We start from the raw sequence: 57115 nt of genomic DNA, 5'->3' as shown, positions 1-57115 counted from the left end.
TCAAGCTGATCCACGTCCGATTGCGCGACGCGGGTGAAGCGGTGAATCAGCCAGTTGGCGAACCAGCCCATGCAGAACGCCACGAAGAGAATGATCGCGGTGGCGATGATAAACTCAGTTCTGGTCATCCGCGGTCGTCCCCTGATCGCTGTCGCCATCGGAGCCGCTGTCCGGTTCCGATCCGCCGCCTTCTTCAACCGTTTCGGCGTCTTGTGCAACCTCTGAACTGTTCGCGTCGCTGTCAGTTTGTTCGGAACTGACGTCATCGGTATCAGATTGCGATGGGTCTGTTTCGTCTCCGTCGGAAGGGCCGCCCTCCCCGGTCTCGCCACCGTCCTGCGTTTCCGCCTCCTCGGCGCTTTCGGGTTTGATCAGAACGAAGGCGATGCGCCGGTTGTCCTCGCGGCCCTCTTCGGTGTCATTGTCGGCAATGGGCATGGTTTCGCCGTAGCCTTTGGCTGTGAAACTGCCGGTGAGAATGCGCCTGTCCCGAAGCGCGCTCAACACCGACTGGGCGCGCGACTGGCTGAGCGCCATGTTCATTTCCTCGCGGCCCTGGCTGTCGGTATGGCCCTGAATTTCAAGCCGGATCTCGCCGCATTCGCGCAGGATATCGGCGATCTGATCGAGAGTCTTGCCCGCCGCACGGTCGATAGTGCCCGAGCCCGGCTCGAAGGTGATCTGCCGTTCGGCCAACACGGCGTCGATCCGGGCTTCGCACTCCTCGGGTGTCGGAAGCTTGGCGATCGGGTCGAGCGCCTCTTCATAGGTCACGTCGAGCCTGTAGCGCGCGCCTTCTCCGAGTTGTTCGGACAATAGCCGGGAGATGTCCGATTTGGCCTCGGAATCGCCGGTGCGCCCGGTGAGCGCGAGACTGTCCGGTGTCATGCGCAGCGCCCCGTTATGCAGCCGTGAGAGCGCGTCGAGCCCGGCCAGAACCCGCACTTCCCAGCCCCTCGGAAGCGTTTCGTCCTGACGGGTGGCCAAGTGAACATTGGCGGCGCCAAATCGGGCGTGGGCATAGCTTTCGGTGGTCCGGCGGCTGATGTCGCCGCGCAGGCGTCCACGAAGCTGCACCATGCCCTCGGGGCTGAGCGTGGCGATGAACTCGGAGGTGCCGGTGGTTTCCACCTCGGGTTCCGGCAGGACGGCATGCAGGGCGAATAGATCGGGCAGGGCAGAGTCGAGCTTCCCGGTCACCCGGTCGAAGCGTTCCTGCGGGGTGCTTTCGGCGGCGACGAGAGAGATGTCGGCATCCGAGAACGTCACCGAGCCTTCGCCGATCTCTGCCAGCGCGAGGAGCGCCTGTTCAGCGGCCTCGGCCCAATGGGGCGAAGGCACGCCGAGCCCTATGGTGCAGTCCGCCCCGTTCGAGAGCCCGGCCTTGCGCGCGGCGTCGAGGATGCGGCTGCGCGCCTCTTCGGTGTCGGCAGAGCAGGCATCGAACCGCGCCTGCCCCTCGCTTTCGATCACGAAACGCAACGCAAAGGGCGTGATCACCGGACGCGGGGCCGAGATCGAGAGCGCGAGACGAAGGCCGGAGGGCGCGCTTGCATTGAGGCTGCGCTCCAGCCTGCGGCGGTCTTCCTGGCTGTCGCTCATGGCAGTGATGACCACGCGGCCCGGCCGGATCGAGATCTTGGCGCGAGGCAGTTCTTCCATCGCCTCCATCGCGTAGCTCAGGGCCATGTCCCAGCCTTCGGGCACATCGTATTGCGCGGTTTCGAGGAAATCGGACACGCGACCGTCGCCGGACAGCCGGTGCATACGGCGCAGTATGGCGTTGCGGTCGGAGCTTTCGGGCATCAACCCGATGAGCGACACCCCGGCGTCGTTGCGCAGGATCTCAATGGAATAATCCGGCGCGGCGAGGGCCTTGGGCGCCTCGACCTGGATGTCGTCGATCACGCGGGCGGCGTCGACAACGCCGCCGGCGGTTGAAATCGCCTTGAACCGCGTGGCCTCTGACGGGGCGGTGCCCGCGATGAAGACCTGCAATCCTTCGGCGTGGACCTCTGCCCAGTCCAGTCCCTCGCGGTCGAGCGCCTGCTTGACCTCTGCCCGAGAGCTGTCCTCGATCACCGTGGCCGAGATGCTGGCGGCCACGAGGCTGAATATGGCAGCCAGCGCAAAGGTTGCGATCACTATCGCGAGGGAGGACAGGCGCATGTTCACATCTTCATGTTGTCAGAGCTTGGCACTGATACGACGCGGGCGCAGGGGTTTCAATCACACCAGCAAGGCGGTGGCGAAAAACAGCAGAGCGATCAGGCCGGCATCGCGGTTGGAGCGGAACAGCCGCAGCAGAATCGGGTGGTCGTCCATGTCGAAGCGGGTGAGCTGCCAGACCATGTGCCAGCCCATCGCCATCGGCCCCGCCAGTGCGACCACCAGCGAAAGGGGGCTGCGCCCGAGTGCCGCGCCGATCACCGCCAGCCCCATGAGCGCAACCGTTCCGACCAGAAACCGGCGCAGCCAGCGCGGGCTTTCGCCGCCAAAGAGACGCGCGGTGGATTTCACCCCGATGAGCGCGTCATCCTCCGCGTCCTGATGGGCGTAGATCGTGTCGTAGAACAGGGTCCAGCAGATGCCCGCCACGTAGAGCACCAGTGCCGGCCATTCGAGGCGCCCGGAATGCGCCGTCCACGCCAGAAGGGCGCCCCAGTTGAAGGCCAGCCCGAGAAAGATCTGCGGCCACCATGTGAACCGCTTGGCAAAGGGATAGATCGCCACCGGGCCGAGCGAGAGCAGACCGAGAACGATCGCCGCGGGGTGAAAGGTCAGCAGGATGGCAAAGGCGATCCCCGCCTGAGCGGCCATCCACAGCGCCGCCCCGCGCACCGTGACCTGCCCCGAGGGGATCGGTCGCGACCGGGTGCGCGCCACGGAGCCGTCGATGTCGCGGTCAGTGATGTCGTTCCAAGTGCAGCCCGCTCCGCGCATAAGCGCCGCGCCGATGCCGCAGCCCGCGAAGATCCACAGATCGTGCCAGCCCGCGCGCCCGTCATGCAGCATCGACAGCAACAGCCCCCACCAGCAGGGCAGCAGCAGAAGCCATGTCCCGATGGGGCGGTCGGCGCGGCTCAGCCTGAGGAAGGGACGCAGGGCGGCGGGCGCGCGTCTGTCCACCCAGTTGTCGCGCACGGCATCGGCAACCTGTCCATCAGGCTCTGGCGTTGAGGGCGTCCCGGCCATATGTAGTCCCCATGAAAAACGCGAAAATCAGGCTGTATGTAGAGCACCCGCTGGGGCAAGGGCAAACGGTTCCTCTGAACCGCGATCAGGCGCATTACCTTTTCGGGGTGATGCGGCTGGGCGTCGGGGCGCCGGTGCTGCTGTTCAACGGGCGCGATGGCGAATGGCGCGCCGACGTCACGCAGACGGGAAAGCGTGGCGGTGAGCTGACCTGTGCAGAGCAGACAGCCCCTCTGCGGATGCCGCCCGATCTGTGGCTGCTGTTCGCGCCGATCAAGAAGGCGCGGACCGATTTCATCGTCGAGAAGGCCGCCGAAATGGGGGCGGCGCGGATCTGTCCTGTGCAGACCGATTTCACCAACGCCGAGCGGGTGCGGCGGGACCGGCTTCAGGCCCATGCCGTCGAGGCGGCAGAGCAATGCGGCGGCACCTACGTGCCAGCGGTCGACGATCTGCGAAAGCTCGACCGGATGCTGGCGGACTGGCCCGGGGACCGGCAACTGATGTTCTGCGACGAGGCGGAGGCGGGTTCGGTCCAGGCTCCGGGCGCGGCGCGGGGCGGCAAATGGGCGATCCTGATCGGGCCGGAGGGCGGGTTTTCCGAGGGTGAGCGCGCGCGGCTCCGGGCGCTGCCGTTCGCCCATGTGGTCAGCCTTGGCCCGCGCATCCTTCGGGCCGACACGGCGGCGGTGGCGGCGATGACGCTCTGGCAGCAGGCGATGGGAGACTGGACATGAGTTTCCTGCGTCCGGAGGCGCGCGCGACGATCCTGCGCTGGCGCGAGGTGCTGATCGGACTTGGCGTTCTGGCGCTTGGCCTGTGGTGGGCGTCGGGCGGCGGTATCCTGCGGTGGGTGGGAATCGCGGTGGCGATCGGCGGCGCGCTTCTGATCCACACCGGCGTGCAGCGGGCGCGGTTCCGGCGCGGTCAGGACGGCCCCGGCCTTGTGCGCGTGGTGGAGGGGCAGGTGAGCTATTTCGGGCCGATCTCGGGCGGGATCGTCTCGGTGGAGGGGATCGAGCGGCTGGTGCTCGACCCATCCGGAAAGCCCGCGCATTGGGTGCTGGAGCGCCGGGACGAGCCGCCGATCCACATTCCGGTGACCGCCGACGGGGCAGAAGCGCTTTTCGATGTGTTCAGCACGCTGCCCGGTTTGCGTACCGGACAGATGGTCGATGCGCTCGATACGCGCGGGTCCATCCCCGTTGTGGTCTGGGAGCGCAAGCCCTCGCGGCCACCGAACCTGCGGTTGCAGTAGCCCATCACGTTCGCGTCAGGGGACCGTTGCCTTTGCATTGACACCCCCGGCAAATCGACGCAGGTGTGTCAGTCACGAAACAACGGTAAGCGGAGCCCTCTCATGTCCATTCCCCAAACCGGCGGCGGGCCGATCGAACGGCATGAGCAATTGGCCGAATATCTGGCCAGCGGGTGCAAGCCCAAGGCCGATTGGCGGATCGGGACCGAGCATGAGAAGTTCGGCTATTGCAAGGATACGCTGCGGCCCATCCCCTATGAGGGCGAGCGGTCCGTTCTGGCGGTTCTGGAAGGGCTGCGCGACCGGCATGGCTGGGCCCCGGTGCTGGAAGCCGGCAAGCTGATCGGGCTGGAAAAGGACGATGCCAACGTCAGCCTGGAGCCGGGCGGGCAGCTTGAACTGTCCGGCGCGCCGCTGGAGACGATCCACGAAACCTGCGACGAGGTGAACGCCCATCTGGCAGAGGTCAAGGACGTCGCGGACGCGGTCGGCGTGGGATTCATCGGGCTGGGCGCCGCGCCGATCTGGCGGCATGAGGACATGCCGATGATGCCCAAGGGGCGTTACAAGCTCATGACCGACTACATGGACCGGGTGGGCACCATGGGCAAATCCATGATGTACCGCACCTGCACGGTGCAGGTGAATCTTGATTTCGCGTCCGAGGCGGACATGGTGCAGAAGATGCGCGTGGGGCTGGCGTTGCAGCCGGTGGCGACCGCGCTTTTCGCCAATTCGCCCTTCTTCGAGGGCAAGCCCAACGGCCACAAATCCTGGCGCTCGCGCATCTGGCGTGATCTGGACGCGGACCGGACGGGCATGCTTCCCTTCGTTTTCGAGGACGGTTTCGGGTTCGAACGCTGGGCGGACTATGCCCTTGATGTGCCAATGTATTTTGTCTACCGCGACGGGCAGTATATCGATGCGCTTGGCCAGTCGTTCCGAGATTTCATGCGCGGGGAGCTGCCCGCGCTGCCCGGCGAGATGCCGACGCTGAGCGACTGGGCCGATCACCTGACCACGATCTTTCCCGAGGTGCGGATCAAGAAGTTCATGGAGATGCGCGGTGCCGATGGCGGGCCGTGGCGGCGGCTCTGCGCGTTGCCGGCGCTCTGGGTCGGACTGCTCTATGATCAGGCGTCACTGGACGCGGCCTGGGATCTGGTGAAGGGATGGGATTCGGCAACCCGCGAGGGGCTTCGGGTGGCGGCCGCCGAGGATGGCTTGCAGGCCGAGGTGAACGGCATCCGCATGCACGATCTGGCGCGCGAGGTTCTGGCCATTTCGGAGGCGGGGCTGACCGCGCGGGGGCGGTCCGGGTCGGGCGGCATGCTGCCCGACGAGACGCATTTCCTCAACGCGCTAAAGGACAGCGTGGAAAGCGGCAAGACGCCCGCCGACGAGTTGATGGAGCGCTATCGCGGCGACTGGAACGGCGATCTGAGCCGGATTTACGCGGATTATTCCTACTGACATCCTCCTGCCACGGCGGATTTGGCCGAATCGGGGTTAACGCCCTGATTTCGCTCAAAAACGCATGTCGGTAAAACGTCGGTATTGCGTCGGTATTGCGTCGGTGCCGTTCATCCGCGCATCCGTGATTAACGGGGCGTTCGGTGGGAAGGTGTCAAGATCGGGTTAATACTCTGGGGGCCGCCCTGCGACCTATCCTCTTGAGCCGATCCGGGGCTCGGTGCCTTCGCGCAGCCGGGCGATATTCTCGCGGTGGCGGCTGAAGACCAGCGCCGTGAGCACAAGCCCGAGCACCAGCATCGCGCCATCGGTCAGCAGCAGCACCCAGAGCGTGACGCTGGCCGCCGCCGCCAGCGCGGCGAGCGAGGAGATACGCCCCAGCGCCGCCACCACCGCCCATGTCAGGCAACACGCCAGCCCCACCGGCCATGACAGCGCAAGGATCAGCCCGAGAAAGGTCGCCACCCCCTTGCCGCCGCGAAACTCGAGCCAGACCGGAAAGCAATGCCCGGTCAGGGCCATGAGCCCCGCGATCTGGGCTGCGTCCTCGCCAATCACCGCGCGCGCGGTCAGCACCGCGATGGCGCCCTTGCCCGCATCCAGCAGCAGCGTGGCCAGCGCGGCGGGCTTGTTGCCGGTGCGCAGAACGTTGGTCGCGCCGATATTACCCGAGCCGATTTCGCGCAGATCGCCCAGCCCCAGCATCCGGGTGATCACCAGTCCAAACGGGATTGACCCGAAGAGATAGCCCAGAACCGCCCAGAGAATGAGCGTGGGTATGGATTGATCGAAAGGCGGCATCAGGACCTCTGGTAGACGGGGGCGCCGGAGACATAGGTGGCGATAACCTTACCCTGCATCCTCTGGCCGTCAAACGGGGTGTTCTTCGATTTGGACAGCAATGTCCAGCGGTCGAGGATGAAGGGCGCGTCCGGATCGAATAGCACCAGATCGGCGGGCGCGCCGGGGGCGAGGCGCCCGGCCTCCAGCCCCAGCCGCCGCGCCGGGTTGAGTGACATGGCGCGGAACAGCTCCACCAGCGTCAGATGCCCGGCATGATAGAGACGCAGCGCCGCGGGCAGCAGGGTTTCCAGCGCCACCGCCCCGGCGGCGGCCTCTTCGAAGGGCAGGCGCTTGGATTCCTCGTCCTGCGGCGTGTGCATCGAGGAGATCACGTCGATCAGCCCGGTTCGCACCGCCTCGACCACGGCGGTGCGGTCATCCTCGGCGCGCAGGGGGGGCTTGACCTTGAAGAAGGTGCGGTAGTCGGACACGTCCATCTCGTTGAGCGTGAGATGGTGAATCGAGGTGCCGGCCGTCACGTCGAAGCCGTTGGCTTTCGCCCGCTCCAGCGCCGGAAGGGCGCGGGCGGTGGTGATCTGGTCGGCGTGATAGGCTGCGCTCGTCATCTCGATCAGCGCGATGTCGCGATCAAGGCCCATGCGCTCGGCCATCGGAGAGACGGCGGGCAGGCCGCGCAGGGTGGCGAATTTGCCCGAGGTGGCGGCGGCCCCGCGCGACAGTCCCGGCTCCTGCGGATGCGAGAGCACCAGCGCGCCGAGGGCGGCGGCATAGGTGAGCGCGCGCGACAACACGCGGGTGTCGGTCACGACGCGGTCGCAGTCGGTGAAGGCCACCGCGCCGGCATCCATGAGAAAGCCGATCTCGGTCATCTCGCGGCCCTCGCGCCCCTTGGTGAGCGCGGCCATCGGCAGCACATGCACGGGCGCGGCCTCATTGGCGCGGCGGGTCACGAACTCGAGCGTTTCGGGGCTGTCGATGGCGGGGGTGGTGTCGGGGCGGGTGATCATCGTGGTGATCCCGCCCGCCGCCGCCGCGAGACCGGCGGAGCGGTAGCTTTCCTTGTGCCGCTCTCCCGGCTCGCAGACCTTCACGCCGAGATCGACGATTCCCGGCGCGAGGCAGTGGCCGCCGCAGTCCACCAGCGTGGCGCCCTCGGGCGCGGGAATGGTGCCTTCGCGCGCGGCGATGCGTCCCGCGTCATCGACCAGAAGGCAGCCCGGGGCGTCGTGGCCGGTTTCGGGATCGATCAGCCGGGCATTGGTGAAAAGCGTGGTCATGCGGGGCACCTGTCGGGGTTGGGGCGGGCCGGGGGACGGAGGCGCGCGCGTCTCATGGGCGGCCCCCCGATTGCGCGCGGCGGATCGCGGCGATGGTGGCGGCGGTGTCGGGCTGATACTTGATCAGGTGCTTGTCGCCGGAAAGGGTGACGATCTGCACCACCGGGCCCAGAATGTTGAGCGCCTTGATCTCGCCCAGCCGGACGCTGCGGCCCTGCGGCCCGAGGAGCCGGGCGGAGGTGAGGTGCCAGTGGGCCGCCATCTCTTCGGAGCGCATGTAGGCGGCGCGCAGACCCACGGCGGCCAGCCCGCCCACAGCCCCCGTCCAGGCGTGCGGATTGCCGAGCGCCCAGAGGACCGCCATGCCGCCGGCCATCGCGGCGGCGGCCATCCAGGCGTTGCCGCGCAGGTAGGCGCCGGGATCGGGGGCGAAGGTGGCGAGGTGTTCCTCCCCCTCGGTCAGATCGGGAAGCGGTGTCGGGTCGGTCATGACAGCCCCCACAGGAGCAAAAGACCAAGGACGAGCGCAGCGAGCGGCAACGCGAGAAGCGCCCAGAGAAGCATCCGGTGGGGGTTGACCGGGGGCGGGGCGTCGGGTTGCGGCGCGGTCGGCGTGTCGCGCGCGCCTTTCGCGGGCAGCGGGGCGTAATGCACGGGCGGGCCGCCGACATCATAATAGCCCAGCGGGGTGAGCGCGCGGGCCGGGCGCAGCGTGGCGGGTTTGCCGCCGAACGCGCCGGAGTGCAGGATCAGCACCGGGCCTGTGTGTGCGTCGAGACGGGCGCGATCGGGGGCGATCCCCTCTTCGGACACGCCCGCGCCTTCGGTGAGATAGGCCGGCAGGCCCAGACCTTCGAGATCGGCGGTGTCGAAAAGCTCTATATGGTCGGGATCGAGCCAGTCGAGGCTGAGCATCTCCGCCACGGCGGCGGCGGTGGGGGGCTGATCGGGTTCGGGGTCTTTCAGCCGGGCATACTCCGCCTCCGGCAGGTCGAGGGCGAAGACGCGCAGGCGGCCGTGGTCGGCCTCGGGCACGGTCAGGATGTCTTGGCCCTCGGTCATCCGGCCACCCAGACCATGACGGCCACCAGCGCGAAGAGCACGAGCAGCGCCGCGAGGGCGACCATGCCGCTGGCGCGGGGATCCCTGGGATCTTCGGACATGCTCAGACCTCCACCGATTCTGGCTGCGCGGCGCGCAGGTTGCGGGCCAGAAGCTCCATCGCGGCCATGCGCACGGCGACGCCCATTTCCACCTGTTCCTGGATCACCGAGCGGTTGATGTCGTCGGCGATCTCTCCGTCGATCTCCACCCCGCGGTTCATCGGGCCGGGGTGCATCACGATGGCGTCGGGCTTGGCCAGCGCGAGTTTCTCGGCGTCGAGGCCGTAGCGGTGGTAATATTCTCGCTCGCTGGGGATGAAGCCGCCGTCCATCCGCTCTCGCTGAAGGCGCAGCATCATCACCACGTCCACGCCCTCCAGCCCTTCGCGCATGTCGTCGAAGACCTCTACCCCGAACTCCGCGAACTGCGCGGGCACGAGGGTCGGCGGGCCGATCAGGCGGACGCGGTTTTCCATCTTGCCCAGAAGCATGAGGTTGGAGCGCGCCACGCGGCTATGGGCCACGTCGCCGCAGATCGCGATACTGAGCCGGTGCAGCCGCCCCTTGGAGCGCCGGATCGTCAGCGCGTCGAGAAGCGCCTGCGTGGGGTGTTCGTGCCGCCCGTCGCCGGCGTTCAGCACCGCGCAGTTCACCTTCTGCGCCAGAAGATCCACCGCGCCGGAATGGGGGTGGCGCACCACCAGAAGATCGGGGTGCATGGCGTTGAGGGTCATCGCCGTGTCGATGAGCGTTTCGCCCTTCTTGATGGAACTGGCCTGCATCGCCATGTTCATCACGTCCGCGCCGAGCCGCTTGCCCGCCAGTTCGAAACTGGCCTGTGTGCGGGTGGAATTCTCGAAGAACATGTTGATCTGCGTCAGCCCCGCCAGCGTGTCGGAATGCTTGTGCGGGCGACGGTTGAGATCGACGTATTGTTCCGCCAGATCGAGGATCTCGGTAATGTCGCCTGGCGCGAGATGCTCAATACCCAGAAGATGCTTGTGGCGGAACGTCATGGCCCTGCTCCTTGCGCCGGTTGCCGGGGTTATAGGAAGGCGCGCGGCGCGGGGCAAGGCGGGGATGCGCGGCGGGCGGGCTTGTGCCGGTCGGGTGCGCGGGCCCCGCACCGCGCAATCGGCGGGCGCGGCGTCATGGTGTCTTTCGCAGGGGCGCGCGGCGCGGTAGCCTGCGGCCATGGAATCGCAGATCGACTTTCACACCGCGCGGGCGCTGCTGGAATGGCAGGTGGAGCTTGGCGCGACAGAGGCCATCGGGGACGGGCCGGTCAACTGCTATGAATTGCCGCGCGAGGCGGCCCGGCCCGCCGCCGGGGGCGCAGCAGGCCCGGCGCAGGCCGGGCAGGCGCAGGGCGGCACACAGACCCCGTCCCCGTCGATTGCCGCCGGCCCGGACCCCGCAGAGACGGCGCGCGAGGCGGCGGATGCGGCCGGAACGCTTGAGGATCTCAAGGCCGCGCTGGATCGATTCGATCTGTGCGATCTGAAACGCGGGGCGCGGCAAACGGTCTTTGCCGATGGCAACCCGGCGGGGCGGGTGATGATCATCGGCGAGGCGCCGGGCCGCGAGGAGGATCGCGCGGGCAAGCCCTTCGTGGGCCGGGCCGGGCAGCTTCTCGACCGGATGCTGGAGGCGGTCGGGCTGGGCCGCGCCCTGCCGGAGGCGGAGCGCGCCGTCTATATCACCAATATCCTGCCGTGGCGCCCGCCGCAGAACCGCGAGCCGACCGCCGAGGAGATCGGCATGCTGATGCCCTTCCTGCGGCGGCATGTGGAACTGGCGGCGCCGGAGGTGCTTGTCCTGATGGGCAACACCGCCTGTCACGGGGTGCTGGGTCGGCGCGGGATCACGCGGCTGCGCGGGCAGTGGGCCGAGGCATTGGGCCGTCCGGCGCTGCCGATGTTTCACCCCGCCTATCTTTTGCGGAACCCGCATGCCAAGCGCGAGGTCTGGGCCGATCTGCTGGCATTGCAAGCGAAACTGAGGGAAAGCTCATGAAAATACTGGCGTTTTCCGACCTGCACCTGTCCCACCGCGCAGCGGCCGAACTGGTGGAGGCGAGCGGCGAGGCCGACCTTGTGATCGGCGCGGGGGATTTCTGCACCGGCCGCGAGGGGTTGACTGAGGCGCTGGAGATGCTGGCGGGGATCACGGCGCCAATGGTGGTGGTGCCGGGCAACAACGAAAGCGCCGGAGAGTTGCGCGAGGCGGTGCGTGAGGGCATCACCGTGCTGCATGGCCAGGGGGTCGAAATCGCGGGGCTGACACTTTACGGCGTGGGAGGCGGGGTGCCGGTCACGCCCTTCGGGGACTGGTCATGGGATCTGACCGAAGTGGAGGCCGAGGCGCTACTGGAGCCCTGCGCGCAGGCCGATATTCTGGTGCTGCATTCGCCGCCCAAGGGGGTCGCGGACAGCACGTCATCGGGGCAGTCGGTCGGTTCCACCGCGATCCGCGACGCCATCGCCCGGATCCAGCCGCGTCTTGCGGTCTGCGGGCATATTCACGACGCCTGGGGGCAGGAGGGGACGATCGGGAACGCGCGCGTGGTCAACCTCGGCCCCCGGCCCAACTGGTTCGAGTTGGCCGGGCAGGAGTGAGGGCGCATGGGACGGATTGACGAAAGCAAGACCTTCATCCCGGTGCGAATCGCGGTGCTGACGGTGTCGGACACGCGCGACTTGGATCAGGACAGGTCGGGCGACGTGCTGGCGGAGCGGATCGAGGCGGCGGGGCATGCGATCGCCGACCGAAAGATCCTGCGCGACGAGCGGTCGGAGATTGCCGCGCAACTGCGCGACTGGTGCGCCGATCCGGAGGTCGATGTGGTCATCTCCACCGGGGGAACCGGGTTGACCGGGCGCGATGTGACGGTGGAGGCGCACCGCGATGTCTATGAAAAGGAGATCGACGCCTTCGGCACGGTGTTCACGATGATTTCCTATGAGAAAATCGGCACCAGTGCGGTGCAGAGCCGGGCCACGGGCGGGGTGGCGATGGGCACTTATCTGTTCGCGCTGCCGGGCAGCCCCGGCGCCTGCAAGGACGCATGGGACGGGATCTTGAAGTATCAGTTCGATTACCGCCACGCGCCCTGCAATTTCGTGGAGATCATGCCGCGGCTCAACGAGCATCTGCGGCGCACCAAGGGGTGAGCCTTGCGTGACCGGAAGGAGCGCGCGGGGCGCGCGCCGGCTCTCTCGTCGGCGGCCTGCGGCCTTCTCCTCGGGCGCGGCGGGTGGCAGGGCTGCGCGTCATCGCGGGGCGTTTCACTTTCCGGTGAGCGCGGCGACGGAATGCGGGCCATTGGCCGTATAATGATGACTTGCTTTGGCTTTCGCGGTGCGGGGCACAGGGCAAGTCGTGCGGCTGTCGCGTGGATCAGGGGACCGGAAGATGCGCTTTCTCAGACATGGCCTGACGGGGCTTTTCCTGCTGTCGGTGACGGTTGGCCTGCTGCTGTTCGCGGCGCAGATGATCCGGGGCGCGATCGAGGATCGGATGTCGCAGGAGGCGCGGGTGCCGCAAGTGCGCGAGCGGGTCTTTGCGGTCAATGTGACCGAGGCAGTGCCGCGCACCGAGGTGCCGGAGCTTGTGGCCTTTGGCGAGGTGCGAAGCCGTCGCAATCTTGAGGTGCGCACCGCCGTGGGCGGGACGGTGGTTCATCTTTCGCCGCGGTTCGAGGACGGCGGGCAGGTGCGTGCGGGTGAGCGTCTGGTGGAGATCGATCCGGCGGATGCGAAATCGGCGGTCGCGCAGGCGCGCGCCGATGTGGCCGACGCCGAGGCTGAGGCGCGCGATGCGGAGCGCGCGCTGGCGCTGGCGCGCGACGAGCTGGCCGCGGCGCGTGAGCAGGCGGAGTTGCGCGAGCGGGCCCTGACGCGCCAGCGGGAGCTGGAAGCGCGCGGGGTGGGCACGGCGGCAGCGGTGGAGACCGCAGAACTTGCCGCATCGGCAGCGCGGCAGGCGGTGCTTGCGCGGCGGCAGGCGGTGGCGCAGGCCGAAACACGGCTGGACCAGAGCAAAACCCGGATCATGCGCGCCGGGATCGTGCTGGACGAGGCCGAGCGGCGGCTGGCCGATACGCGCATCGAGGCCGATTTCGACGGGACGCTATCGGAGGTGTCCATCGTTGCCGGGCGGCGGGTGTCGGCCAATGAGAAGCTGGCGGTCCTGATCGATCCGGAGGCGCTCGAGGTGGCGTTCCGCGTGTCCACGCCGCAGTATGCGCGGTTGCTGGATGATGCGGGCGGGCTGCGTTCCGCAGAGGTGACCGTGACTCTTGAGGCCATGAGTGTGGGTCTGACGGCGACCGGCACGCTCAGCCGCGACAGCGCGGCGGTGGGAGAGGGGCAGATTGGCCGGCAGCTTTTCGCGCAACTGGAGGGCGCGCGCGGTTTCAAGCCCGGCGATTTCGTGACCGTGCGGGTGCGCGAGGCGCCGCTGGAGCGGGTTGTGCGTCTTCCGGCCACGGCGGTCGATGCGGCGGACCGGGTGCTTGTGCTGGGCGGCGACGACAGGCTTGAGGCGCTGGCGGTGACGGTTCTGCGGCGGCAGGGCGACGACGTGCTGGTGCGCGGTGACGGGCTGGCCGGACGCGAGGTGGTCACGCAGCGCACGCCGCTTCTCGGCCCCGGTATCCTTGTGCGACCGCTGCGGCGCGAGGGCGAAGCCGCGCAGGTGCCGGAGGTGCCGGATATGCTCGACCTCAGCGAGGATAGACGGGCGCGGCTCATGGCCTATGTGGAGGGCAACGCCCGGTTGCCCGACGCGGTGAAGGAGCGGCTTTTGTCCGAACTGTCGCAACCACGCGTGCCGGCCCGGACGGTGAGCCGGATCGAAGCCCGGATGGGGGGCTGAGCCGGTGGGGCGCGGTCTCCTGAGCTATTTCACCCGCCACGCCACGGCGGCGAACCTTCTTCTGGTGGTTCTGATCGTGGCCGGGCTGGCGGCGGGGCCGCGGATGCGGGCGCAGTTCTTTCCCGATGTGATCATCGACAACGTGAGCGTTTCGGTCCTGTGGGAGGGCGCGGGGGCCGAGGATGTGGACACGGCCATCGTGCAGGTGCTGGAGCCGGTGCTTCTTGCCGTCGAGGGGGTCGAAAGCTCTGACAGCCGGTCCACCGAGGGGCGTGCCTCTGTCGTGATAGACTTCGAGCCGGGCTGGGACATGGCGCGGGCCGCCGCGGACGTGCAATCGGCCATCGATACGGTGACGACGCTGCCCGAAGAGGCGGAAGAGCCGGTCGTGCGGCGTGGGGCGTGGCGCGACCGGGTGACCGATGTGGTGATCACCGGGCCGGTGGGGACAGAGCAGCTTGGCGGGTTTGCCGATGAATTCGTTGCGCGGCTGTTCGCGGCAGGAGTGACGCGCACCACCATTCAGGGCGTTGCCGCGCCGCAGACAGTGGTGGAGGTGCCCTCGTCCAGCCTGATCGCGCATGACATCAGCATGGCCGAGATCGCCGGCGCCATCGCGGCGCAGGTCGATACCGACCCGGCCGGGGATGTGACCGGCGCCAACACGCGGGTGCGCACCGGGGTGGAGAAGCGCAGCGCCGATCAGATCGGGGGCATCGCCCTGCGTTCCAACCCCGATGGCAGCACGCTGACCATCGCGGAGATCGCGCGGGTCCGTGTCGAGGGGATCACCCGCGCGCGCAGCTATTTCGTGGGTGAACATCCGGCGATCACGGTGCGCGTGGATCGCAGTGACAAGGGCGATTCCATCGCGATTCAGCGCCGCGTCGAGGACGTGGCGGAGGAGCTTGAGGCGACCTTGCCCGAGGGCGTCTCGGTGGAGCTTATCCGCACGCGGGCGGAGGCGATCACCGGGCGTCTGGATATCCTTGTCGATAACGGGCTGATGGGGCTGGGCCTTGTTCTGGCGCTGTTGTTCCTGTTTCTCAACGCGCGGGTCGCCTTCTTCGTGGCGGCGGGCATTCCTGTGGCGATGTGCGCGGCGATCGCGATGATGTATGCGGCGGGGCTGACGCTCAACATGGTGTCGTTGTTCGGGCTGATCATCACGCTGGGGATCGTGGTGGATGATGCCATCGTGGTGGGCGAGCATGCCGACATGCGCGCGCGGCGGCTTGGCGAAGCGCCGGTGGTGGCCGCCGAGACCGCCGCGCGGCGCATGGCGCTTCCTGTGTTTTCCTCCACCCTGACGACGGTGATCGCCTTTTTCGGATTGATGGCGATTGGCGGGCGGTTCGGGGATATGATCTCTGACATTCCGTTCACGGTGATCGTGGTGCTGCTGGCATCGCTGGTCGAGTGTTTCCTGATCCTGCCCAACCATATGGCCCATGCCCTGACGCACAGCGCGAAGGAACATTGGTACGACTGGCCCTCGCGCACGGTGAACCGTGGGTTCCGCTGGTTGCGCGACGTTCCGTTCCGCCGGTTCAGCGCCTTCGTGATCGCGGCGCGGTATCCGGTGCTGGCGGGGGTGATCGTGATCCTGTCGAGCCAGGTGGCGCTTTTGCTGAACGGGGAGGTGCAATGGCGGTTCTGGAACGCGCCGGAGCAAGCCTCGGTCAGCGGCAATTTCATGATGGCACCGGGAGCCACGCGCGCCGATTCCATGGAGATGATGCGCGAGTTGCAGCGCGCGACGGAGGCGCTTGGTGCGGACTATGAAGAGCGGTACGGGCGCAATCCGCTTGAGTATGTCATCGCGGAGATCGGCGGCAATACCGGGCGCGGGCTGTCCGGAGCGGACACCAAGGATCCCGATCAGCTCGGCGGGATCGCGATCGAGTTGATCGACGCGGACCTGCGGCCCTATTCCAGCTTTGCCTTTGTCGGCGAGTTGCAGGAGCGGGTCGAGCCGCATCCGCTTGTCGAGGAGGTCAGTTTCCGGGGCTGGCGGTCGGGGCCGGGGGGAGATGCGCTTGATGTGCAGTTCTCGGGCGCGGACAGCGAAACGCTCAAGGCGGCCTCCGAGGCGCTGAAGTCCTCATTGGCAGAGTATCCAGAGGTGTCGGCGATGGAGGATACGCTCGCCTATGACAAGGAGGAACTCATCCTCGAGCTGACCCCGCAGGGTCGGGCGCTTGGCTTCACCATCGACGGGCTGGGCCGGGTGCTGCGGCACCGGCTCGGCGGGCTGGAGGCGGCGACCTATCCAGTCGGGCCGCGCAGCGCGCGTATCCGGGTCGAACTTCCCGAAGGCGAGCTGACGGCGGATTTCCTGGAACGCTCCATGATGCGCAGTGGGCAGGGGGTTTATGTGCCGCTTGCCGAGATCGTCAGCGTCGAGCATCGCAGCGGGTTTTCCACCGTGCGCCGCGAGAACGGCATCCGCGTGGTGTCGGTCACGGGCGACATCTCTGGCGACGACGCGGCGCGGGCGGCCGAAATCCAGAGTGCGCTGGCGCAGGACATCCTGCCCGGTATCGCCGCGCGGCTTCAGGTGGACTGGAGGCTCGCCGGGTTGGCGGAGCAGGAGAACGCCTTTCTCAAGGACGCGCGCACCGGGCTGATTCTCGTGCTGACGGGGATATTTCTGGTGCTGGCCTGGGTGTTCTCGAGCTGGACGCGGCCACTGGTCGTGATGGCGATCATTCCGTTCGGGCTGGTGGGGGCGATCTTCGGACACTATCTGCATGGCGTGCCGCTCAGCATGTTCACGGTGGTGGGGCTTCTGGGCATGACCGGGATCATCATCAACGATTCCATCGTGCTCGTGACCACGATCGACGAATACGCGCGCGACCGGGGGTTGATTCGGGCGATCATCGACGGGGCGGCGGACCGGCTTCGGCCGGTGATGCTGACGACGATGACGACGGTGCTCGGGCTTGCGCCGCTTCTGTTCGAACGCTCGCAGCAGGCGCAGTTCCTCAAGCCGACGGTGATCACGCTGGTCTACGGGTTGGGCTTTGGCATGGTGCTGGTGCTGATCGTGGTGCCGGTGCTGATCGCGGTGCAGCGCGATCTGGGCCGGCAGGTGGCCGGGCTGCGGCGCGGGCTGCGCGCGCCGGCGCTGCGCGGCACGGTGCTGGGCGCGGGGGCGATCATCGCGGGCTGGCTGGTGGTGACGATGGGCTGGCAGGTGGCGGCAGGCAGCCTGCATCCGGCGGTGGATGGGGTGCTGCCGGGAACGGCTGCGGGGCCAGTGGGGGCGCTGGCGCTGTTTCTGGCCGGGACGGCGGGGCTTGTGCTGGTCGTCTACGGGATGTCGGCGGCCAGACTGGTGCTTTCCCGGCGGCGGCGCGGCATCGGCGGCGCGCGGTGACTTCCGAAGACAACGCTGCAAGTGTAAAATGCGGGCCGAAAACACCTTCTCCCGGCCCGCGTTTGTAAGGGCGGGAAGGCACCGTTCCCCGGCGGCAGGCGTGTTTTCCTCTCGCCCCGGCGCGGTCTGCCCTTGGCGACGCCGGCGAGTCCGGCCATATAGGGGCCATGCTGCTTCGTTCGGTCAAATCCGCCTGGCATCACGTCCGGTATCTTCCCTTGTGGTCGGCGCTTGCCTATTCACGGCGGCGGGCGTTCGAGTTGCGCTCGCGCGCTCTGGGCACAGCGGTGGGCGAGGTCATGCGCTGGTTTCCCCCGGCCCGGCGCCGGTTCAGCCGCGAGGTGCGGCGCGTCTTTCCCGATATGCCCCGCGCCGAGCGGATGGCGCTCTGCCGCGGCATGGGGCGCAACATGGGCCAGACCCTGTTCGAGATCTACCACAACGCTGAGTTTCAGATCCGGCAGGACAAGTTCCACGTCTCCGGCCCCGGGCTTGCGGCCTTGCGGCAGGCCCGGACAGAGGGAAAGGGGGCGATCATCGTCTCCGGTCATTTCGGTCAATGGGAGGCGGTGCGTGCGGTGCTCAAGGCCGAGGGGATGGAAACCGGCGCGGTCTATCGTCCGCAGACCAACCGCCACTACCAGCGGCGCCTTTTCGCCGGGATCGAGGCGGGGGGGAAGCCCATCCTGGCCACCGGGCGCATTGGCACCAAGGCGCTTGTCCGGCATTTGCGCGGCGGCGGGTTCATTGCGGTGCTGCTTGACGAAAAGCATCCCGACGGGGTGCCGTTGCCGTTTCTGGGACGTCCGGCGCTGACCTCGCTTTCGCCGGCGCATCTGGCGTTGAAATTCGGTCTGCCGATGGTTCCGGCCTATGGCATCCGCACCGGGGACGGCAGCGAGTTTTCCGTGGAGTTCGAGGCGCCGATTGCGCATACCGACAGCCTGTCGATGACGCAGGCCTTCAATGACAGCCTGTCGGCGCGCATCCGCAGCCATCCCGATCAGTGGTATTGGATGTTGCGCCGCTGGCAGGGCACCTAGGCGCGGTGCGGGATCAGCCCGCGGTGCAGCCCCGGATGTCCACCGCGCGGCTGCCACCGATGACGGTAAAGCGCAGACCGGAGCGGTCGAGCATGAAGGGCTCGCCGTCCACATGCATCAATTCGGTCTCCGCGATGAGCGTGTCACCCTGCCGCGCTGTTTTAGGCTCGGCGACCCACAGCCGTGGATCGGCGGTTTCGATCACGGCAACCTCGGGGCCGCCGGTGTCCGGCAGGATGATGCGGGCGGACAGATGCATTCCGTCGGCGGTGGGGCGAAGTGTGCAGGTCGCCGAGCGCACGCCCGCCTCGCCCTCGGAATAGGGGCGGTCGGCCAGCGCCGCGGCAATGCGCGGATCGCGTGTTCCGCCGGTTCGGGGAAGTGTCGCGCGCGTTGTCAGTTCGCTTGGCACGCAGATGTCGCGGCAGACGCCGATGTCCATTTCGACGTCGAGCGAGATCGGCGCCCCGGCGCGGGCGGGGGTCAGGCGCAGCGGCAGGATCAGCTCCTGCTCATACCCGATGGAACGCAGGCCGTTCTGCGAGATGACTTTCGGGGTCGGCCAAATCGGTTCCACCCCTTTGAGGTTGGATGAGCCGCTCCAGTCGAAGCGGGGCGGGATGCCCGCGTCGCCGGGCGCGCGCCAATAGGTTTTCCAGCCGGGATTGAGCGTGAAGCGCAGCGCCGCCATGTGGCTGCCGTCGGAATTGCGCCAGCCGGGCAGAATTTCCACCTGCACCACCCGGTCGAAGGATTGTGACAGCGCGGCCACAGGCATGGCGAAAAGAGTGAGCAACAGGAGCAAGTGGCGTATCATGCGGACCTAGATGAGGGATCGCGGCGCGATTGCCAACTCACTTTCCGGCGAGGGGATGTGTCAATTTCCGTCCGCGCCGCGACAGGGCTTGCACCGGGCGGCGGCGAACCTCATCTTGAAGGGACTGGCACAGAAGATCAGGAGGCCCCGGACGTGCAGGACGACAAAGAGGCACTCGATCTCAGTGGCAAGATGCTGATCGCCATGCCGGGCATGGGCGATCCGCGGTTTGCGAATGCTGTCGTGTTTCTGTGCGCCTATTCGGACGACGGAGCGATGGGCCTGATCGTGAACAAGCCGGTCGAGGACATGCGCCTGTCGGACCTGCTTGAACAGCTTTCCATCGAGCAGAGCGATCCCAGGGGCAATATCGGGCTGCATTTCGGCGGCCCGGTGGAAGGCGGACGCGGATTTGTCCTGCATTCGCCGGACTATCGCTCGGAGCTGTCCACGATGGCGGTGAGCGAGGGGTTCGCGATGACCGCGACACTCGATATTCTCGAAGAGATGGCCAGGGGGGCCGGACCGGACCGGGCGCTGATGGCGCTTGGCTATGCCGGTTGGGGACCGGGGCAGATCGAGGCCGAGATCGCGGCAAATGGCTGGCTGGTGTGCGATCCGACGCAGACAATGGTGTTCGACCTGCCCGATGCCGACAAATGGACTGCCGCGCTCCGGAGTATCGGGGTCGACGCGCTGACCCTGTCGTCGAGCGCCGGGCACGCCTGAGCGGCCGGGCCTATCGACGGCGGCGTTTGCGCACGCGAGGCACATTGCTGCGCGAGAGGGTATAGCGCGCCTCGGGATGGGGCGGCAGCCCGTCGGTGCGCGACCACCCGCGCGGCCCCCCGCGCCGCAGCCAGATCGGAAGGGTCAGAGCAAGCCCGATCACGAACCCGCCCGCATGCGCCCAGTAGGCGACCCCGCCGCTGGCTGTATCCACCGACACCCCGCTGAAAAGTTGCAGGGCGAACCACACCCCCAGCATGAGCCACGCCGGCACCGGGATGACCTTGAAAAAGATGATGAAGATCAGCAGGACATCGACCCGCGCCCGGGGGTAAAGCAACAGATAGCCGCCCATCACCCCGGCAATCGCGCCCGAGGCCCCGACCGTGGGAATCGCCGAACCGGGGTTGGCCAGAACCTGTGCCAGCCCCGCACCAAGACCGGCCGCGAGGTAGAACAGGGCAAAGCCCGTGTGCCCCATATCATCTTCGAGGTTGTCGCCGAAGATCCAAAGAAACAGCATGTTGCCGCCCAGATGCATCAGCCCGCCATGCAGGAACAGGGAGGTGACGAACCCGTGCATGCGCTGCCCTTCGGACACCGCCGCCGGAATCAGCGCCCAGTCCCCGAAAAAGACGGTGAGGCGGTAGGGTTCCGCGAAGAGCGGCCAATAGGATGCGAAGATCACCACGTTGAGGACAATCAGCGCGTACGTCACATAAGGCGTGCCCGAAGACGGGTTGTGATCACGGATCGGAAACATCCGCCAAAGCTGGAGCCAAAGGGCAGGGGCGTCAAGCCGCCCCGCCCAGAAGTGCGGCGTTTCCGCCTGCCGCCGTGGTATCGACGCAGACATGGCGTTCACCGCGCACACGCGCGGTGTCGGGGATGCCGGTGATCAGTGGCAGGATCGGCCCGGTGCGGCGCGCCAGTGCAATCTCATAGCCGCGTGCCGTCGCCTCATCCCCCCACCACAGCGCACCGGAAATCCCTGGGATCTGTTCAAGCTGCTCTGCGCTGACCTCCGCTGTGGCGACAACGGCGCGTCCGTCAAGGCGACGCACGGTCTCGGCCTGCTCCTGCGCGGCCTCCGGCCCCGGCCCGAGGCAGAGAAGAGGCGCGCGCGGCACGGTGGACAGCCGGTTGGATTCGCCGGTTGGGCCGGGCAGGGTTTTCGTTTCGGGCGGGGCGCCCGGTTCTGCGCGCGCGATCAGGTCGGCCAGCACATCGGCGGGCATCGGCCCGTCCCAAGCGCCGCTCGCGCCTTTGCGTTCGGGGGCTGTGAAGCGGGCGAGGTAGTGCGGCCCGCCCGCCTTGGGCCCGGTGCCGGACAGCCCCTCGCCGCCGAAAGGCTGGCTTCCGACGATGGCGCCGATCTGGTTGCGATTGACGTAGATGTTGCCCGCATGGATGCGGTCGGCGACATGCTGCACTCGGTCGTCGATGCGGGTTTGCAGGCCGAAGGTCAGCCCGTAGCCCGTGCCGTTGATCGTGTCGATCACGGTATCGAGTTCTTCAGCGCGGAAGGTCGCCACATGCAGAACGGGGCCGAAAATCTCCTTGTCGAGATCCTCGATGCCGCCCACCCGGATCAGGGTGGGGGCGATGAAGCTTCCGGTTTGCGGCGTGGAGGTTTGGTAGATCACGCGCCCGTCGGCCTGCGCCTGTGCGATATGGGCGGCGATCTCCGATTGAGCGGCACTGTCGATCACCGGGCCAGCGTCGGTGCTGACGTGCCATGGATCGCCAAGGCGCAGTTCCTTCATCGCGCCGGTGAGCATGTCGAGAAAATCGCCGACGATATCCTCTTGCACGTAGAGACAGCGCAGCGCCGAGCAGCGTTGGCCCGCCGACTGGAACGCGCTTTCGACGATGGCCTGCACCGCCTGTTCGGGCAGGGCGGTGGAATCCACGATCATGGCGTTGATCCCGCCGGTTTCGGCGATCAGCGGCGCGCCGGGGGTGAGGTTTTCGGCCATCGCGGTGCGGATCCGCTGCGCCGTGGCGGTCGAGCCGGTGAAGGCCACGCCGTTCACGCGCGGATCGGAGGTGATCGCGGCGCCGACGACAGAGCCCGCGCCGGGCAGAAATTGCAGCGCCTCGCGCGGCACCCCGGCCTCGTGCATCAGTTTCACCGCCTCATGCGCGATGAGCGGTGTCTGATCGGCGGGCTTGGCCAGAACCGCGTTCCCCGCAGCGAGCGCCGCCGACACCTGCCCGGTGAAGATCGCCAGCGGGAAGTTCCACGGGCTGATGCAGGAGAACACCCCTGCGGGCGGCGCATCGGGAGCGTTTGCGGCGTAATAGCGTAGAAAATCAACGGCCTCGCGCAGTTCGGCCACCGCGTCGAGCGGCGTCTTGCCGGCCTCGCGCGCGATGATCGCAAAGAGTGGGCCGAAGTTTTCCTCGTAGAGATCGGCCACCTTGTTCAGCACGGCGGCGCGGTCCCCGGCCGGGGCCTGCCACGGGCGGGCGGCGTCCAGCGCGGTTTGCACATCCCCGGGGCTGGCGTGGGCGACGCTGCCGGGGCTGTCGGTGTCCAGATAGGGGTTTGTCACCGGCTCCGGCGTCTCGGGCTGCGCCTCGCCGGCGATGATCGGGGCGGCGGCCCATGAGGCTGTGCGCCAGGGATCGCGGGCCGCATCCATCTCCTCCAGCGTGGGCACGTCGCGCAGATCGAACCCTTTGGAATTGACCCGCTCGGGCAGGAAAAGCTCCGGCCCGGTGGGCAGTTTCATGTGATCGTCAGCGAGCGCGTCGAAGGGATCGCGAGCGACTTCTTCGGGCGGCACCTCGTCGTCGACGATCTGGTTGACAAAGGAGCTGTTCGCGCCGTTTTCCAGCAGGCGCCGCACCAGATAGGCCAGAAGATCGCGATGCGCGCCGACCGGCGCGTAGATGCGGCAGCGGGTCTTGTGCTCTGCGTGCACGATCTCATGCAGGCTTTCGCCCATGCCGTGCAGGCGTTGAAATTCGTAGCTGTCGTGATCGTCCGCCATGTCAAGAATCGCGGCGACGGTGTGGGCGTTGTGGGTGGCGAATTGCGGGTAGATCCGGTCGGTCATGCCGAGCAGCTTGCGGGCATTGGCCAGAAACGAAATGTCGGTCGCCGGTTTCGAGGTGAAGACCGGGAAGCCATCGACGCCAAGCACCTGCGCGGCCTTGATTTCCGTGTCCCAATAGGCGCCCTTGACCAGCCTTACCATGATCTTGCGATCAAGCCGGGTGGACAGGTCATAGAGGTAATCGAGCGTGGGGCCGGCGCGTTTGCCGTACGCCTGCACCACGACACCGAAGCCGTCCCATCCGGCCAGCGCGGGCTCGGACAGGACCGCTTCGATCACGTCCAGCGAAATCGACAGGCGGTCGGCCTCCTCGGCGTCGATATTCAGCCCCATGCGCGCCGATTTCGCCAGCAGCGCGAGGCTGCGCAGGCGGGGCACAAGCTCATCCATGATGCGGTCGCGCTGCCCGAGTTCATAGCGGGGATGAAGCGCGGAAAGCTTCACCGAGATGCCCGGATTGTCGCGGATGTCGACCTGCGTGCAGGCGGCGGAAATCGCTGAGATCGCCCGTGAATAGGCAAGGTGATAATGCATGGCGTCGGCGTCGGTCCGGGCCGCTTCGCCCAGCATATCATACGAATATGTATAGCCTTTTTTCTCCATCCCGGCAGCGCGGGACATGGCGGCGTCGATGGTTTCACCCAGCACGAATTGCCGGCCCATTTCCCGCATGGCGCGGCCCACGGCGGTGCGGATCACCGGCTCTCCCAGACGGCGGATGGCGCCGCGCAGATGGCCGACGGGGCCGGGGTTTTCATCCTTGAGCACGCGGCCCGTCAGCATCAGCGCCCATGTCGAGGCATTGACCAGCGGCGAGGTGGAATGGCCCATGTGGCGGCCCCAGTCCGAGGGCGCGATCTTGTCCTCGATCAGCGCGTCGATGGTTTCCGCGTCGGGCACGCGCAAGAGCGCCTCAGCCAGACACATCAGGGCGATGCCCTCGTCGGTCGAGAGGCCGTATTCGGCCAGAAACACCTCCATCAGGCCGGGGCGGCTTTGCCCTCGGATGCGGCGCACCAGATCGGCGGCGGCACCCGAGATGCGGGTGCGGTCCTCGGGCGAAAGCGCGGCCTCTTCGGTCAGTCGGGCGACCAGCCCGGCCTCGTCGCAATAGGTCTCTGTGTCGATCCGGCGGCGGAAATCACGCATGGAAGGCTCTCCTTGTTTGGGATAGTATATCGTGGATCGACTGGTCGTTTCGCCTGAATTTGCGAATATGGATGGCCGGTTGACCTGAAATAGAGGGGCATGGCAATGCAGACCGGACAGGCGGAGCTTGACGCCTTCGATCGCAGGATTCTTGACGAACTGTCCCGCGATGGGCGGGTGTCGGTCACCGATCTGGCGCGGCGGATCGGCCTGTCGAAGTCGCCGACGCAGGCGCGGTTGCGGCGGCTGGAGGCCGATGGCGTGATCACCGGATACCGGGCCATGCTCGATCCGATCCGGCTTGGCCTCGATCATGTGGCCTTCGTGGAGGTGAAGCTCAGCGACACGCGGGAGGCGGCGCTGTCGGCGTTCAACGCCGCCGTGGCGCGGGTGCCGGAGGTCGAGCAGGCGCATATGATCGCGAGCCATTTCGACTATCTTCTCAAGGTGCGGACCAGTGACATGGCCGCCTATCGCCGGGTGCTGGGGGAGGTGATTTCCGCGCTGCCGCATGTGGCGAGCACATCGACCTATGTTGCCATGCAGGCGGTCAAGGAGACGGGGATTTCCGACGTGACCTGACCCATGTGGCGCGAATCACCTCAAGCTATTGTTAACGCTCAAAAACCCATGTCGGTGAAACGTCGGTATTCTGTCGGTATCGCGTCGGTGGCGATGGGCCGGACTCGCCCCGCTAACACGGCGTTCGGTGCAAAGGCGTCACCATCGGGTTAACGCGGGGGCGGTCGGGCGCGGCGCTATGGCAGATCGACGCGGGTGCGGGTGCCGGACCAGCCATCCACCGAGCAGCGCGGTTCGATCCAGATGGCGCCCGAGCCTTCGGGCAGATCCAGACCCGAAAGGCTTCGGGTGAAGGGCTGTTCGTCCACATGCGGGTGATGCAGCACGCGGCGGCCCAGTTCGGTGCCGTTTTCATCCAGAACGCGCCAGCCGTCGGCGTAGTGATTCCAGCCGGTGTCGGGATGCGAGAGGGTGACGGAGACGCGCCAGCTTTCGCTGCTGCGCCCGGCTTCGGCGCCTTCGACCACGGGCGGGTCGGCGAGCGCCGGGGCCGCGAGGAGCAGAAGGAGGGGCAGGGCAAGACGGATCATGGCGCCAGTCTGGCAGATCGGGCCCGCCATTCAATTCACGAGGATGTGTGCAGCAGCGCGGCGCGCGACTGCGAGGCGAATTCGCGGCGCCAGAGCATGATGCCGGTGGCCAGCGTGCCGAGGATCAGCGCGTGCGGGCCGGCGAGCCATGTGACCGCGGCCATCGCGAAATAGAGCGAGCGCATTCCGCGGTTGAAGCTGCGCGAGGCGTAGATGTTGAGATCCGCCGCAGTGTCACCGCGCGGGCCGGCCTGCGGGTCCGACGGGTCGTTGGGCACCGACCCCATCACCACCGCGCAATAGCCAAAGAGCCGGTGCGACCAGACGAATTTCAAAAAGGCGTTGGCGACGAAGAACAGCGCCAGCACGATCTTGATCTCCCAGACGATGGCGGGGGCGGTGTCGAGGGTCAGGTCGGTGGCGACCCCGACGAGCCGTTCGGTATTGCCGATCAGCGCCAGACCGGCGCCGATGGCGATCATCGAGGCGGAGGCGAAGAAGGACGTGCCCTGCCGCAGGATGGTGAGCATCTGCGAGTCGAAGATGCGCGGATCGCGATCGACGAACTGCCGCATCCAGTCGCGGCGGTAGCTGCTCATCAGAACAGAGACGGAGGGACGGCTTTTCGGCGGATGCTCAATAAGGTATCCCGCTACCAGCCACGTCAGCAGCAGCCCGGCCACGGCGGCGAAATCGAGCGTGTCGAAGAGCGTGAGGCGATCCATCCAGTCCATGAGGCGAAGCCTAGCGCGGGGATAAATGGGTTGCCATAGGGTTTGATTGGTTATAATTTCTTACCAATTGCGCGAAAGGATTATATATGGAGATGCCCGCGCCCAATCCGCAGATTATCGCGCAGAAGGCGCGGATCGTGAAGCGCTTGCGCGCGGCGCTGCCCGAGGGGGCGGTGATCGACGCGGAGGCGGAGGTTCGCGCCTATGAGTGCGATGCGCTGACCGCCTATAGCTGCCCGCCGCTGGCGGTGGTTCTTCCGGGCACGACAGAGGATGTCGCGAAGGCGCTGCGCATCTGCCACGAGGCGGGAGTGCCGGTGGTGCCGCGCGGGGCGGGCACGTCGCTGGCCGGCGGGGCGCTGCCGACCGCCGATTCGGTGATCCTTGGCGTGGCGCGGATGTCGCAGGTTCTGGAGACCGATTACGACAACCGCTTCATCCGCGTGCAGACGGGGCGCACCAACCTGAGCGTGACCGGCGCGGTGGAGGAGGCGGGGTTCTTCTATGCCCCCGACCCGTCGTCGCAGCTTGCCTGCGCCATCGCGGGCAATATCGCGATGAATTCCGGCGGGGCGCATTGCCTGAAATACGGGGTGACGACGAACAACCTTCTGGGGGTCACGATGGTGACGATGGAGGGTGAGGTGATCGAGATCGGCGGCGCGCATATGGATGCGGCCGGGCTTGATTTGCTGGGGTTGATCTGCGGATCGGAAGGGCAGCTTGGCGTGGTGACGGAGGCGACCCTGCGTATCCTGCCCAAACCCGAGGGCGCGCGCCCCGTGCTGGTGGGGTTCGACAGCAACGAGGTGGCCGGGCAATGCGTGTCGGACATCATCAAGGCGGGTCTTCTTCCGGTGGCGATCGAGTTCATGGACCGGCCCTGCATCCGCGCCACCGAAGCCTTCGCCAAGGCGGGCTATCCCGATTGCGAGGCGCTTCTGATCATCGAGGTGGAAGGCAGCGACGCGGAGATCGACGCGCAGCTTGCCCGGATCGTGGAGATTGCAGAACGTCACGATCCGGTGGAGATCCGCGAAAGCGGCAGCGCCGAGGAAAGCGCGAAGATCTGGCTGGGGCGGAAATCGGCCTTTGGCGCGATGGGGCAGATCAACGATTACATGTGCCTCGATGGCACGATCCCGGTGAGCGCGCTTCCCCATGTGCTGCGGCGGATCGGGGAGATGTCGAAGGACTATGGCCTTGATGTGGGCAATGTCTTTCACGCAGGTGACGGGAACATGCATCCGCTGATCCTTTTCGATGCCAACAAGCCGGGCGATCTGGAGAAATGTGAAGCCTTCGGCGCCGACATCCTGCGGCTTTGCGTGGAGGTGGGCGGGTGCCTGACCGGAGAGCATGGCGTCGGCATAGAGAAGCGCGACCTGATGGGGCATCAATACGCGCCCGAGGATCTGGAGATCCAGATGGCGGTGAAGGATGTGTTCGATCCCGGGTGGCTTCTCAATCCAGCCAAGGTGTTTCCGCTGGCGGCAACCGGGGCGCGCCGGGAGGCGGCGGTGTGACGCAGGCCGCGCGACCACAAAGCGAGGCGGAGCTTGCCGAGATCGTGGCGGGGAGCAACGGACCCTTGCGGATCGCGGGCGGCGGCACGCGGCGGAGCGGGGGCGCGGGGGCCGCGCTGACGACCCGCGGGCTGTCGGGGGTGACGCTGCATGAGCCGGGCGCGCTGACGCTCGTGGCGCGGGCGGGCACCCCGCTGGCGGAGGTCGAGCGGGTGCTGGCCTCCGAGGGGCAGCGGCTCGCGTTCGAGCCGATGGATCATCGCGGTCTTTTGGGCACCAAAGGCGCGCCGACGATCGGCGGGGCGGTGGCGGCGAACGTGTCGGGGCCGCGCCGGGTCGTCGTCGGGGCGGCGCGCGATTTCCTTCTGGGAGTGCGCTTTGTCGACGGGCAGGGGCGCATCCTCAAGAACGGCGGGCGGGTGATGAAGAACGTCACTGGCTATGATCTTGTGAAGCTGATGGCCGGAAGCTGGGGCACGTTGGGCGTGATCACCGAGGTGTCGCTCAAGGTGCTGCCGGCGCCGGAGGTGACGGGTACGCTGCTGATCGAGGGGCTGAGCGACGCGGACGCGGTGCGCGCGATGGCCGCCGCGCTCGGCTCTCCGTTCGAGGTGACGGGGGCGGCGCATCTGCCGGGGGATGCGCCGCTCACCCTGCTGCGGATCGAGGGGATGGAGGCATCGGTCGCCTATCGCGCCGAGGCGCTTTGCGGGGTGCTGTCGGAATTTGGCGTATCGCGGGTGGAGACAGACCCCGAGGCGGGGGCGGCCCTGTGGCGCGCGGTGCGCGACGTAGAGGCGTTTCACGGCCGCGATGGCCATGTCTGGCGTCTCTCGGTCAAGCCGTCGGAGGCGCCGGAGCTGGTGGCGCGGCTGGGCGCGGAGGCGGTGATCTATGACTGGGGCGGGGGCCTTGTCTGGGCGCTGGCGGCGCCGGGGGTGGACGTGCGCGCGGCGATGGCGGGCACAAAGGGGCATGCCACCCTGATCCGAGGGGAGGGACCCCCGATGTTCCATCCCGAGCCCGCGCCGATCGCGCGGATCTCGGAGGGCCTGCGGGCGGCGTTCGATCCCCGCGGCGTGTTCAATCCGGGGCTGATGGGGTAGCGATGCAGACGAAATTCACCGAAGGGCAACTCAGCGATCCGGCCACGGCGCGGTCGAACGAGATCCTGCGCGCCTGCGTGCATTGCGGGTTCTGTACGGCGACCTGCCCGACCTATCAAGTGCTGGGCGACGAGCTGGACAGCCCGCGCGGTCGCATCTACCTGATCAAGGACATGCTGGAGAACGAGCGAGTGCCCGATCCGCGCACGGTCAAGCATATCGACCGCTGCCTGTCGTGCCTGGCCTGCATGACGACCTGCCCGTCAGGCGTGCATTACATGCATCTGGTGGACCATGCGCGCGATTATATCGAACGACGCTACAAGCGGCCCCTCGGGGATCGGGCGCTGCGCTGGATGCTGGCGCGTATCCTGCCCTATCCCACGCGGTTCCGGCTGGCGCTTCTGGGGGCGAAGATCGGGCGGCCCTTTGCCCGGGTGATGCCCGATGCGCGGCTGCGCGCGATGCTGGAAATGGCACCCAAGCATATCCCGCCGGTGAGCCGGAACGACGATCCGCAGAGTTTCGCGCCGGAGGGCCGGCCTCGGATGCGGGTGGCGCTGATGACGGGCTGCGCGCAGCGGGCGCTCAATACCGATATCAACGATGCGACGATCCGGCTGCTGACGCGGCTGGGCTGCGAGGTGGTGGTGGCGCGCGGTGCCGGATGCTGCGGGGCGCTGACGCATCACATGGGCAAGACCGCCGAGAGCCACGCCACGGCGGAAAAGAACATCCGCGCCTGGACGGCGGAGATGGACGGGCACGGACTCGATGCCATCGTGATCAACACCAGCGGTTGCGGCACGACGGTCAAGGACTACGGCCACATGTTCCGCAACGGGCCGCTGGCCGCCGATGCCGCGCGGGTGGCCGATCTGGCGATGGACGTGTCGGAGATCCTGATGAAGCTGCCGCTTCAGGACAGCGCGCCGCGCGACATGACGGTGGCCTATCACGCGGCCTGTTCGCTTCAGCATGGCCAGCAGATCAAGAGCTATCCCAAGGATCTTCTGCGGCGGGCGGGGTTCGATGTCGTGGAGCCGGCGGACAGTCACCTGTGCTGCGGCTCGGCGGGCACCTACAACCTGATGCAGCCGGAGATTTCCAAGCAGCTCAAGGCGCGCAAGGTGCAGACGCTGGAGGCAAAAGCGCCGGACGTGATCGCCGCGGGCAATATCGGCTGCATGATGCAGATCGGATCGGGCACGGGGGTGCCGGTGGTGCATACCGTCGAATTGCTCGACTGGGCGACCGGGGGGCCGATGCCGCCCGCGCTGAACGAAGAGGCGGGCGTGCCGGATCTACGCTAAGTTGCACGGGAACGCCCTATTTTCGCCCAGACCTGCGAGTAACGCTTGGTCAGGAAGACCTTGCCGGAGCCGATATGTTGCGAAAATCATTGGCCTTTTACGCCGCGATCATGCTCTCCACCGCCGCATTGGCGCAGGACGGGGGGCTGCGCCGGATGGATACGGGCGACCAGACGCGCGGTTGGGAAGGCGTGGGGCGGATCGAGATTGCCGGGCGCGGATTCTGCACCGGCGCGCTGATCGCGCCCGATCTGGTGCTGACGGCGGCACATTGCCTGTTCGACAAGGCGACCGGCCGGAGGTTCTCCGCCGACCAGATGGAATTCAGGGCAGGCTGGCGCAACGGGCGCGCCGAAGCCTACCGCCGCATTCGCCGCGCTGTGACGCATCCCGAGTTCGAGCATGACCAGCGCGCGGTGACAGCGCGGGTGCGCCATGACCTTGCGCTGTTGCAGCTTTACCATCCGGTCCGCAATACCACGGTGCATCCCTTCGCCACGGCGGGCCGGTTGCGGGCCGGAGAGCGGGTGGGCGTTGTATCCTATGCCCGCGACCGGGCCGAGGCCCCCTCGTTTCAGGAAATGTGCCGGGTGCTGTCCCGCCAGCAGGGGGTTTACGTGATGTCGTGCAGCGTCGATTTCGGATCGAGCGGCGCGCCGGTGTTTCGCGTCACCGACGGGGTGGCCGAGATCGTGTCGGTGGTCACCGCCAAGGCCGAGGTGGACGGGCAACCCGTCTCGCTGGGCGCCGGGCTTGACGGGCCGCTGGAGCAGCTTCGCGCGGCGTTTGGCGTGGATACGGTGTTGCAGGTCACACCGCAGGCCGCGCGGCAGAGCACGGGGGCGAAATTCGTCCGTCCCTGAGGGGTTGAAATCGCCGCGATCCTTTCCAATCTATATCCGTGGCGGGGTGCCACCATCGGGCCCTGTCGTGACCTGCCTGTCCCCGCAAGGGAAGGTTTACATATTGTTATCGCTCAAGAAGGAGGATGACCTATGCGCAGTTTCGACTTCGCACCGCTTTACCGGGCAACGGTCGGGTTCGACCAGATTGCCGACATGATGGACCGCGTTCTGGCGAATGATGTCAGCCAGTCCACCTACCCCCCTTACAACATCGAGAAGACCGCCGATGACGCCTATCGCATCTCGATCGCCGTGGCGGGATTCTCTGCCGATGATCTTGCCATCGAGGTCAAGGAAAACGCCCTTATCGTGACCGGGCGCAAGGCCGGGGATGAGGATGGCCGCACCTTCCTGCATCGCGGCATCGCCACCCGCGCGTTCGAGCGGCGTTTCCAGCTTGCCGATCATGTGCGCGTGACCGGGGCAAACCATGCCGACGGCATGCTGCATATCGAGATGGTGCGCGAAGTGCCCGAGGCGCTGAAGCCGCGCCGCATCGCGATCGAGAGGGGCGACGACGACAGCGTCGACAAGGATGTGGTGGACGCCAAGGCGGTCAACTGATCCGGCCTTTGGCGATCTGACGACAGACGAACGCCCGGCGGGGAAACCTGCCGGGCGTTTTGCTGATCGGATGTGCGGCCTGTCGCGGATCAGACCGACATGCAGATATATTTCATCTCCAGGTAATCCTCAATTCCGTGGTGGCTGCCTTCGCGGCCGAGGCCGGATTGCTTGACCCCGCCGAAGGGGGCCACCTCTGTGGAGATGATGCCGGTATTGATGCCGACGATCCCGTATTCAAGCTCCTCGGCGACCTTGTAGACGCGGCTGAGATCGCGGGCGTAGAAGTAGCTGGCCAGCCCGAATATCGTGTCATTGGCCAGCGCGATCACCTCGTCCTCGTCCTCGAACTTGAACAGCGGGGCGAGCGGGCCAAAAGTCTCCTCGGTGGCGAACTCCATGTCGCGGGTGGCGCCGGTGACGATGGTCGGCTCGAAGAAGGTGCCGCCAAGCTCCGACGGGTTGCCGCCAAGAATGACCTGCGCCCCCTTGGCGGTGGCGTCCGCGATGTGTTCCTTGACCTTTTCGACGGCATCGGCGTTGATCAGCGGGCCGAACTGCGTGTCGCCCGAGAGCCCGTCGCCGATCTTCATCTTGGCCACCGCGTCCTTCAGTTTCGCGGCGAATGCGTCGTAGACGCCGGCCTGCACGTAGATGCGGTTGGCGCAGACGCAGGTCTGCCCGTTGTTGCGGAACTTGCACATGATCGCGCCCTCGACCGCCGCGTCGAGATCGGCGTCGTCGAACACGATGAAGGGGGCGTTGCCGCCCAGCTCCATCGAGCATTTCATCACGCTGTCGGCGGCCTGCCGCAGCAGGATGCGCCCGACCTCGGTGGAGCCGGTGAAGGTGAGCTTGCGCACGGCCGGGTTCTCGCAGAATTCCTTGCCGATGTCGGAGGCGCGGGAGGAGGGCACGACGTTGAACACGCCCGCCGGGATGCCCGCACGATCGGCCAGAACGCCCAGCACGATGGCCGAAAGCGGTGTCTCGGCGGCGGGGCGGGCGACGAAGCTGCATCCGGCGGCGAGCGCCGGGCCGGCCTTGCGGGTGATCATCGCGTTGGGAAAGTTCCACGGCGTGATGGAGGCGGCGACGCCGATGGGCTGCTTGATCACGGTGATGCGCTTGTCACGCTGGTGGCCGGGGATCGTCTCGCCGTAGATGCGCTTCGCCTCTTCGGCGAAAAACTCGATGAACGAGGCGCCATAGGCGATTTCACCCGCCGCTTCGGTCACCGGCTTGCCCATCTCGGCGGTCAGGATCACGGCGAGATCCTGCTGATTCTCCATCATCAGGTCGAACCAGCGGCGCAGGACGGCGGCACGCTCCTTGCCGGTCCATTTCGCCCACTCCTTCTGTGCGGTCTGGGCCTGTGCGATGGCGCCGGAGACCTGCGCGCGCGAACAATCGGTCACCTGTGCGATCACGTCGCCGCGGGCGGGGTTGGTCACGTCGAAGGTGGCCTCTCCGGTGATCCATTCGCCGCCGATATAGGCGCGGGTTTCAAGCAGGGTCGGGTCCTTGAGGTGGGATTTGAGATCGGTCACTGTGTCGAGCATTCGGGCCTCCGGGAATTTCACGCGTGCATGGGGAATATTTGGCGCTAATGTCGTCCAGATCGGACCGGAAGTCCAGAATATGATCAATTATGAATCCGACGAAAATCAAGGGGGCAGACATGGAACTCGACGACGCCTACGAGAACGGCGCCTATATTCCCGGAGCGGCGGAATACCCGGAAAAATGGGCCTCACGGGCGGCGGAGTTCCGGGCGGCGCACGGCGGGCGGCTTGGGCTTCGCTATGGCTCCGGGGCGCGCGAGGTGGTCGATATTTTCCTGCCCGATGGCGAGCCGGAGGGGCTGATGGTCTTTGTCCACGGGGGCTATTGGAAGGCGTTCGATGGCTCCTACTGGTCGCATCTGGCCGGCGGGGCGATCGCGCGCGGATGGGCGGTGGCGGTGCCGACCTACACGCTTGCGCCGGAGGCAAGGATTTCCCAGATCACTCAGGAGGTTACGCGCGCCGTGAGCTTTGCAGCGGGCGAGGTGGCCGGGCCTGTCGCGCTGTGCGGGCATTCGGCGGGCGGGCATCTCGTGGCGCGGATGTGCGTGCCCGGCATGCTGCCCGAGGCGGTGGCCGCGCGGCTGTGCAAGGTGGTGCCGATCTCGCCGGTGGCCGATCTGCGGCCGCTTCTGAAAACCACGATGAACGAGACCCTGGGGCTCGACGCGGCGGAGGCGGAGGCGGAAAGCCCTGTCTTGCAAGAGAAACTGCCGCATGTGCCGGTCACGGCATGGGTCGGCGGCGACGAGAGGCCCGCGTTCCTCGATCAGGCGCGCTGGCTGGCGGACGCGTGGCGCTGCGGTCTGGTGGAGGTGCCGGGGCAGCATCATTTCAGCGTGGTGGAGGCGCTGGCGGAGCCCGGCAGCCCGTTGATGCGGGAAGTTTTGCCGAATCGGGGTTAACGCCTTGAATTTGCTGAAAAATGCCATGCGGTAAAACGTCGGTATTCTGTCGGTATTCTGTCGGTATCGCGTCGGTGCCGGTGATGGCGGAGGGCGGGATTAACGCGGCGTCCGGTCTCACCCTGCCCATATTTGACCTGAAGTCCCGAGGTTGCTACCGTTCCCTTGATGTGTAGCCTCAATACATATCATCTTGGGCATCGGCGCCTCGGCCAGTGGCCTCGAAGCGCAGCGAGCCTTTGTGTGGCCAGTTCCGAGCGACAGGGTAACCGCCCTCGAGATTGTGAGGCAATGACCGCGAAAGCTCTGGTCAGGCCCTCGCCGCAGCAGTCCGCGACGTGCTTTTCAGGCCGGAAAGATACGACGAGGAAGGTCAATAGCGTGAAGCTGATCGGCTTGAGCGGACCGCTGCAAGACGCACGGCGGATCGCGTTCCGAAACGATCCGGCAACGCCAGCGTTTTCCACCAGCTTTTTTGAATAATTGGAGGAGAAACAAGAGATGGCAAAGGATGGAATTGATACCCCCGAAGACCTGCCGCAAAGCATGAAACGCCGCAGCTTTCTTGGAGTCACCGGACTGGGACTCGCTAGCGGCATTCTGGGCCTTGGCGCCTCGCTACAGATGACGTCGACACGTGCCCTGGCGCAGGGTGGAGCACTCGAAGGCAAGGACGGGCTGGATCTTCTGAACGACAGGCCTGTGAACGCGCAAACGCCTGCGCACCTTCTGGACGACGCGATCACGCCCATTGATCGACACTTCGTTCGCAACAACGGCGTCGTGCCGGACGATACGTCTGCGGAAGGCTGGATGCTGACAGTGGACGGGCTTGTAGATCAGCCGATGGAGTTGAGCATCGACGATCTTCGTGACCAGTTCGAGGTCGTGACAATGGCGCTGGCTCTGGAGTGTGGCGGCAACGGGCGTGCCATGTTCGACCCCCCGGCTTCCGGCAACCAGTGGACCTATGGCGCGATCGCCTGCTCGGAATGGACCGGTGTGCGCCTGCGCGACGTGCTTGAGGCCGCAGGCGTTCACGAAAGCGTGGTCTATACCGGCCACTATGGCGCCGACGGGCATCTTTCGGGCGACCCGGAGCGATCGCCGCTGTCGCGCGGGGTGCCGATCGACAAGGCGATGACCGATAACGTGCTCATCGCATTCGAGATGAACGGCGAGCCATTGCATCCGCTGAATGGAGCGCCTTTGCGACTGGTCGTTCCCGGCTGGCCGGGCTCCTGCTCGCAGAAGTGGCTGACGCGGATCGAACTGCGGGATCAGAAGCATGACGGGACCAAGATGGCCGCGCCGTCCTATAGCGTGCCAAGCTACCCCGTCGCGCCGGGAACGGACGTCCCGCTTGAAGATTTCGAAACCATCCATGCGATGCCGGTCAAGTCGCTGATTACGCATCCGCAAGACGGGGCAGACGTCGGATCAGAGTTCGAGGTGCGCGGTCACGCATGGGCGGGCGACCGCACCGTGCAGAAAATGGAGGTCTCGTCTGACCATGGCGAGAGCTGGCAGGAAGCCGACCTCGATGACCCGGTCAATGACGGGGCGTGGCAGAACTGGCGGACCACCGTCACCGTTCCCCAGTCCGGCTATTACGAGATCTGGGCGCGCGCGACCGACAGTGAAGGCGTGATGCAGCCCTTCGCGATCAAGTGGAATCCGAAAGGGTATCTCAACAATTCCTTCCACAAAGTCGCCGTGCAGGCGGAGGCTGCCTGATCGACATGGGATGGAAAGAAAAACTTTGGACGGCGGCTCTGGCCGCCGCCTTTCCGATGGCCGTCACCGCAGCGGATGACGGGCATGACGGCACGACAGCCGATGTGGGGGATGTCGGCGCGCTCTATCCGGCAGAAGGTGCCGAGGTGACTTACAACTACTGCGTGGCCTGCCATTCCGAGATGATCGTGGCGCAGCAAGGTCAGACCCGAGAGGGCTGGGACAAGCTTCTGAAATGGATGGTTGAGGAACAGGGGATGCAACCAATCCCGGATGAGGATCGTGAGATCATCCTCGATTACTTGTCCGAGCACTACAATACCGACCGGCCGCATTTTCCCCGCCCATAGCCACAAACAATTGCGTCTCGGACGAGTTCAATGCCTTTGCACGAACAGGAGCCAGATCGCCGGGCCGGGGGGCGGCCCGGCGATGCGCGGCGGCCTTCGGCCTTGTTCCCGCGCGGGGCAATGGAAAACCTCTTCGGGAGTAGTGCGCCTCACGCCTGCGCGTGGTGAACGCCGCGGGCGATGGCGCGGGCGAGGCAGGTCGCCGCCGCGTGGCCGATCATGAGCGTGTCGTCCGAAGGATCGGTCAGGGTCTCCGCGCCGGTGGCGGCGGCAAACACGAGATCGCCGTCGAGCGGGGTGTGCGAGGGCACCAGCGCGCGGGCCATGCCGTCATGCGCGGCAGTGGCCATGCGCGTGCACTGCGCCTGATCGAGCGCGGCGTCGGTGGCGACGATGGCGATCGTGGTGGCCGCGTTGCGCAGCGAATGCTTGGTTGGCGGAAATCCGGTCGGATAGGCGGGCGCGGGGCCGTGGCCGCCGAACTCGGCGCCGATCTCCCACGGGGCGGCCCAGAAATGCCGCCCGTCCACGGTGGCGTTGCCAAGCGCGTTGACCGCCACCAGCGCGCCCACCGTCACGCCGTTTGGCAGCACGACGGAGGCCGAGCCCAGCCCGCCCTTTTCGCAGGCCAGAAGCGCGCCGGTGCCCGCGCCCTCGGCCCCCAGAGAAAAATCCGCCGCCGCGCCGGCCAGCGCCGCCGCCCCCAGCGCGGGATAGGGGTTGGCGGACCAGTCCTTGTCGCCGCCGTTGAGCAGATCGAAGAGAATCGCAGTGGGCACGATGGGCACGCATTGCCCGCCGACGGTATATCCGCGCCCCTGCGCGCGCATCGCCTCCATCACGCCGGAGGCGGCATCCAGACCGAAGGCCGACCCGCCCGAAAGCACCAGCGCGTCGACCTGCTGCACCGTCTTGTCGGGGGCCAGAAGCTCTGTCTCGCGCGTGCCGGGGGCGCCGCCCATGATGCTTACCCCGCAGGTGAAGGGCGCATCGGCGGTCAGCACGGTCGTCCCGCTTCTGATCCGGTCGTCGCGGGCGTTGCCGACGCGCAGCCCGGCGACATCGGTGATCAGGTTGCGCGGGCCGGTTTTCATGGGCGGAGTCCTTTGGCTGGGGATTTTCCGCGCACTCAAGCAGCGGCGCCGGGCGGGCGCAAGGGGGCTTGCGGCGCCGCCGCGCTCGTCACTCGCGCTCTTTCAGGCGCTGTTCGATCGCTTCGAGCCGGGTGAGCACCTCGTCGCGGTAGGTGTCGGTGCGCGCCACATCCTCCGCGTGGTGGGCGTCCTGCATCGAATTCACGATCAGGCCCACAAGAAGGTTCACCACGGCAAAGGTGGTCAGAAGGATGAAGGGCACGAAGAAGGCCCATGCGGCGGGATAAATCTCCAGCACGGGGCGGACGATGCCCATCGACCAGCTTTCCAGCGTCATGATCTGGAACAGCGTGTAGGCGGACCGCCCCAGATGGCCGAACCATTGCGGGAAGTCTTCCCCGAACAGCTTGGTCGACATCACCGCGCCGATATAGAAGATCAGCCCCATCAGCAAAAAGACCGATCCCATGCTGGGCAGGGCGGTCAGAAACCCCTCGACCACCCGGCGCAGGCGCGGCGCGACGGAGATCACCCGCAGCACCCGCAGCACCCGAAGCGCGCGCAGCACCGAAAGCCCGGTGCCCCCCGGCACGAGCGAGGCGCCGACGATCACCGTGTCGAAAAGGTTCCAGCCGCTGGCGAAGAAGCGCAGCCCGCGGGCGTAGAATTTCGACGCAAGCTCGATCACGAAGATCGACAGGCAGGCCTGATCCAGCAAGGTGATGAGCGGTCCGGCGGCATCCATCACGGGCTGCGATGTTTCCAGCCCGAGGATCACCGCGTTGAACAGGATCACGCCGAAAATGAACCTCTGGGTGGCCGGATGGTCGATGAAGGCGGCGATACGCGCGCGCATGCGGGGCTCCGTTCGCTGGGGTCTGCCCCCATATGGCAAGCGCGGGGCACCGGGGCAAGATGGCGTCGGGCGGGCGGGGGCGATATGCCTTGTCATATGCCGGGTTTTCTGCGCCCGCCGGGCGTGCGACTGTGGCGCGGGGCGGTGGCCCCGGATCTGTTCGAAAGGCGGTGGGATGATTGCTCTGATCCGGCTGGTGGGTGTTGGATTTGTCGTTCTGACGATTATTTACGTCGGGCTGTCGGTCTGGTCGCGGCGCGTGCGGCGGCGTAAGCTGCAAGAGCGGTGGGACGCACGCCGGCCCACGGCGGACCGCGAGGCGTTCATCCGGCGGGGACTTGAGAGATACGACAATTCGATCCGGCGCAAGCTGATCCTCGGGGTGTATGTGGTGCCGGTTCTGGTGGTGGTCACGATTATCTATCTGACGAATTTTTATTGAGGGGGCCGTTCATGGTCTATTTCAAATGGGGCTTTATCGGGCTGTTCTGGCTGCTGGTGGCGGCATTCCTGCATTATACGCTGCCGCAGCATGACGTGGTGCGGATCATCGACACCTATGAAACGCGGGTGGATTTCGGGGAGAACTCGATCTTCTGGACCTCGCCGGGAAGCGGAAACGCCGAAGGGCAGGTCAATCGCGACGTGTTCTTCATGCAGACCGTGCGCGAGGACGGCGATCCGGTGATCTATCGCAACGAGGACACCGGCTGGGGCTGGCCACCGTATTTCAAGTTCGACACCTCCAACCTTCAGGCCGAGGCGGCGGACCTGAAATCCGTCAAGGAGTCGCCGCAATGGGTGGTGATTCGGCATTACGGCTGGCGCAACGAGTTCCTGTCGATCTATCCCAACGCGGTGAGCGTGTGGGAGGTCGAGGGGCCGGATGTGACCATCGTGCCGTATTTCAAGATCATCGTTCTGACGTTGCTTGCGGCCATTTTCTGGGCGATCTGGGTGCGCTGGCGGCGGTTCCGCGCGGCGCGGATCGATCCGATGCTGGAGGACATGGGCGACAGTTTCGACTCGGCGGGGGATTCGCTTGCCGAAAAGCGCGGACGCATCGCACGCTGGTTCGGCGGCGGGCGCCGGCGGCGGTAGCCACAATCTGGCCGCATATCGAACCCCTGAGCACGAAATCGCCCGTTTGTGGCCCTGATTGTACCAATTCGGTGGGGTAAGTCCCTGCCTTTGTTGGTGAGTGATCGACCCCACCGGGGGCGGTAGCGTAAAAGGGTGATACCATGCGGGACATGGAGGCAAAGTGGGCGCGGGACGCGGACCCGGAACTGCACGGCGAGATCGTGCGGATCTCGGCGGAGACACGGCGCCGATTGCGCGCAGCGGAGCGGCAGCACCGCAAGGAGCAGGAAAGCCGGGTCGCACGCGCCATGCGGCGCAATGCGCCCGATCTTCACGGGATAACCGAGGTCGAATGGCGTCGGCGTGTGCGGCAGAGTCAGAGATGGATCGTGATTGCCGGCCTGACATATCTTGGCGCGGCGCATCTGTGGCCCTTTGTCTTGATGTTGCCGCAGGCGGCGGTCTTGATGATGGCGTTTGCGGTGCTGATCGGGCCGGAACGGCTTGCGGGCGGTGCCGTGTGTGTGTTGCGGTGGCTGCTGATCGGGCCGGGTGTCCGGTCGGCCTGATCGTGTCGACATGCGGGTGGGTGCAATCCCGCCCTTGAATTCGGCTCCGGGGCCGCGTATGTGGCCCCCTGACCCAGTCGAAGAAGTTGCATCATGGCCAAAACCAATCCCTTTACCTTCATCCAGCAGGTGCGCGCGGAAGTCGCCAAGGTCGTATGGCCGACGCGGCGCGAGGTGTTGCTGACCACTGTGATGGTGTTCATCATGGCGGCGCTGACGGCGGTGTTCTTCGCGCTGGTCGATCTGCTCATTCGCGGCGGATTGCAGGGGGTTCTGGCGTTTTTCGGCTGAGCGGCCGAATGACGTAAAATTGCCCCGGCCTCTTGAATTCGGCAGAGCAGAGTTGTAGAGGGCAGGGAACCTCCGAGAGTTGGCGTGCGGCGATTCGTGTTGCGCGCCGATTTTTTGTTTCGGAGAGGCCGGTCAGGTCTTTGAAAACACGGGATTTTCGGCGACTGGCCGAATCAGGACGGGAAGAACGGATATATGGCGAAGCGGTGGTATTCGGTGAGCGTGCTCTCGAATTTCGAGAAGAAGATCGCCGAACAGATCCGGCTGTCGGTGGCCGAACAGGGTCTTGAGGACCAGATTGACGAGGTTCTGGTGCCGACCGAAGAGGTCATCGAGGTGCGTCGCGGCAAGAAGGTCACGACCGAGCGCCGCTTCATGCCCGGCTATGTGCTTGTCCACATGGAGATGAGCGACAAGGGGTATCACCTGATCAACTCGATCAACCGCGTCACCGGCTTTCTCGGACCGCAGGGCCGCCCGATGCCGATGCGCGACGCCGAGGTGAACCAGATCCTCAACCGCGTTCAGGAAGGCGAGGATCAGCCGCGCACGCTCATCAGTTTCGACGTGGGCGACAGGGTGAAGGTCAACGACGGGCCGTTCGAGGATTTCGACGGCATGGTCGAGGATGTGGACGACGACAACCAGCGCCTGAAGGTGATGGTGTCGATCTTCGGCCGGGAAACCCCGGTCGAGCTGGAATTCACGCAGGTCACCAAGCAGACCTGACGTGCCGAGCGTGGGAGGGGCGGCGGTCGCGACCGCCAAGCCTGACCACGACAACGCAGGCCGCCGGGGCGCGCCCCGGGGGTGTTGGAAAGAAGGAGAGGCCAGATGGCCAAGAAACTAATCGGCAAGATGAAGCTGCAGGTGCCTGCAGGTCAGGCGAATCCGTCGCCGCCCGTGGGCCCGGCTCTGGGTCAGCGCGGTCTGAACATCATGGAATTCTGCAAGGCGTTCAACGCCAAGACGCAGGAGATGGAGCAGGGCGCCCCCTGTCCGACCGTGATCAGCTACTATCAGGACAAGTCCTTCACGATCGATATCAAGACGCCCCCGGCGTCCTATTATCTGAAGAAGGCCGCGAAACTGAAATCCGGCGCGAAGACACCGGGCCGTGAAACCGTCGGCACCGTGACCCCCGCCCAGGTGAAAGAGATCGCCGAAGCGAAAATGAAAGACCTGAACGCGACCAACATCGAGGCTGCCATGCAGATCGTCCTTGGCTCGGCGCGCTCCATGGGCATCGAGGTGAAGTGATGGCAAAACTCGGAAAACGCAGCAAGACGGCGCGCTCCGCCGTCGAGGGCAAGACCAATCTCACCGTCGAAGAGGCGGTCAAGCTGGTCAAGGGCAACGCCACCGCCAAGTTCGATGAAACCGTCGAGATCGCCGTCTGCCTCGGGGTCGATCCGCGGCACGCCGATCAGATGGTGCGCGGCGTGGTCGGTCTTCCGAACGGGACCGGCAAGACTGTGCGCGTGGCGGTTTTCGCCCGTGACGCCAAGGCGGACGAAGCCCGCGCGGCAGGGGCCGACATCGTTGGCGCCGAAGACCTGATGGAGACCATCCAGGGCGGCGAGATCAACTTTGACCGCTGCATCGCGACCCCGGACATGATGCCGATCGTCGGCCGTCTGGGCAAGGTGCTGGGCCCGCGCAACCTGATGCCGAACCCCAAGGTCGGCACGGTGACCATGGATGTGGCGCAGGCCGTGCAGAACGCCAAGGGCGGTGAAGTGCAGTTCAAGGCCGAGAAGGCCGGTGTGGTTCACGCCGGCGTCGGCAAGGCGTCGTTCGACGCGGCCAAGCTGGTCGAGAATGTGCGTGCCTTCATGGGCGCCGTGCTCAAGGCCAAGCCGGCAGGCGCGAAGGGCACCTACGTCAAGAAGATCGCGCTGACCTCGACCATGGGGCCGGGCGTGACCGTCAGCGTGGATAACGCGGCGGCCGAATAGGAATTTGGCTCCCGGCCAACAGGCCGGGGCCAGATGGCGGGGCCAGTCCATTGGCCCTGTCCTGTCCGAGACGGAGGGTGAGCGACAGCTCATAATTCCTTCCCGAGATGGGGAAAACGAGACGAATTTACCGTGTGGCTTCGGCCCTCGGGCGATCTGGCCTCGGGACCCCACGTTGAGGACCCGACTGTCGGGGAAACCCGACGCAACTGAGCCGGGGGGAAACCCCCAAAATTGGAGTGAAACTGTGGATAGAGCCCAGAAAGAGAAAGTGGTCGAGGAACTCGGCCAGATCTTCGAAAGCTCTGGCGTCGTAGTGGTTGCCCACTACGCGGGTCTCACTGTTGCTGACATGCAAAACCTGCGCGCCAAGGCGCGTGACGCAGGTAGCGCAGTCCGCGTTGCCAAGAACAGGCTCGCCAAGATCGCCCTTGAGGGCAAGCCCTGCGCAAGCATTGCTGACCTTCTGTCGGGCATGACCGTTCTGACCTATTCCGAGGACCCCGTGGCGGCAGCCAGGGTGGCCGAGGACTTCGCCAAGGAGAACAAGAAGTTCGAAATCCTTGGCGGGGCGATGGGAGAGAGCGTTCTTGACCGGGCCGGCGTCGAAGACGTGTCGAAAATGCCCTCGCGCGATGAGCTTCTCGCTCAGATCGCTGGCATGCTTGGCGCACCTGCTTCGAACATTGCCGGGGCCATTGGCGCACCTGCTTCGAACATCGCGGGCATCTTGTCGACCATCGAGGACAAGACGGAAGCCGCGTAAGCAACATGAGAACCGCGTTCAGGCAATCGCCCGACGTTGGAACACAACTGTAGAACGGAAAAGAGTCGAGATATGGCTGATCTGAAAAAAATGGCAGAAGAGATCGTTGGTCTGACCCTGCTGGAAGCACAAGAACTGAAAACCATCCTCAAGGATGAATACGGCATCGAGCCCGCCTCCGGCGGCGCCGTGATGATGGCCGGCCCCGCAGAGGGCGCCGGTGGCGAGGCTGCCGAAGAGCAGACCGAATTCGACGTCATCCTGAAGTCGGCTGGCGCATCGAAGATCAACGTCATCAAGGAAGTGCGCGGCATCACCGGGCTTGGTCTGAAAGAAGCCAAGGAACTGGTCGAAGCCGGTGGCAAGGCCGTGAAAGAGCAGGTTTCCAAGGACGAAGCCGAAGAGATCAAGGGCAAGCTGGAAGCAGCCGGCGCCGAGGTCGAGCTCAAGTGATGGTGGGTTGGCACCCGCCGTTCGGGGGGTGCCGCGCGCGTGCAGGGCGGGTGACCGCCGCCGCACCGCAACCCTGATAAAATGGGCTGGGTCCGGGATTTCCGGGCCCAGCCGAACCTGTCTCGGACAGACCCCCGGCAAAGGGGATTTGTCTCAGGCGAGGTTCATGGATCGGGAGGCCGCTGGTGGGCAGGGGCCGGGAATGGATCCGAAACTCGACCATCTCGAGAGGGCGCGATGCCGGGGCCCGACGGCATTGGCGACCGATGAGAAACTGAAAGGCGACCAGACCCATGGCTCAATCCTTCCTTGGCCAGAAACGTTTGCGTAAATACTACGGCAAGATCCGCGAAGTGCTGGAGATGCCGAACCTGATCGAGGTTCAGAAAGCCTCCTACGACCTGTTCCTGCATTCCGGCGACGGCGAAAAGCCTGCCGAGGGTGAAGGGATCATGGGCGTGTTCCAGTCGGTGTTCCCGATCAAGGATTTCAATGAGACCTCGGTTCTCGAGTTCGTGAAATACGAGCTTGAGAAGCCGAAATACGATGTCGAGGAATGCCAGCAACGCGACATGACCTATGCCGCGCCGCTCAAGGTGACGCTCCGGCTCATCGTGTTCGATGTGGACGACGACACCGGCGCCAAATCCGTCAAGGATATCAAGGAGCAGGACGTGTTCATGGGGGACATGCCCCTCATGACGCCGAACGGCACCTTTGTCGTGAACGGCACCGAGCGCGTGATCGTCAGCCAGATGCACCGCTCCCCCGGTGTGTTCTTTGACCACGACAAGGGCAAGACCCATTCCTCGGGCAAGCTGCTCTTTACCTGCCGGATCATTCCCTATCGCGGCTCGTGGCTCGATTTCGAGTTCGACGCCAAGGATATCGTCTATGCGCGTATCGACCGCCGCCGCAAGCTGCCGGTGACGACCCTGCTCTATGCCCTCGGGCTCGATCAGGAAGCGATCATGCAGGCCTATTACGACACGGTCGATTACAAGCTGGTGAAAAACAAGGGCTGGGTCACGAAGTTCTTCCCCGAGCGTATGCGCGGCACTCGCCCGACCTATGATCTTGTGGACGCCGCCACCGGCGAGGTGATCGCCGAGGCCGGCAAGAAGATCACCCCGCGGGCGGTCAAGAAAATGATCGACGAGGGCAACATCTCCGACCTGCTGGTGCCGTTCGAGCACATCGTCGGCAAGTATGTCGCCCGTGACATCATCAACGAGGAAAACGGCGCGATCTATGTCGAGGCGGGAGACGAACTGACGCTCGAGCACGGCAAGAATGGCGAAGTGTCCGGCGGAACCCTCAAGGAGTTGATGGACGCCGGGGTCACCGACATTCCGGTGCTCGACATCGACAATATCAATGTCGGCCCCTACATCCGCAACACCATGGCGATGGACAAGAACCTGGGCCGCGATACCGCGCTCATGGATATCTACCGGGTCATGCGCCCCGGCGAGCCGCCCACCGTGGAGGCGGCCTCGGCGCTATTCGAGACGCTGTTCTTCGATTCCGAGCGCTATGACCTGTCGGCGGTGGGACGCGTGAAGATGAACATGCGCCTCAACCTCGATGCGGACGACACGCAGCGCACCCTGCGCCGCGAGGATATCGTGGCCTGCATCAAGGCGCTGGTGGAACTGCGCGACGGCAAGGGCGACGTGGACGACATCGACCACCTCGGCAACCGCCGGGTGCGGTCCGTGGGCGAGCTGATGGAAAACCAGTATCGCGTCGGTCTGCTGCGCATGGAGCGCGCCATCAAGGAGCGCATGTCCAGTGTCGAGATCGACACGGTGATGCCGCAGGATCTGATCAACGCGAAACCGGCGGCGGCGGCGGTGCGGGAATTCTTCGGCTCCAGCCAGCTTTCACAGTTCATGGACCAGACCAACCCGCTTTCGGAAGTGACGCACAAGCGGCGCCTTTCGGCGCTTGGACCGGGGGGCCTCACGCGGGAGCGGGCGGGCTTCGAGGTGCGCGACGTGCACCCCACCCACTACGGCCGCATCTGTCCGATCGAAACGCCGGAAGGTCAGAACATCGGTCTGATCAACTCTCTGGCCACCTTCGCGCGGGTCAACAAGTACGGGTTCATCGAAACCCCGTATCGCAGGGTCGCGAACGGGCAGGTGAGCGATGAGGTCGTCTATATGTCGGCGACCGAGGAATCGCGCCACACCGTTGCGCAGGCGAACGCCAAACTGGATGAGGACGCCCGGTTCGTGAACGATCTGGTCAGCACCCGCCAGGCGGGCGAATACATGCTGGCGCCGAACGAGAGCGTGGACCTGATCGACGTGAGCCCGAAGCAGCTTGTGTCCGTGGCGGCCTCGCTGATTCCGTTCCTTGAGAATGACGACGCCAACCGCGCCCTGATGGGGGCGAACATGATGCGTCAGGCGCTTCCGCTGGTGCAAACCGAGGCGCCGCTTGTCGGGACCGGGATCGAGGGCGCCGTGGCGCGCGACAGCGGGGCGTCGATCATGGCGCGCCGCGCCGGGATCATCGACCAGGTGGACGCGCAGCGGATCGTGGTTCGGGCGACCGAAAACCTGCAACCGGGCGATCCGGGGGTGGACATCTACCGCCTGCGCAAGTTCCAGCGGTCGAACCAGAACAGCTGCATAAACCAGCGTCCGCTGGTCAAGGTGGGCGATACCGTCGTCCGTGACGAGGTGATCGCCGACGGTCCGGCGACGGACATGGGCGAGCTGGCCGTGGGGCGCAACGTGATTGTCGCCTTCATGCCCTGGAACGGCTACAACTACGAGGACTCGATCCTGATCTCCGAGCGCATCGCGCGCGATGACGTGTTCACCTCGATCCACATCGAGGAATTCGAGGTCGCGGCGCGGGACACCAAGCTTGGCCCCGAGGAGATCACCCGCGACATTCCCAACGTGGGCGAAGAGGCGCTGCGCAACCTCGACGAGGCGGGCATCGTCTATATCGGCGCCGATGTGGAGCCGGGCGACATCATGGTGGGCAAGATCACCCCCAAGGGCGAAAGCCCGATGACACCGGAAGAGAAGCTCTTGCGCGCGATCTTCGGCGAGAAGGCCAGCGACGTGCGCGACACCTCGCTGCGTGTCAAGCCGGGCGATTTCGGCACCGTGGTCGAGGTGCGTGTGTTCAACCGCCACGGCGTGGAAAAGGACGAGCGTGCGCTTCAGATCGAGCGTGAAGAGGTCGAGCGTCTGGCGCGCGACCGCGATGACGAGCTGGCGATTCTGGACCGCAACATCTATGCCCGTCTTCAGGATCTGATCCTTGGCAAGGTGGCGGTGAAGGGGCCCAAGGGCGTCAAGCCCAACTCGCAGATCACCGAAGAGCTTCTGGAAAGCCTGAGCCGCGGCCAGTGGTGGCAGCTCGCGCTGGCCGATGAGGCCGACGCGCAGATCGTCGAGGCCCTGAACGAGCAATACGACCTGCAAAAGCGCGCCCTGGACGCGCGGTTCGAGGACAAGGTCGAGAAGGTCCGCCGCGGCGACGACCTGCCGCCGGGTGTGATGAAGATGGTCAAGGTCTTCATCGCGGTGAAGCGCAAGCTTCAGCCGGGCGACAAGATGGCCGGGCGCCACGGCAACAAGGGTGTCGTCTCCAAGGTTGTTCCGATGGAGGATATGCCCTTCCTCACCGATGGCACGCCGGTTGACATCTGTCTCAATCCGCTGGGCGTGCCCAGCCGGATGAACGTCGGGCAGATTCTGGAAACCCACATGGGCTGGGCCAGCCGTGCGCTGGGTCTCAAGATCGGGGACGCGCTGGACGATTATCGCCGCACTGGTGATCTGACTCCGGTACGTGACTCGATGCAGTTCGCCTATGGCGACGACGTCTACAACGAGGGCATCAGCGGCATGGACGAGGAAACGCTGGTCGAAGCGGCGGGCAACGTCACCAACGGCGTGCCGATCGCAACGCCGGTGTTCGATGGCGCCAAGGAGGAAGACATCAACGATGCCCTCGCACGGGCGGGTTTTGACACCTCGGGGCAATCGGTCGTCTATGACGGGCGCACCGGGGAGGCCTTCGCGCGGCCGGTGACCGTCGGCATCAAGTACATGTTGAAACTGCACCACCTTGTCGATGACAAGATCCACGCGCGTTCGACCGGACCCTACAGCCTCGTGACCCAACAACCGTTGGGCGGCAAGGCACAGTTCGGTGGCCAGCGTCTGGGGGAAATGGAGGTCTGGGCGCTGGAAGCCTATGGCGCCGCCTACACCCTTCAGGAAATGCTGACCGTGAAGTCGGACGACGTGGCGGGCCGGACCAAGGTCTACGAGTCGATTGTCAAGGGCGAGGACAACTTCGAGGCCGGCGTGCCCGAATCCTTCAACGTTCTCGTGAAAGAGGTTCGCGGCCTCGGTCTGAACATGGAACTCCTGGAGGAGGAGGAAGAGGGGTAAGGATTTCGCGGAAAATTCTTACCGGGCGGATCTTTTCGCAAAGGTCCGCCCATCCTTCCACCGTCCCGCACCGATTTGAGGTATCAAGATGAACCAGGAACTGACAAACAACCCGTTCAACCCGCTCACCCCGACAAAGGTCTTTGACGAGATCAAGGTCTCTCTGGCATCGCCCGAGCGCATCCTGTCGTGGTCTTACGGCGAGATCAAGAAACCCGAAACCATCAATTACCGCACGTTCAAACCCGAGCGTGACGGCCTGTTCTGCGCGCGTATCTTTGGCCCGATCAAGGATTACGAATGCCTGTGCGGCAAGTACAAGCGAATGAAATACCGCGGCGTTGTCTGCGAGAAATGCGGCGTCGAGGTGACGCTTCAGAAAGTCCGGCGCGAGCGTATGGGCCATATCGAGCTGGCATCTCCGGTGGCGCATATCTGGTTTCTGAAGTCGCTGCCCAGCCGCATCGGCCTGATGCTCGACATGACGCTGCGCGATCTTGAGCGGGTGCTCTATTTCGAGAATTACGTGGTGATCGAACCGGGCCTGACGGACCTCACCTACGGTCAGATGATGACCGAGGAAGAGTTCATGGACGCCCAGGACCAGTATGGCATGGACGCCTTCACCGCCAATATCGGCGCCGAGGCGATCCGCGACATGCTGGCCGCGATCGATCTGGAATCGGAGGCGGAGAACCTGCGCGCCGATCTGGCCGAGGCCACGGGCGAGCTGAAGCCCAAGAAGATCATCAAGCGCCTGAAAGTGGTCGAGAGCTTCCTTGAATCCGGCAATCGGCCGGAGTGGATGATCATGACCGTGATCCCGGTCATCCCGCCGGAACTGCGCCCGCTTGTGCCGCTGGACGGCGGGCGGTTCGCAACCTCGGATCTCAACGATCTCTATCGCCGGGTGATCAACCGCAACAACCGCCTCAAGCGGCTCATCGAGCTGCGCGCGCCCGACATCATCGTGCGCAACGAAAAGCGGATGTTGCAGGAATCGGTCGATGCGCTGTTCGACAACGGACGCCGCGGCCGGGTGATCACGGGGGCCAACAAACGGCCGCTGAAATCGCTTTCGGACATGCTCAAGGGCAAGCAGGGCCGGTTCCGCCAGAACCTGCTCGGCAAGCGTGTGGACTTCTCGGGGCGGTCGGTCATCGTGACCGGCCCGGAGCTGAAGCTGCATCAGTGTGGCTTGCCCAAGAAGATGGCGCTGGAGCTGTTCAAGCCGTTCATCTATTCGCGGCTGGAGGCCAAGGGTCTTTCGAGCACCGTGAAACAGGCCAAGAAGCTGGTGGAGAAGGAACGCCCCGAGGTGTGGGATATCCTCGACGAGGTGATCCGTGAGCATCCGGTGCTTCTCAACCGGGCGCCGACGCTGCACCGTCTGGGCATCCAGGCGTTCGAGCCGGTTCTGATCGAAGGCAAGGCGATCCAGCTTCATCCGCTGGTCTGCTCGGCCTTCAACGCGGACTTCGACGGTGACCAGATGGCCGTTCACGTCCCGCTCAGCCTTGAAGCGCAGCTTGAGGCGCGCGTTCTGATGATGTCCACGAACAACGTGCTGTCGCCGGCCAACGGCGCGCCGATCATCGTGCCGTCGCAGGACATGATCCTCGGACTCTACTACACCACCATCATGCGCGAAGGCATGAAGGGCGAAGGCATGGTCTTCAGCTCCATCGAGGAGGTGCAACATGCGCTCGACAGCGGGGCGGTGCATCTGCATGCGAAGATCACGGCGCGTATTCCGCAGATCGACGAGAACGGACTGGAAATCTCCAAACGCTATGAGACCACGCCGGGCCGTGTCCGGCTTGGGGCACTTCTGCCGCAGAACACGAGGGCGCCGTTCGATCTGGTCAACCGCCTTCTGCGCAAGAAAGAGGTGCAGCAGATCATCGACAACGTCTATCGCTATTGCGGGCAGAAGGAATCGGTTATTTTCTGCGACCAGATTATGACCATGGGCTTCCGCGAGGCGTTCCGGGCCGGCATCTCGTTCGGAAAGGACGACATGGTGGTTCCGGACAACAAGTGGACCCTTGTCGATGAAACCCGTGATCAGGTGAAGGATTTCGAACAGCAATACATGGACGGCCTGATCACCCAGGGTGAGAAATACAACAAGGTCGTGGATGCCTGGTCGAAAGCCAACGACAAGGTGACCGAGGCGATGATGGGCACCATCTCGGCGGACACAAAGGACGAGGATGGCTCCGTCCGCGAGCCGAACTCGGTCTACATGATGGCCCACTCCGGCGCGCGGGGGTCGGTGACGCAGATGAAACAGCTCGGCGGGATGCGGGGCCTGATGGCCAAGCCGAACGGCGACATCATCGAAACGCCGATCATCTCGAACTTCAAGGAAGGTCTGACCGTTCTTGAATACTTCAACTCCACCCACGGCGCCCGGAAGGGTCTGTCGGACACGGCGTTGAAAACCGCGAACTCGGGGTATCTGACCCGCCGTCTTGTCGACGTGGCGCAGGATTGCATCGTGCGCATGAACGATTGCGGGACCGATCAGGCGATCACGGTCGAGCCGGCGGTGAACGATGGTGAGATTGTGGCCTCTCTGGCCGAGCGTGTGCTGGGCCGGGTGGCTGCGGACGACATCGCGAACCCGATCACGGGCGAGGTTCTTGTTCCGCAGGGGCAGCTCATCGACGAGCGGGCCGCCGATAACATCGACGAGGCGGCGATCCAGACGGTTCGCATCCGCAGCGCGCTGACGTGCGAGGCCGAGGAAGGTGTCTGCGCCAAATGCTATGGCCGCGATCTGGCGCGCGGGACGACCGTGAACGTCGGCGAGGCCGTCGGCATCATCGCCGCGCAGTCGATCGGCGAGCCCGGCACGCAGCTTACGATGCGGACGTTCCACATCGGCGGTGTCGCGCAGGGCGGGCAGCAGTCCTTCCTCGAAGCGAGCCAGTCTGGCACCATCGCCTTCGAGAACGCCCAGATTCTGGAGAATTCCAGCGGCGAGATGCTGGCGATGGGCCGCAACATGAAGCTGCGGATCATCGGTGAGGGCGATCTGGAACTGGCCAGCCACAAGGTCGGCTATGGCACCAAGCTCTTCGTGGCGGAGGGCGACAAGGTGGCACGCGGCGACAAGCTGTTCGAGTGGGACCCCTATACCCTGCCGATCATCGCCGAGAAATCGGGGACCGCGCGGCATGTCGATCTTGTCAATGGCGTGTCGGTCCGCGAGGACACCGACGATGCCACCGGCATGACCCAGAAGATCGTCAGCGACTGGCGGTCGGCGCCCAAGGGCAATGAACTCAAGCCCGAGATCATCCTTGTGGACGACGATGGCGAGCCGGTGCGCACCGATGCGGGCAATCCTGTGCATTACCCGATGTCGGTGGATGCGATTCTGTCGGTCGAGGACGGACAGGCGGTCACGGCCGGTGACGTTGTGGCGCGGATTCCGCGCGAGGGTGCCAAGACCAAGGACATTACCGGGGGTCTGCCCCGTGTGGCCGAACTGTTCGAGGCACGTCGCCCAAAAGATCACGCGATCATCGCCGAAATCGACGGCTATGTGCGATTTGGCAAGGACTACAAGAACAAGCGTCGGATCAGCATCGAACCGTCGGACGAGAGCCTTGAGCCTGTCGAATACATGGTGCCCAAGGGTAAGCACATTCCCGTTCAGGAAGGGGATTTCGTCCAGAAGGGCGATTACATCATGGACGGCAACCCGGCCCCGCACGACATCCTGTCGATCATGGGGGTCGAGGCGCTGGCAAACTACATGATCAACGAGGTGCAGGAGGTCTATCGCCTTCAGGGCGTGAAGATCAACGACAAGCACATCGAGGTCATCGTGCGCCAGATGCTTCAGAAGTGGGAGATCCTCGACAGTGGGGAAACCACGCTTCTCAAGGGGGAGCATGTGGACAAGCAGGAATTCGAGGCCGCCTGTGAAAAGGCGATTTCGAAAGGCGGGCGCCCGGCCAAGGGCGAGCCGATCCTGCTTGGCATCACCAAGGCCAGCCTTCAGACCCGCAGCTTCATCTCGGCCGCCTCCTTCCAGGAGACGACCCGCGTTCTGACCGAGGCTTCGGTGCAGGGCAAGGTCGACAAGCTCGTGGGTCTCAAGGAGAACGTGATCGTGGGCCGCCTGATCCCGGCGGGCACCGGCGGGGCGACGCAGCGCGTGCGCCGCATTGCGAGCGAGCGTGACAATGTCGTGCTGGAGGCGCGCCGCGAAGAGGCAGAGGCGGCGGCACTGGCTGCCCCGTCCGAAGAGGCGGGCGCCGAGGATGTCTTTGGCAGCGGATTCTCCGATGTGCCGGAGAGCCGCGAGGAATAAGCGGCGCTGCCACAACCGAACTTGCCCCCCGGCGGACGCTCCGCCGGGGGGTTTTCTATTGTGGACTGGCCCCCGCCATTGACGATAGATTCGCGTTCATTTGTTTACTGTTGCAGTGTGCTGGGGTTGCGATGAAAGACGTTCGCATTCAGGTTGTCGGGGTCATTCGGTTCTCTGTTCTCGCAGAGGGCTTTGCCGTCGATCTTTACGGGGGGATGGATCGGCTTCGGCAATACCTGTTTGATAGCGGCTCTCTGGGCTGGCGTTTCCACATCTTCGAGAACCTCGGCCTGCCGTCGCTTCTGCGGCAGACCGATCCGGACTTCCAGTTGGTGCTGCTGACGTCGATCGAGCTCCCCGATTACGCGCGTGAACGGCTTGAGGCGCTGGTCGCGCCGTATGGCAATCTGCATGTGCACGCCGAAGGGGTGGAAAAGCAGCACCGCCTGATCCGAAGAGCCTATGACAGCATTCCGCACGATGGATACACCCACCGCGCGGCGTTCCGGCTCGACAATGACGATGCGGTCTGCATGACCTTCGTGGAGCGGCTCAAGCACCTGTCGCATGGCCTGCTTGACTTGGGCGGAACGGACGAGCCCACGGCCATTGCCTTCAACCGCGGCTTCTATGTCGAGATGAAAGAGGATGAACCCCACGAGGTCTATGACACGGTGGAGCGCGAGCCGCTCTCGACCGGCACGGCACTTCTGTCGCGGGCGGGGTATCACCTCAATCCGTATCGCTACAATCATCGCGCGGTGGCGCAGCATTTCAACACTTATTCGGATATTTCCTTTCCGGTGTTTCTCCGGACGGTGCATGGTGAGAATATCGACAGGGTCATGAAGCGCGGTCTTCGTGGCAGGCACGGCCCGCGTCGGATCGAAAAGCAGATCCGATCTCACTTCGGAATGGAAATGCAGGATATATGGCGACTGAAATGCCCGCCGCGGGACTGAGCGACAACGCGCGCGGTGCGCTGATCATGACCGCCAGCATGGCCGCCTTCACCTTCAACGATGCCTGCGTCAAGGCGGTGTCGGGGGACATGCCGCTGTTTCAGCTACTGATGCTGCGGGGGATGGCGACAACGATACTGATCTGCGGCCTTGCCTGGTACATGGGGGCGCTGCGCTGGCGGTTCGGCGCGCGGGACTGGTCGCTGATTGCGGTGCGGTCCCTTGCGGAGGTGGGGGCGGCGTTCTTTTTCATCACCGCGCTGCGGCATATGCCCATCGCCAATATCACCGCTATTCTTCAGGTGCTTCCGTTGACGATGACGCTTGGAGTTGCCCTGTTCTTCAAGGAGCCGGTCGGCTGGCGTCGGATGGTGGCCATTCTTGTCGGGTTTTGCGGGGTGCTTCTCATCGTGCGGCCGGGGCCTGAGGGATTCGACGTCAACGCTGGGTATGCCCTCATGGCGGTCGGGTTCGTGACGCTGCGCGATCTGGTGACGCGGCGCATGTCCTCGGCGGCGCCGTCGATGATGATCACGCTCTCGGCCTCGGTGGGGGTTCTGATCTTCTCGGCCGTGGCAACGACGGGCGAGACATGGGTGGCGGTCGGTGTGCGCGACGCCGGGTTGATCCTTGGCGCGTCGGTCCTGATCTTCGGGGGCTATCTCTTTTCGGTGATGGTGATGCGGGTGGGCGAGATGTCCTTCATCGCGCCGTTCCGGTATTCGGGGTTGCTCTGGGCTCTGGTTCTGGGATGGATCGCCTTCGGTCACTGGCCCGAGCCCTTGACGCTTCTGGGGTCGGCCATCGTGGTGGCAACCGGGGTCTTTACCTTTTATCGCGAGGGCCGGGTGGCGCGGCGCGCACGCCTGCGATCCTGAGCCGGGACTGAGCGCGACGCCCCCGCAATTCAAGCGCGCAAGTGCTGTTGACAACCCCCCCGACTCCCCCTATACGCCGTGCATCCGGCTATTGGGGGTCGCCCCTGCGCGCCGATATCATATCTGAAGTGGTCAAGATCCGGACAATTTCATCGTCCCGATCCTCTGAGAACCCACCGCGTCGTTCACCTCGGAATGGGAGCGATTGCGGTTTTTGCGCTTGTGGACGCACAGGCTGCGCCGAGTTGAGACATCATGCGGGGCAACCCGCGAAACACTTGTGTAGGAAACGGGGAAAGAGGCCCAATGCCAACAATTCAGCAGCTGATCCGCAAGCCGCGTCAGCCCAAAGTAAAACGCTCGAAGTCGCAACACCTTGAGCAGTGCCCGCAAAAGCGCGGCGTCTGCACGCGTGTCTACACCACCACTCCGAAGAAGCCGAACTCGGCCATGCGGAAAGTGGCGAAGGTGCGCCTGACCAACGGCTACGAAGTGATCAGCTATATTCCCGGCGAAAGCCACAACCTTCAGGAACACTCTGTTGTTCTGATCCGCGGCGGTCGTGTGAAGGACCTTCCGGGTGTCCGCTACCATATTCTGCGTGGCGTGCTGGATACCCAGGGCGTCAAAGATCGTAAGCAGCGCCGCTCGAAATACGGCGCGAAGCGTCCGAAGTAAGGAGAGACATCAATGTCCCGTCGTCACGCTGCCGAGAAGCGCGAAATCCTGCCCGACGCCAAATATGGCGACCGTGTGCTGACCAAGTTCATGAACAACCTCATGATCGACGGCAAGAAGTCGGTCGCCGAGAATATCGTGTACAACGCGATGGAGCGCGTTGAGACCAAGATCAAGCGCTCCCCTGTCGAGGTGTTCCATGAGGCGCTCGACAACATCAAGCCCTCGGTCGAGGTGCGTTCCCGCCGGGTTGGCGGTGCGACCTATCAGGTTCCCGTGGAAGTGCGCCCCGAGCGCCGCGAGGCCCTGGCCATCCGCTGGCTGATCACCGCATCGCGCAAGCGCAACGAGCATACCATGGAAGAACGCCTTGCCGGCGAGCTCATGGATGCCGTGAACTCCCGCGGTACCGCCGTCAAGCGGCGCGAAGACACCCACAAGATGGCCGAGGCGAACAAAGCCTTCAGCCATTATCGCTGGTAACCCCAGAGGACTGAGATCAATGGCACGCGAATATCCGCTCGAACGCTACCGCAACTTCGGCATCATGGCGCATATCGACGCAGGCAAGACCACCTGCTCGGAGCGCATCCTGTTTTACACCGGCAAATCCCACAACCTGGGTGAGGTGCATGATGGCGCCGCCACCATGGACTGGATGGAGCAGGAGCAGGAGCGCGGTATCACCATCACGTCGGCCGCCACCACGACCTTCTGGCAGTGGCAGGAAGATCCGACCACTGAGGGCACCTACGAAACCAAGTACCGGATGAACATCATCGACACGCCCGGCCACGTCGACTTCACCATCGAGGTGGAGCGGTCTCTGGCGGTGCTCGATGGTGCGGTTGCCGTTCTGGACGCCAACGCCGGTGTCGAGCCGCAGACCGAAACCGTCTGGCGCCAGGCCGACCGTTACAAGGTGCCGCGCATCGTGTTCGTCAACAAGATGGACAAGATCGGCGCGGATTTCTTCAACTGCGTGGCCATGATCGAAGACCGCACCGGCGCGATCGCGGCCCCGATCCAGATTCCGATCGGCGCGGAGCACGAGCTCGAGGGCATCGTCGATCTCGTCACCATGGAAGAATGGGTCTGGAACAGCGAAGATCTTGGCGCCTCCTGGGTGCGTCAGCCGATCCGTGACAGCCTGAAGGACACCGCCGAGGAATGGCGCGGCAAGCTCATCGAGAACGCCGTCGAAATGGACGACGACGCGATGATGGCTTACCTCGAAGGCGAGGAGCCCGACATTCCGACCCTGCGCAACCTGATCCGCGAGGGCACGCTCAATCTGAAGTTCGTTCCGGTGCTTTGCGGCTCCGCGTTCAAGAACAAGGGTGTTCAGCCGTTGCTCAACGCCGTGGTCGACTACCTGCCGAGCCCGCTCGACGTGGTCGATTACATGGGCTTCCGGCCGGGCGACGACACCGAGACCCGCGACATCCCCCGCCGGGCGGATGACACCATGCCGTTCGCCGGTCTGGCGTTCAAGATCATGAACGACCCGTTTGTCGGCTCTCTGACCTTCACGCGCATCTATTCGGGTGTGCTGCGCAAGGGCGACGCGATCCTCAATTCGACCAAGGGCAAGAAAGAGCGCATTGGCCGGATGATGATGATGCACTCGAACAACCGCGAGGAGATCGAGGAAGCCTTTGCTGGCGACATCATTGCACTGGCGGGTCTGAAGGATACCACCACGGGCGATACGATCTGCGATGCGAAGGATGCCGTGGTTCTGGAAACCATGACGTTCCCCGATCCGGTGATCGAGATCGCGGTGGAGCCCAAGACCAAGGGCGACCAGGAAAAGATGTCGCAGGGTCTGGCCCGTCTGGCCGCAGAGGATCCGTCCTTCCGCGTGGAAACTGATCTGGAATCGGGTCAGACGATCATGAAGGGCATGGGGGAGCTTCACCTCGATATCCTGATCGACCGTCTGAAGCGCGAATTCAAGGTCGAGGCCAACATCGGTGCGCCGCAGGTGGCCTATCGCGAGACGATTTCGCACAAGATCGAACATATCTACACCCACAAGAAGCAGTCGGGTGGCTCCGGTCAGTTCGCCGAGGTCAAGCTCGAGATCGCGCCGACCGAGGCGGGTGAGGGGTATTCCTTCGAATCCCGTATCGTTGGCGGCTCGGTGCCGAAGGAGTATATCCCCGGCGTCGAGAAGGGCATCAAGTCGGTCATGGACTCCGGTCCGATCGCGGGCTTCCCGGTCATCGACTTCAAGGTGGCTCTGGTCGACGGCAAGTTCCACGATGTCGACTCGTCGGTTCTTGCCTTCGAGATCGCATCGCGGATGTGCATGCGTGAAGGTCTGCGCAAGGCCGGTGCGAAACTGCTTGAACCGATCATGAAGGTCGAGGTGATCACCCCGGAAGAATATACCGGGGGCGTGATCGGCGACCTGACGTCGCGCCGCGGGCAGGTGTCCGGGCAGGAGCCGCGCGGCAACGCCATCGCGCTCAGCGCCTTCGTGCCGCTGGCCAACATGTTCGGCTACATCAACACGCTGCGCTCCATGTCCTCGGGCCGTGCGCAGTTCACGATGCAGTTCGATCATTACGATCCGGTGCCGCAGAACATCAGCGATGAAATCCAGGCAAAATACGCCTAATCGAACAGGGAGGGGCAAGGTGCCCCCTCCGCATAAGACAATAGGAGGCCATCATGGCAAAGCAAAAGTTTGAGCGCGGCAAGCCGCACGTAAATATTGGCACGATCGGCCACGTCGACCACGGCAAGACGACGCTGACGGCGGCGAT

General features: G+C 65.2%; 52 protein-coding genes (1 of these 52 cut by a window edge). 36 read left to right on the top strand and 16 right to left on the bottom strand.

Annotation, left to right across the window (positions count from 1 at the left end):
- The 3 genes in view from BMW66_RS10450 to ubiA are tightly spaced (at most 60 nt apart) and all read right to left on the bottom strand, a layout consistent with a single transcriptional unit that may run on beyond the window.
- On the bottom strand, positions 1-128 hold the 5' portion of the coding sequence (locus BMW66_RS10450) for a hypothetical protein (protein ID WP_093118204.1). It extends 199 nt beyond the left edge of the window; the window shows 128 of its 327 coding nt (coding positions 1-128); the start codon lies at positions 126-128; its stop codon lies off the left edge, out of view.
- Complete coding sequence (locus BMW66_RS10445; protein ID WP_093118201.1) at positions 115-2169, bottom strand: OmpA family protein; 2055 nt, start codon at positions 2167-2169, stop codon at positions 115-117. Before BMW66_RS10445 ends, BMW66_RS10450 begins: the two co-directional genes overlap by 14 nt.
- 60 nt (positions 2170-2229) lie before the next feature.
- Positions 2230-3195 carry a 4-hydroxybenzoate octaprenyltransferase gene (ubiA, locus tag BMW66_RS10440; protein WP_093118199.1) on the bottom strand — a complete coding sequence of 322 codons (966 nt, stop codon included), beginning with the start codon at positions 3193-3195 and terminating at the stop codon, positions 2230-2232.
- Positions 3196-3206: 11 nt separating this feature from the next.
- Between ubiA and BMW66_RS10435 the strand changes: the two genes are divergently transcribed.
- From BMW66_RS10435 to BMW66_RS10425, 3 genes are all read left to right on the top strand, one after another.
- The gene (locus tag BMW66_RS10435; protein ID WP_093118197.1) at positions 3207-3932 is read left to right on the top strand and encodes a 16S rRNA (uracil(1498)-N(3))-methyltransferase; all 726 of its coding nucleotides are present in this window, start codon (positions 3207-3209) and stop codon (positions 3930-3932) included.
- Positions 3929-4453 carry a hypothetical protein gene (locus tag BMW66_RS10430; protein ID WP_093118195.1) on the top strand — a complete coding sequence of 175 codons (525 nt, stop codon included), beginning with the start codon at positions 3929-3931 and terminating at the stop codon, positions 4451-4453. The genes BMW66_RS10435 and BMW66_RS10430 overlap by 4 nt, the downstream gene beginning before the upstream one ends.
- Before the next feature lie 102 nt (positions 4454-4555).
- Positions 4556-5926, top strand: coding sequence for a glutamate--cysteine ligase (locus tag BMW66_RS10425; RefSeq protein WP_093118193.1), 1371 nt, complete (start codon positions 4556-4558; stop codon positions 5924-5926).
- A 192-nt stretch (positions 5927-6118) separates the two neighbouring features.
- On the opposite strand, the gene plsY is transcribed toward BMW66_RS10425, so the two are convergent.
- The 5 genes from plsY to BMW66_RS10400 all read right to left on the bottom strand — a co-directional run bounded on the left by plsY (position 6119) and on the right by BMW66_RS10400 (position 10126).
- Entirely contained in the window at positions 6119-6727 is a 609-nt protein-coding gene (gene plsY / locus BMW66_RS10420) for a glycerol-3-phosphate 1-O-acyltransferase PlsY (RefSeq protein WP_093118191.1), read from the bottom strand.
- Positions 6727-8007, bottom strand: coding sequence for a dihydroorotase (pyrC, locus tag BMW66_RS10415; RefSeq protein ID WP_093118189.1), 1281 nt, complete (start codon positions 8005-8007; stop codon positions 6727-6729). The genes plsY and pyrC overlap by 1 nt, the downstream gene beginning before the upstream one ends.
- Before the next feature lie 52 nt (positions 8008-8059).
- Positions 8060-8497 (bottom strand): hypothetical protein, encoded by a 438-nt coding sequence (locus BMW66_RS10410; protein WP_093118187.1) that lies wholly within the window; start codon positions 8495-8497, stop codon positions 8060-8062.
- On the bottom strand, positions 8494-9069 hold the full coding sequence (locus BMW66_RS10405; RefSeq protein WP_093118185.1) for a hypothetical protein: 576 nt from the start codon (positions 9067-9069) through the stop codon (positions 8494-8496). Before BMW66_RS10405 ends, BMW66_RS10410 begins: the two co-directional genes overlap by 4 nt.
- A gap of 103 nt (positions 9070-9172) precedes the next feature.
- Positions 9173-10126, bottom strand: a complete 954-nt coding sequence (locus tag BMW66_RS10400; protein ID WP_093118183.1) for an aspartate carbamoyltransferase catalytic subunit — start codon at positions 10124-10126, stop codon at positions 9173-9175.
- A gap of 178 nt (positions 10127-10304) precedes the next feature.
- Here BMW66_RS10400 and BMW66_RS10395 point away from each other — a divergent pair, with 178 nt between their 5' ends.
- The 6 genes from BMW66_RS10395 to BMW66_RS10370 all read left to right on the top strand — a co-directional run bounded on the left by BMW66_RS10395 (position 10305) and on the right by BMW66_RS10370 (position 18416).
- On the top strand, positions 10305-11126 hold the full coding sequence (locus BMW66_RS10395) for a uracil-DNA glycosylase (protein ID WP_093118181.1): 822 nt from the start codon (positions 10305-10307) through the stop codon (positions 11124-11126).
- Complete coding sequence (locus BMW66_RS10390; protein WP_093118179.1) at positions 11123-11728, top strand: metallophosphoesterase family protein; 606 nt, start codon at positions 11123-11125, stop codon at positions 11726-11728. Before BMW66_RS10395 ends, BMW66_RS10390 begins: the two co-directional genes overlap by 4 nt.
- A 6-nt stretch (positions 11729-11734) precedes the next feature.
- Positions 11735-12283 (top strand): molybdenum cofactor biosynthesis protein B, encoded by a 549-nt coding sequence (gene moaB / locus BMW66_RS10385; protein WP_093118177.1) that lies wholly within the window; start codon positions 11735-11737, stop codon positions 12281-12283.
- 241 nt (positions 12284-12524) lie between these two features.
- The gene (locus BMW66_RS10380; protein ID WP_093118175.1) at positions 12525-13988 is read left to right on the top strand and encodes an efflux RND transporter periplasmic adaptor subunit; all 1464 of its coding nucleotides are present in this window, start codon (positions 12525-12527) and stop codon (positions 13986-13988) included.
- A gap of 4 nt (positions 13989-13992) precedes the next feature.
- A complete protein-coding gene (locus tag BMW66_RS10375) occupies positions 13993-17373 on the top strand; it encodes an efflux RND transporter permease subunit (RefSeq protein WP_093118173.1) in 3381 nt (1126 codons plus the stop codon).
- A gap of 167 nt (positions 17374-17540) precedes the next feature.
- Positions 17541-18416: a lysophospholipid acyltransferase family protein gene (locus BMW66_RS10370; RefSeq protein WP_093118171.1), complete on the top strand. Its 876-nt coding sequence runs from the start codon at positions 17541-17543 to the stop codon at positions 18414-18416.
- Positions 18417-18429: 13 nt separating this feature from the next.
- Here BMW66_RS10370 and BMW66_RS10365 read toward each other — a convergent pair whose 3' ends face one another.
- Complete coding sequence (locus BMW66_RS10365) at positions 18430-19233, bottom strand: protein-disulfide reductase DsbD domain-containing protein (RefSeq protein WP_093118169.1); 804 nt, start codon at positions 19231-19233, stop codon at positions 18430-18432.
- 153 nt (positions 19234-19386) lie between these two features.
- Between BMW66_RS10365 and BMW66_RS10360 the strand changes: the two genes are divergently transcribed.
- Positions 19387-19962: a YqgE/AlgH family protein gene (locus BMW66_RS10360; protein ID WP_093118309.1), complete on the top strand. Its 576-nt coding sequence runs from the start codon at positions 19387-19389 to the stop codon at positions 19960-19962.
- A 10-nt stretch (positions 19963-19972) separates the two neighbouring features.
- Here the strand turns inward: BMW66_RS10360 and BMW66_RS10355 are convergent, their stop codons facing one another.
- Entirely contained in the window at positions 19973-20725 is a 753-nt protein-coding gene (locus BMW66_RS10355; protein WP_093118166.1) for a rhomboid family intramembrane serine protease, read from the bottom strand.
- 31 nt (positions 20726-20756) lie between these two features.
- Positions 20757-24176 carry a bifunctional proline dehydrogenase/L-glutamate gamma-semialdehyde dehydrogenase PutA gene (gene putA, locus BMW66_RS10350; protein WP_093118164.1) on the bottom strand — a complete coding sequence of 1140 codons (3420 nt, stop codon included), beginning with the start codon at positions 24174-24176 and terminating at the stop codon, positions 20757-20759.
- 105 nt (positions 24177-24281) lie between these two features.
- On the opposite strand from putA, the gene BMW66_RS10345 reads away from it, so the two are divergent.
- Positions 24282-24758, top strand: a complete 477-nt coding sequence (locus BMW66_RS10345; protein ID WP_093118162.1) for an Lrp/AsnC family transcriptional regulator — start codon at positions 24282-24284, stop codon at positions 24756-24758.
- A 176-nt stretch (positions 24759-24934) separates the two neighbouring features.
- Here the strand turns inward: BMW66_RS10345 and BMW66_RS10340 are convergent, their stop codons facing one another.
- Both BMW66_RS10340 and BMW66_RS10335 read right to left on the bottom strand, forming a co-directional pair.
- Positions 24935-25318 carry a hypothetical protein gene (locus BMW66_RS10340; RefSeq protein WP_425441320.1) on the bottom strand — a complete coding sequence of 128 codons (384 nt, stop codon included), beginning with the start codon at positions 25316-25318 and terminating at the stop codon, positions 24935-24937.
- Positions 25319-25323: 5 nt separating this feature from the next.
- Positions 25324-26022: a DUF599 domain-containing protein gene (locus tag BMW66_RS10335; protein WP_093118158.1), complete on the bottom strand. Its 699-nt coding sequence runs from the start codon at positions 26020-26022 to the stop codon at positions 25324-25326.
- Positions 26023-26108: 86 nt separating this feature from the next.
- On the opposite strand from BMW66_RS10335, the gene BMW66_RS10330 reads away from it, so the two are divergent.
- The 5 genes from BMW66_RS10330 (at position 26109) to BMW66_RS10310 (ending at position 31436) form a co-directional block, all read left to right on the top strand.
- Complete coding sequence (locus BMW66_RS10330) at positions 26109-27548, top strand: FAD-linked oxidase C-terminal domain-containing protein (RefSeq protein WP_093118156.1); 1440 nt, start codon at positions 26109-26111, stop codon at positions 27546-27548.
- Positions 27545-28654: an FAD-binding protein gene (locus BMW66_RS10325; protein ID WP_093118154.1), complete on the top strand. Its 1110-nt coding sequence runs from the start codon at positions 27545-27547 to the stop codon at positions 28652-28654. Before BMW66_RS10330 ends, BMW66_RS10325 begins: the two co-directional genes overlap by 4 nt.
- A gap of 2 nt (positions 28655-28656) precedes the next feature.
- On the top strand, positions 28657-29967 hold the full coding sequence (gene glcF, locus BMW66_RS10320) for a glycolate oxidase subunit GlcF (protein WP_093118152.1): 1311 nt from the start codon (positions 28657-28659) through the stop codon (positions 29965-29967).
- Between the two features lie 74 nt (positions 29968-30041).
- A complete protein-coding gene (locus tag BMW66_RS10315; RefSeq protein ID WP_093118150.1) occupies positions 30042-30830 on the top strand; it encodes a trypsin-like serine peptidase in 789 nt (262 codons plus the stop codon).
- Between the two features lie 132 nt (positions 30831-30962).
- Positions 30963-31436: an Hsp20 family protein gene (locus tag BMW66_RS10310; RefSeq protein ID WP_093118148.1), complete on the top strand. Its 474-nt coding sequence runs from the start codon at positions 30963-30965 to the stop codon at positions 31434-31436.
- An 89-nt stretch (positions 31437-31525) separates the two neighbouring features.
- Here BMW66_RS10310 and BMW66_RS10305 read toward each other — a convergent pair whose 3' ends face one another.
- On the bottom strand, positions 31526-32998 hold the full coding sequence (locus tag BMW66_RS10305) for an NAD-dependent succinate-semialdehyde dehydrogenase (protein WP_093118146.1): 1473 nt from the start codon (positions 32996-32998) through the stop codon (positions 31526-31528).
- A 119-nt stretch (positions 32999-33117) separates the two neighbouring features.
- Here BMW66_RS10305 and BMW66_RS10300 point away from each other — a divergent pair, with 119 nt between their 5' ends.
- The 3 genes from BMW66_RS10300 to BMW66_RS10290 all read left to right on the top strand — a co-directional run bounded on the left by BMW66_RS10300 (position 33118) and on the right by BMW66_RS10290 (position 35993).
- Positions 33118-33906, top strand: a complete 789-nt coding sequence (locus tag BMW66_RS10300) for an alpha/beta hydrolase (RefSeq protein ID WP_093118307.1) — start codon at positions 33118-33120, stop codon at positions 33904-33906.
- Between the two features lie 501 nt (positions 33907-34407).
- The gene (locus tag BMW66_RS10295; RefSeq protein WP_093118144.1) at positions 34408-35643 is read left to right on the top strand and encodes a sulfite oxidase; all 1236 of its coding nucleotides are present in this window, start codon (positions 34408-34410) and stop codon (positions 35641-35643) included.
- Between the two features lie 5 nt (positions 35644-35648).
- Entirely contained in the window at positions 35649-35993 is a 345-nt protein-coding gene (locus BMW66_RS10290; RefSeq protein ID WP_093118142.1) for an aldehyde dehydrogenase, read from the top strand.
- Positions 35994-36142: 149 nt separating this feature from the next.
- On the opposite strand, the gene BMW66_RS10285 is transcribed toward BMW66_RS10290, so the two are convergent.
- Positions 36143-37087 (bottom strand): P1 family peptidase, encoded by a 945-nt coding sequence (locus BMW66_RS10285; RefSeq protein WP_093118140.1) that lies wholly within the window; start codon positions 37085-37087, stop codon positions 36143-36145.
- Positions 37088-37175: 88 nt separating this feature from the next.
- Positions 37176-37943 (bottom strand): ion transporter, encoded by a 768-nt coding sequence (locus BMW66_RS10280; protein ID WP_093118137.1) that lies wholly within the window; start codon positions 37941-37943, stop codon positions 37176-37178.
- A 175-nt stretch (positions 37944-38118) separates the two neighbouring features.
- On the opposite strand from BMW66_RS10280, the gene BMW66_RS10275 reads away from it, so the two are divergent.
- The 17 genes from BMW66_RS10275 to BMW66_RS10195 form a co-directional block, all read left to right on the top strand.
- Complete coding sequence (locus BMW66_RS10275; RefSeq protein ID WP_093118135.1) at positions 38119-38385, top strand: hypothetical protein; 267 nt, start codon at positions 38119-38121, stop codon at positions 38383-38385.
- A gap of 11 nt (positions 38386-38396) precedes the next feature.
- Positions 38397-39044, top strand: a complete 648-nt coding sequence (locus BMW66_RS10270) for a DUF1523 family protein (protein ID WP_093118133.1) — start codon at positions 38397-38399, stop codon at positions 39042-39044.
- A gap of 143 nt (positions 39045-39187) precedes the next feature.
- Positions 39188-39595: a hypothetical protein gene (locus BMW66_RS10265; RefSeq protein ID WP_093118131.1), complete on the top strand. Its 408-nt coding sequence runs from the start codon at positions 39188-39190 to the stop codon at positions 39593-39595.
- A gap of 93 nt (positions 39596-39688) precedes the next feature.
- Positions 39689-39886, top strand: coding sequence for a preprotein translocase subunit SecE (secE, locus tag BMW66_RS10260; protein WP_093118128.1), 198 nt, complete (start codon positions 39689-39691; stop codon positions 39884-39886).
- A 195-nt stretch (positions 39887-40081) separates the two neighbouring features.
- Entirely contained in the window at positions 40082-40615 is a 534-nt protein-coding gene (nusG, locus tag BMW66_RS10255) for a transcription termination/antitermination protein NusG (protein WP_093118126.1), read from the top strand.
- A 105-nt stretch (positions 40616-40720) separates the two neighbouring features.
- The gene (gene rplK, locus BMW66_RS10250; RefSeq protein WP_093118124.1) at positions 40721-41146 is read left to right on the top strand and encodes a 50S ribosomal protein L11; all 426 of its coding nucleotides are present in this window, start codon (positions 40721-40723) and stop codon (positions 41144-41146) included.
- Positions 41146-41844 carry a 50S ribosomal protein L1 gene (rplA, locus tag BMW66_RS10245; protein WP_093118122.1) on the top strand — a complete coding sequence of 233 codons (699 nt, stop codon included), beginning with the start codon at positions 41146-41148 and terminating at the stop codon, positions 41842-41844. The genes rplK and rplA overlap by 1 nt, the downstream gene beginning before the upstream one ends.
- A gap of 247 nt (positions 41845-42091) precedes the next feature.
- Positions 42092-42610: a 50S ribosomal protein L10 gene (gene rplJ / locus BMW66_RS10240; RefSeq protein ID WP_093118119.1), complete on the top strand. Its 519-nt coding sequence runs from the start codon at positions 42092-42094 to the stop codon at positions 42608-42610.
- A 72-nt stretch (positions 42611-42682) separates the two neighbouring features.
- Positions 42683-43063, top strand: a complete 381-nt coding sequence (rplL, locus tag BMW66_RS10235; RefSeq protein ID WP_093118117.1) for a 50S ribosomal protein L7/L12 — start codon at positions 42683-42685, stop codon at positions 43061-43063.
- A gap of 293 nt (positions 43064-43356) precedes the next feature.
- Positions 43357-47493, top strand: coding sequence for a DNA-directed RNA polymerase subunit beta (gene rpoB / locus BMW66_RS10230; protein WP_093118115.1), 4137 nt, complete (start codon positions 43357-43359; stop codon positions 47491-47493).
- 88 nt (positions 47494-47581) lie between these two features.
- Complete coding sequence (gene rpoC, locus BMW66_RS10225) at positions 47582-51823, top strand: DNA-directed RNA polymerase subunit beta' (protein ID WP_093118114.1); 4242 nt, start codon at positions 47582-47584, stop codon at positions 51821-51823.
- 131 nt (positions 51824-51954) lie between these two features.
- The gene (locus BMW66_RS10220; RefSeq protein WP_093118112.1) at positions 51955-52785 is read left to right on the top strand and encodes a glycosyltransferase; all 831 of its coding nucleotides are present in this window, start codon (positions 51955-51957) and stop codon (positions 52783-52785) included.
- Positions 52755-53663 (top strand): DMT family transporter, encoded by a 909-nt coding sequence (locus BMW66_RS10215; RefSeq protein ID WP_245729444.1) that lies wholly within the window; start codon positions 52755-52757, stop codon positions 53661-53663. The genes BMW66_RS10220 and BMW66_RS10215 overlap by 31 nt, the downstream gene beginning before the upstream one ends.
- 306 nt (positions 53664-53969) lie before the next feature.
- Positions 53970-54341, top strand: coding sequence for a 30S ribosomal protein S12 (gene rpsL, locus BMW66_RS10210; RefSeq protein WP_005862801.1), 372 nt, complete (start codon positions 53970-53972; stop codon positions 54339-54341).
- Positions 54342-54353: 12 nt separating this feature from the next.
- Positions 54354-54824, top strand: a complete 471-nt coding sequence (rpsG, locus tag BMW66_RS10205; protein ID WP_093118108.1) for a 30S ribosomal protein S7 — start codon at positions 54354-54356, stop codon at positions 54822-54824.
- A gap of 19 nt (positions 54825-54843) precedes the next feature.
- On the top strand, positions 54844-56967 hold the full coding sequence (gene fusA / locus BMW66_RS10200; RefSeq protein WP_093118106.1) for an elongation factor G: 2124 nt from the start codon (positions 54844-54846) through the stop codon (positions 56965-56967).
- Between the two features lie 53 nt (positions 56968-57020).
- Positions 57021-57115: GTP-binding protein (locus BMW66_RS10195; RefSeq protein ID WP_245729450.1), on the top strand; the 95-nt coding region annotated here is incomplete at its 3' end.

The sequence above is a fragment of the Salinihabitans flavidus genome, from assembly GCF_900110425.1.
Classification (GTDB): Bacteria; Pseudomonadota; Alphaproteobacteria; order Rhodobacterales; family Rhodobacteraceae; genus Salinihabitans; species Salinihabitans flavidus.
The sequence above is the reverse complement of the archived record's forward strand: the minus strand, read 5'-3'. Positions and strand labels throughout refer to the sequence as shown.

Bases quoted from the DNA above. Each gene is read 5' to 3' on its own strand.
- BMW66_RS10335 (WP_093118158.1), bottom strand. From the start codon at position 26,022: ATGGACTGGATGGATCGCCTCACGCTCTTCGACACGCTCGATTTCGCC.
- nusG (WP_093118126.1), top strand. From the start codon at position 40,082: ATGGCGAAGCGGTGGTATTCGGTGAGCGTGCTCTCGAATTTCGAGAAG.
- rpoC (WP_093118114.1), top strand. From the start codon at position 47,582: ATGAACCAGGAACTGACAAACAACCCGTTCAACCCGCTCACCCCGACA.
- ubiA (WP_093118199.1), bottom strand. From the start codon at position 3,195: ATGGCCGGGACGCCCTCAACGCCAGAGCCTGATGGACAGGTTGCCGAT.
- rplA (WP_093118122.1), top strand. From the start codon at position 41,146: ATGGCAAAACTCGGAAAACGCAGCAAGACGGCGCGCTCCGCCGTCGAG.
- BMW66_RS10425 (WP_093118193.1), top strand. From the start codon at position 4,556: ATGTCCATTCCCCAAACCGGCGGCGGGCCGATCGAACGGCATGAGCAA.
- BMW66_RS10280 (WP_093118137.1), bottom strand. From the start codon at position 37,943: ATGCGCGCGCGTATCGCCGCCTTCATCGACCATCCGGCCACCCAGAGG.
- glcF (WP_093118152.1), top strand. From the start codon at position 28,657: ATGCAGACGAAATTCACCGAAGGGCAACTCAGCGATCCGGCCACGGCG.
- BMW66_RS10290 (WP_093118142.1), top strand. From the start codon at position 35,649: ATGGGATGGAAAGAAAAACTTTGGACGGCGGCTCTGGCCGCCGCCTTT.
- BMW66_RS10430 (WP_093118195.1), top strand. From the start codon at position 3,929: ATGAGTTTCCTGCGTCCGGAGGCGCGCGCGACGATCCTGCGCTGGCGC.
- rpoB (WP_093118115.1), top strand. From the start codon at position 43,357: ATGGCTCAATCCTTCCTTGGCCAGAAACGTTTGCGTAAATACTACGGC.
- BMW66_RS10315 (WP_093118150.1), top strand. From the start codon at position 30,042: ATGTTGCGAAAATCATTGGCCTTTTACGCCGCGATCATGCTCTCCACC.
- BMW66_RS10340 (WP_425441320.1), bottom strand. From the start codon at position 25,318: ATGGCGGGCCCGATCTGCCAGACTGGCGCCATGATCCGTCTTGCCCTG.
- BMW66_RS10275 (WP_093118135.1), top strand. From the start codon at position 38,119: ATGATTGCTCTGATCCGGCTGGTGGGTGTTGGATTTGTCGTTCTGACG.
- BMW66_RS10220 (WP_093118112.1), top strand. From the start codon at position 51,955: ATGAAAGACGTTCGCATTCAGGTTGTCGGGGTCATTCGGTTCTCTGTT.
- BMW66_RS10390 (WP_093118179.1), top strand. From the start codon at position 11,123: ATGAAAATACTGGCGTTTTCCGACCTGCACCTGTCCCACCGCGCAGCG.
- BMW66_RS10380 (WP_093118175.1), top strand. From the start codon at position 12,525: ATGCGCTTTCTCAGACATGGCCTGACGGGGCTTTTCCTGCTGTCGGTG.
- BMW66_RS10215 (WP_245729444.1), top strand. From the start codon at position 52,755: ATGGCGACTGAAATGCCCGCCGCGGGACTGAGCGACAACGCGCGCGGT.
- BMW66_RS10310 (WP_093118148.1), top strand. From the start codon at position 30,963: ATGCGCAGTTTCGACTTCGCACCGCTTTACCGGGCAACGGTCGGGTTC.
- BMW66_RS10355 (WP_093118166.1), bottom strand. From the start codon at position 20,725: ATGTTTCCGATCCGTGATCACAACCCGTCTTCGGGCACGCCTTATGTG.
- BMW66_RS10370 (WP_093118171.1), top strand. From the start codon at position 17,541: ATGCTGCTTCGTTCGGTCAAATCCGCCTGGCATCACGTCCGGTATCTT.
- BMW66_RS10305 (WP_093118146.1), bottom strand. From the start codon at position 32,998: ATGCTCGACACAGTGACCGATCTCAAATCCCACCTCAAGGACCCGACC.
- BMW66_RS10270 (WP_093118133.1), top strand. From the start codon at position 38,397: ATGGTCTATTTCAAATGGGGCTTTATCGGGCTGTTCTGGCTGCTGGTG.
- rplK (WP_093118124.1), top strand. From the start codon at position 40,721: ATGGCCAAGAAACTAATCGGCAAGATGAAGCTGCAGGTGCCTGCAGGT.
- rpsL (WP_005862801.1), top strand. From the start codon at position 53,970: ATGCCAACAATTCAGCAGCTGATCCGCAAGCCGCGTCAGCCCAAAGTA.
- BMW66_RS10345 (WP_093118162.1), top strand. From the start codon at position 24,282: ATGCAGACCGGACAGGCGGAGCTTGACGCCTTCGATCGCAGGATTCTT.
- putA (WP_093118164.1), bottom strand. From the start codon at position 24,176: ATGCGTGATTTCCGCCGCCGGATCGACACAGAGACCTATTGCGACGAG.
- secE (WP_093118128.1), top strand. From the start codon at position 39,689: ATGGCCAAAACCAATCCCTTTACCTTCATCCAGCAGGTGCGCGCGGAA.
- BMW66_RS10285 (WP_093118140.1), bottom strand. From the start codon at position 37,087: ATGAAAACCGGCCCGCGCAACCTGATCACCGATGTCGCCGGGCTGCGC.
- BMW66_RS10300 (WP_093118307.1), top strand. From the start codon at position 33,118: ATGGAACTCGACGACGCCTACGAGAACGGCGCCTATATTCCCGGAGCG.
- BMW66_RS10400 (WP_093118183.1), bottom strand. From the start codon at position 10,126: ATGACGTTCCGCCACAAGCATCTTCTGGGTATTGAGCATCTCGCGCCA.
- moaB (WP_093118177.1), top strand. From the start codon at position 11,735: ATGGGACGGATTGACGAAAGCAAGACCTTCATCCCGGTGCGAATCGCG.
- BMW66_RS10405 (WP_093118185.1), bottom strand. From the start codon at position 9,069: ATGACCGAGGGCCAAGACATCCTGACCGTGCCCGAGGCCGACCACGGC.
- fusA (WP_093118106.1), top strand. From the start codon at position 54,844: ATGGCACGCGAATATCCGCTCGAACGCTACCGCAACTTCGGCATCATG.
- BMW66_RS10435 (WP_093118197.1), top strand. From the start codon at position 3,207: ATGAAAAACGCGAAAATCAGGCTGTATGTAGAGCACCCGCTGGGGCAA.
- rplL (WP_093118117.1), top strand. From the start codon at position 42,683: ATGGCTGATCTGAAAAAAATGGCAGAAGAGATCGTTGGTCTGACCCTG.
- BMW66_RS10410 (WP_093118187.1), bottom strand. From the start codon at position 8,497: ATGACCGACCCGACACCGCTTCCCGATCTGACCGAGGGGGAGGAACAC.
- BMW66_RS10395 (WP_093118181.1), top strand. From the start codon at position 10,305: ATGGAATCGCAGATCGACTTTCACACCGCGCGGGCGCTGCTGGAATGG.
- BMW66_RS10265 (WP_093118131.1), top strand. From the start codon at position 39,188: ATGCGGGACATGGAGGCAAAGTGGGCGCGGGACGCGGACCCGGAACTG.
- BMW66_RS10295 (WP_093118144.1), top strand. From the start codon at position 34,408: ATGGCAAAGGATGGAATTGATACCCCCGAAGACCTGCCGCAAAGCATG.
- BMW66_RS10330 (WP_093118156.1), top strand. From the start codon at position 26,109: ATGGAGATGCCCGCGCCCAATCCGCAGATTATCGCGCAGAAGGCGCGG.
- pyrC (WP_093118189.1), bottom strand. From the start codon at position 8,007: ATGACCACGCTTTTCACCAATGCCCGGCTGATCGATCCCGAAACCGGC.
- BMW66_RS10365 (WP_093118169.1), bottom strand. From the start codon at position 19,233: ATGATACGCCACTTGCTCCTGTTGCTCACTCTTTTCGCCATGCCTGTG.
- plsY (WP_093118191.1), bottom strand. From the start codon at position 6,727: ATGCCGCCTTTCGATCAATCCATACCCACGCTCATTCTCTGGGCGGTT.
- rpsG (WP_093118108.1), top strand. From the start codon at position 54,354: ATGTCCCGTCGTCACGCTGCCGAGAAGCGCGAAATCCTGCCCGACGCC.
- BMW66_RS10445 (WP_093118201.1), bottom strand. From the start codon at position 2,169: ATGCGCCTGTCCTCCCTCGCGATAGTGATCGCAACCTTTGCGCTGGCT.